Below are 57,671 nucleotides of genomic sequence, written 5' to 3'. Positions count from 1 at the left end.
AATTATCAACTATTGACTATTCACTATTCACTAATTGCCTTGTCTTAATTCCTAATTCCCAATTCCCAATTCTTCCCTAAAAGAGATTTAAGTCTGTCACCGCACCGAGACTACTAGAAGACACTAACTTAGCGTACTTACCTAATACTCCTCTCGTATAGTTAGGTTGACGAGGAGTCCAGTTTTGACGGCGTTTATTCAATTCTTCCTCAGAAATATTGATTTGCAACAGCTTATTATGAGCATCAATAGTAATGCTATCTCCTTCTTCCACTAGGGCAATGTTACCGCCCACTGCCGCTTCTGGGGCAACGTGTCCCACTACCATACCATAAGTCCCACCTGAAAAGCGTCCGTCTGTAATTAAACCGACTTTATCTCCCAATCCAGCTCCAATGATTGCCGAGGTTGGTGCTAACATTTCTCTCATACCAGGTCCGCCCACAGGCCCTTCATAGCGAACAATAACCACATCTCCTGCTTGAATTTTTCCTGCCAAAATTGCGTCTAAGCATTCTTCTTCAGATTCAAATACTCTTGCCGGTCCAGTGATAACAGGATTTTTAACACCACTAATTTTAGCGACTGCTCCTTCTGTGGCTAAGTTACCTTTTAAGATGGCTAAATGCCCTTCTTGATATAAAGGATTGCCCCATTGACGAATTACATCTTGATTTTCGGGGGGATTTTCGGGAATATCGGCTAATACTTCAGCGATGGTTTGTCCTGAAATAGTTAATGCGTCTCCGTGAATTAAGCCATTGACTAATAACATTTTCATCACTTGAGGAATACCACCGGCTTTGTGTAAGTCAACAGTAACATAACGTCCTGATGGTTTTAAGTCACAGATAACAGGTACTTTTTTACGGATAGCTTCAAAGTCATCTAAGGTTAAAGGCACACCAATAGTATTGGCAATAGCTAACAAGTGTAAAACTGAGTTGGTAGAGCCACCTACTGCCATGATAACTGCGATCGCATTTTCAAAGGCTTTACGGGTGAGAATATCACTGGGTAAAATTTGTTTGCGGATTGCCTCTACTAAAACTTCTGCGGATTTAGCCGTACTATCTGCTTTCTCTTGGTCTTCGGCGGCCATAGTAGAAGAATAGGGTAAACTAATACCCATGGCTTCAAAAGCAGAAGACATTGTATTTGCTGTAAACATTCCCCCACAAGAACCTGCTCCCGGACAAGCCTTTTTCTCAATGGCGAGTAATTCTTCTTCGTCAATTTTTCCTGCACTATATTCTCCAACGGCTTCAAAAGCACTTACTACCGTTAAATCTTTACCGTTATGATGCCCCGGTTTAATCGTACCACCGTAAACGAAAATAGCAGGAATATTCATCCGTGCGATCGCAATCATCGCTCCGGGCATATTTTTATCACAACCACCAATGGCAATCACCGCATCCATACTTTCACCAGTACAAGCGGTTTCAATAGAATCAGCAATAACATCCCTAGACACTAAAGAATATTTCATTCCCTCTGTTCCCATAGAGATACCATCACTAATGGTAATAGTACCGAACATTTGAGGCATTGCCCCTGCTTGACGTAAACTAAATTCTGCCTTCAATGCCAAGTCATTTAAACCCATATTACAGGGGGTGATGGTACTAAATCCATTGGCAATACCGACAATAGGCTTATTAAAATCATCATCTCCAAAACCCACCGCTCTTAACATGGCACGGTTAGGGGTTCTTTGTACTCCTTGAGTAATTGCTTTACTTTTTAAATTCTCGCTCATTTCGTTTTCAAATTGAATCATACTCTCTATTTTGTCATGAAAGTAGATCACAATGGTTGTTTGAATTTTTGAATTAAGGATAATCCTCATCTCCCATTCCTCCGAACCCCACCTAAATGAGAAATTAAGAATTAAGAGTTAAAACAGTTGGCAATACACGTAGATATTTTTACTTGTGCTTAAACTAAAAAAATCTGTATTTTTCCCAATTTCAATTACACATTTTATAGGATAAATTAGAGATATAAGAGAAGAAAACCTTGATTCTATAGAGAAAAAAGATACAAAAAGATACTTATTTGCAATATTTCTTAATAGAAAAAGGTTAAAAATACACGATAGGAGGCGGGACTTAAAAAATCCTGTGGGGGAAATGCTATGCTTATCTAAAATTGCAGGAAAATACTTTTTAATAGTAGCTACTTCCTTTTCCTTAATTTCAGGAACTCAGAATGTCTTAGCCGAATCTGTGAATATTAGATTCACTGGAACAGTAACTAAACAATGTTATATAACTGTTGATAGTAATGGCAGGTTGGGGGAAAATGATAGTCGCACAAAACTCGCTAGCGAATTACCCAATGGAGAAAGCATGAAAGCAACTTTAAGATGTAATGCCCCCACTCAAATAGAAATTTCCGAGCCCATACTATCTTCTGAACAAGATTTGAATAATCCTATTTCCATTTCTAACTTGGTCATTAATGGCTGTAGAACCCAGCAAGGGATGGGAAGCCCTGTTTTTGCTGGAAATTCAGCTTCAGGATACAAAAGTGTTGCTAATAGTGGTGATTTTGGTTGGACTCCAGAACAAGTGAGTAAATGTAGTAATTTGATCGTTAATATGTCTATTACTAACGGTGGCGGAGAAATGTTACCCATGGGAAATTATGCTTTTGATGTCAGAATTTCTACTGTTTCTCCTTGACTCAAGTGAGTAATGAATAATTAGTAGTTAATAATTAGTCGATTAATGAGTCTCAACTTCTTATTTTTCAATACTTTTTTCATTTAACTTAGGTGATGATGTTTCTAACCAATTTAATAGGAGAGGATTAACGATTTCTGGGGCTTCATCTTGGGGACAATGTCCTAAACCTTCTAATTCGATAAAATCTTCTACACAAGGATAATTTGCTAATTCTCTGCCTAATTCAATAGACTCCCAAGGGTCTTCCGCTCCCCAAAAAAAAGTGATAGGACATGGTAAGATAGGCAATAAATCTTCTGGAATTGGTCCTGATGAATAGCCTGTAAATGCAACAAATACATCCACTGCCCCTTTATCTTGAGAGGGTTTGTAGATGATTTCAATCAATTCATCGGTGATAGCTTCTTGTTTTTTATAGGCTTGGGTGAGAATTTTTCTGATTACTTGCGGTTTTGCTATTTGATTATAAAAGTAAGATGCGATCGCTCTATTGGTTAAAACTTTTTGCATTACCGTTGCCCCTAAATTACGATACCAAGGAAGAGTTAATCGTTTACGTTCATTTAACAATCGGAGAGAACAATTAAAAGCCGCTATTTTTGTCACTAAATCAGGATAATCAACCGCAGTTTGCATAGTGACAACACAACCAATGGAGTTACCCACTAATATAACAGGAGTTTTGACTACCTCCCGACAAAAATCCCCCACTTGTTTTGCCCACGTTTCAAAAGTATAAGATAAGGGTTGATTGGGTAAGGGTTTATCAGAAGCTCCAAAACCTAGCAAATCAATGGCATAACAACAATAATTTTCTCCTATAACTTTGAGATTATGGCGCCAATGACCACTATTTGCTCCAAAGCCATGAATAAAAACTACAGAAGCCCCTTTTTCTCCACACTGTTGATAAGCAATATTAAATCCCTGCCATTGCCATTGTTGATAGTTATTCATCGAAAGATAATTTATCCGAAATTTGACCAATATAATAATTTTGACATCCTCCCGTGCCTGAAGGCGACGGGATTCCTACTAGAATAGACTTAAGTGCTTAAATCTAATCTCTCGGTGGGTTGACGCTTCATCGCCTACTGCTAACTTTATGCTAGTCTTACGTCCTGCTCCACGTCCGTTTAAAGTCTCTGAATGCCCTCCAGCGACTAAGATATTTTTACTTGCATTAATATCACGATCATGCACTACACCGCAATTAATGCAAGTCCATTCTCTTATATTTAATTCTTTTTTACCGCCATTAAATCCACAATTAGAACATACTTGAGATGTTGGTATCCACCGATCAATCACAATAAACTCTCTACCATACATTACAGATTTTGCTTCTAGCAGAGTCCTAAATGTACCCCATCCCAGATCGCTAATTGCTTTACTTAATTTACGGTTTTTTACCATGGCACTAACGTTCAAATCTTCTAATACTATCGTTTGGTTTTCACGAATAATATCCGTTGACAATTTATGTAGAAAATCAGTGCGAGTGTCTTTTATTTTTCTGTGAACTTTAGCTACTCTTTTTCTTGCCTTTTCATCTCTTTTACTCCCTTTTTTCTTTCTACTTAAATTTCTCTGGCAACGTCTCAGTTTCCTTTGATATTTCTTTAATGGTTTAGAAGATTTTATCTTTTGCCCATTGCTTAGAGTTGCAAAAGTTTCAATTCCTAAATCAATCCCCACACTTTGACCATTGTCAGGCAATTTTTCAGGGATTGTCTCCACCACAAAAGAAATAAAATACCGACTGGCAGAATCTTTGATCACTGTTGCCGATGATGGTGGGTTAGGCAATTTTCTTGACCAGATAATTTTTACTTTACCTATTTTTGCCAACTTAATTTTATGTTGCCCAACTTTAAAACCACCACGAGTGAACCGTGCTGATTGATTTGATTTTCTCGACTTAAACTTAGGCGGTTTTACTTTTTTTCCCTTTCTTTTTCCCTGACAGGAATTAAAAAAGTTCTGATAGGCGATGTTAAAATCATTTAGTGATTGTTGCAAAGGGATTGCACTAACTTTTGACAACCATTCTCTTTTTTCAGTTTTCTTGGCTTGGGTGATTAACAGTTTTTGAAGTTCACTATTACTTGGTTTTTTACCTCCTTCTTTATAGATTTGCTGACACAACGCTACCCCATCATTATAAACCACACGACAACAACCAAACAGTTGAGCTAACAACTGTTCTTGCTGTGACGTAGGATAAATTCTATAGTTATATCGTTGTTTCATGTTAGACTAACACCGTATATATTGGTATGATAGCGAAAAAAAAGAGAAATGAACCCACAAAATAAAAAAGTTCATCTAACGATTTCGATAACAATAGAAGAAAAAAAAGCTCAAGTTATATTGTGAGCAAACAGGGAGGAATCAAACAGAGGTAGTGAGAGATTTTATCAGGAGGATAAGATTAAAGGAGTAGGCTCATCGCCTTTTATTGGTTAAAGTCGCCCTAAAAGGGCGAGGCTTTTGACCCATTATTTTGGTAAATATAACTAACTTGAATTCAGCTTCAGATTTAAGGATTAAGGGTTAGAGTGTTACGAGATTGGGGAGAAGGGGGGATGAGGGAAGAGGGCTAGAGAAGAAAATTTACTCTTAAATTACTAATTGCTTTTTGCCTACCCTCCCGAGTAAACTAAAATCCGGACTCACTTATAACTCTCAAGAAAAATAACCCCGTGAATATACCCAATACCATTACTGCCATACGTATTGTTTTGGTGCTTCCCCTCATTTATTTTTTATATCAACCATCTACAAGTTTTCAGTGGTTGGCTTTTTTTATTTTTCTCGTGGCGGCTTTAACGGATTGGTTAGATGGTTATTTAGCTCGAAAATTAAATCAAATTACTGCCTTGGGAAAATTTTTAGACCCTCTTACGGATAAAATTTTAATTATTGCTCCCTTATTGATTTTAATTGAGCGTCAGCAATTAAGGGCATGGGCTGTTTTTATTATTATCATTAGAGAAATTGTTATTGCAGGATGGAGAGTTAATCCTCAACTTAGTTCTGATAATGATATTTCAGGGGCAAATATTTGGGGTAAACTGAAAACTGTAACTCAAATAGGTGCGATCGCACTCTTAATTATTCCTGTTCCTCAATTAACCAATATAGGTTTAATCTTGTTTTGGATAGCCTTAGTTTTAACAGTTATTTCAGGTAGTATTTATTTGGGATTTCCTTCTTTTAGTTTGGGGAAAATCAAAGAGTAAACAAGAGTTTTGATGTTGTAATTTATCTTGTAAAGAAATTAATGGAAAGAGTTGCTGTTATAGGATTAGATATAGGCTTAAGAAGAGTGGGAGTGGCAGGTTGTGATGGTTTAGGATTAATAGCCACAGAATTAACTACTGTTAATCGTCGTAGTTTTAAAGAAGATGTAGAAGCGTTTCGGAGAATTATTGAAGAAAGAGAAGCCAATTTATTGGTAGCCGGTATTCCCTATACCATGAAAGGAGAAATTGGGTTTCAGGCAAAGCAAGTAATTAAATATGCTAAAAGATTGAGTAACGCCCTTGAGTTACCATTAGAATTTGTAGATGAAAGACTGACTTCCCTAGAAGCAGAGGAGCAACTAAAAAGTAGTAAAAAATATTCTTCTCGTCAAAAAGGTTTAATTGATAAGCGTGCGGCGGCGATTATTCTTCAACAATGGTTAGATATACGGAGATCTCAAAGTAATTAAATTGATTATGCTTAAACTTTACCGTATTTTTACTAAATTTTCTTAAAAATCCACAAAATTACAGAAAATAAATCGAAAAAAAATTGAACAAATGATTATTGATAAGTTAGAATCAAAACCAAAATATAACACTTTCGATCTTGAATACCAATTTAAAATATACTAATCAAACAACCAAAACATAAATGTAAGGCTTATCTAATTACTTACAGAATTAATGAAAGTAAGTTAGGTTTTAGCAAGTTAAGTGCCATCGACAGGAAATTTTATGTTATACCTCTTAGATGGATGTTTTATCTGTGGTGTTTTAACTAACTTTGCAGTCTTACCTTGTAAAACTCCTCGACTTGATACTCAGTAGATGAGTGAAATTAATTTTATGTTTAGGTTGTGAAAGGGAATGGGCAATAGGCAATGGGGAATGGAGAAAATTTTTATTAATTTTAAAATCAACAATCTTTTTTGCCTAATTACTTAATTTTTATCTTTAAATTTTAGATCATCTGACTCCAAATTGTTTTAGATAACAGTATTAACAAAAACATAGAAAAGAAGAGACACCCACGATATTTAAGTGGTTGTTAAAACTTTTTTAAGTAAATTTATATACTTAATTCTGAGCTAAAAAATGTCAGATCTCAAATAGTAAAAAACATATTTTTACAGAAAACTTTAGTTTTAAGGAGGACAAAGCCATAAATACTTCCATTTCTAGTTTAACCAATGAATCCCTCAAGACAACAGACCAAATAGCCTTAGAAATAACTGGCAGAAAATCTTTGCAAGGAGAAGTCAAAATTAGCGGTGCAAAAAATTCCGCCCTTGCCATTATGGCTGGAACATTACTTTGTGAGGATGAGTGTCGCTTAAACAATATGCCCTGTCTAGTAGATGTTAATACAATGGGTCAAGTATTGTCATCTTTAGGAGTCAAAATAGAAAAAAAAGGTACAACATGGGATTTCGACTGTCGTGATATAAAGGCGGTAAAAGCACCTTATGATTTAGTCTCCCAACTGAGGGCTAGTTTTTTCGTAATCGGACCTATTTTAACTCGCTTAGGGGTTGCTCAAGTACCCTTACCCGGTGGTTGTGCCATTGGTTCTCGTCCTGTAGATCTTCATGTGAGGGGTTTACAAGCTATGGGAGCTCATGTCACTATCGAACATGGAGTTGTTAATGCCTCTGTTAAAGGAGGACGCTTAAAAGGGACAAAGATTTTCCTCGACTATCCCAGCGTTGGAGCGACTGAAACCATCATTATGGCGGCAACCTTAGCCGAAGGTGAAACGATTATTGAAAATGCGGCGAAAGAACCAGAAATAGTTGATTTAGCTAATTTCTGTAATAGTATGGGGGCAAAAATTAGAGGAGCGGGGACAGATTCTATCGTCATTGAAGGGGTCGATCGCCTTCACACAACCGACTATCATATCATACCCGATCGCATCGAAGCAGGAACATTCTTGGTAGCAGGAGCAATCACCCATTCTGAAATCCTAGTAACTTCCGTTAATCCTGAACATTTGATCCCTGTCATTTCCAAATTAGAAGAAATTGGCTGTCAGATTAAACAAGAAAGTGCAACGGTTTTACGCACCATTCCCGGGGAGTTAAAAGCCAGTGATATTGAAACCTTACCTCATCCCGGATTCCCTACGGATATGCAGGCACAATTTATGGCATTACTCACCATTAGTGAAGGTAATAGTCTTGTAACAGAAACAGTTTTTGAAAATCGTCTTCGTCATGTTGCAGAATTACAGAGAATGGGGGCTAATATAAAAGTAAAAGGTAATTCGGCTCTAGTTAGTGGAGTGTCTCGTCTTTCAGGTGCGCCGGTAATGGCAACAGACCTCAGAGCGTCCGCCGCCCTTGTCTTAGCAGGTTTAGCCGCCGATGGTAAAACCATCGTCCAAGGCTTACAACACCTCGATCGAGGCTATGAGAATTTAGAGCAGAAATTCCAAAACTTGGGTGCTTCTATTCGCAGAATCTCCTATACCCGTTAATGATGATCAATTAAATCATCTGTTACCCAATCCCCTCCCCGAACTCTCTGAATAATAACTTTTATATTGTGTGAGGATAAAATATGGCAGTACAATTACAACAGGCGATCGCCGTCGGAACATATATACTGAGACAAAAACTACAGGGGAAAAAACGCTTTCCTCTTGTCTTAATGTTAGAACCCTTATTTAGGTGTAATTTAGCCTGTCCCGGTTGTGGAAAAATTCAACACCCCCTAGAAATATTAAAGCAATACTTAAACCCAGAAGATTGTTTTCGAGCAGTCGAAGAATGTGGCGCCCCCATTGTCTCCATTCCGGGAGGAGAACCTCTATTACATCCCCAAATAGCCGAAATTGTCCAAGGTTTAGTTGAACGTCGTAAGTTTGTTTATCTTTGTACTAATGGTATTTTACTAGAGGAAAAACTTTCTTTATTTGAACCCTCTCCCTACTTAACTTTTAGCGTCCATCTTGACGGCTTAAAAGAGACCCATGATAAATGTGTTAATAGAGAAGGAGTTTTTGACACCGCAGTCAAAGCCATTAAGACAGCCAAAGCTCAAGGTTTTAGAGTTTCAACTAATACAACCGTGTTTGAAGGTACTGATCCCCAACAAATGCAGGAGTTTTTCGATTTTCTCGAAAGTCTTAACACCGATGGCTTGATGATTTCTCCTGGTTACAGTTATGAATGGGCTCCAGATCAAGAACACTTTTTAAAAAGAGAACAAACTAAAGCTCTATTTAGACAAATTCTCAGTCCTTGGAAAAACGGGAAAAAACGTTGGAACTTCAACCATAACCCCCTCTTTCTCGATTTTCTAATGGGAGAAAAAGACTATGATTGTACTCCTTGGGGAAGTCCTAGTTATAGCGTGTTAGGTTGGCAAAAACCATGTTATTTAATGAATGAAGGCTACTATCAAACCTTCCAAGAATTATTAGATAACACTAACTGGGAAAATTACGGACATAAAAGTGGTAATCCTAAATGTGCTGATTGTATGGTACACTGCGGCTATGAACCTACCGCCGCTATGGATGCTCTCAATATGGAAAACACTGGTAGGGCAATTACCAGTCTATTTAGATAAATTAATTCTGAGGGATTAGGGGTTTAGGGGATTGGGAAGAAACAAGTAATTAATAAAAGTAAAAGAGGATGGGAGAAGTTAATTAAACACTTTCGCCCTCCCCCCTCAAGAGGGGGGATAAAGGGGAGTTTACCCCTTGCCCCTTGCCCCTTGCCCCTTGCCCCTTACCCCTTGCCCCTTGCCCCTTGCCCTTTGAACGAGTACCCTTTTACTAAATAGATTTTTTATTCTTATGAGTACAGTGTTACTTGTCGAAGATAGTATTCCGACAAGAAAAATGATTTCTGAACTATTAACCAAACAAGGTTTTAACGTAGAGGTAGCTACTGATGGAATTCAAGCCTTAGAAGTATTACCTAATCTTCGCCCTGATTTGGTTATATTGGATATTATCATGCCTAAAATGAATGGTTACGAAGTATGTCGTAAAATAAAATCTGATCCCCAAACCAAAGATTTACCTGTCATAATTTGTTCATCAAAAGGAGAAGACTTCGATCGCTATTGGGGTATCAAACAAGGGGCGGATGCCTACATAGCCAAACCTTTCAGAGAAAAAGAATTAATTGCTACTATTAAACAATTTTTAAAAAGATAAAGTTAGAATGGGGATTATAAGACGAGGTATAATCAATTGCTCTCTTTACTCACAAGCAAAATTACAGCCTAATTCAAAAAAAATTTAGCGTTGATATTTGCCCAAAAATAAGAATTAATAATTGTTTGTTTTTCTAAAAATTTTCTTAGTTTTAATAGTTATATAATGACTATCGTAAAACTAATGCTCATATTCTATTATTTGATGATAATGGGATTATTAAAAATCAAAAGTAGCATCAAAAAAAATGGCAGAGAATCAATACTATCCAGAAGTAGTGAATAACAATGTTCCTCTGGGGGCGGAACAAACAGTGGAACAGGTAGAAGCCCCAGAGGGTGAACTACATCTTCGCTTTGTACTGCCCTCTGGAGACGAATTTGCCCTTTCCGCCGTAGGAATTAGGGAAGTAATGCAACAAGAATCAGAACGTATCACCTCTGTGCCTAATGCTTCTCCTTTACTCCTAGGAACAATTAATCTTCGAGGTGAAATAATTTGGGTTGCAGATTTAGGTCAATTTTTGGGGTATCCTAATATCTTGAATACTGACAGAGCAGAAATTCCTGTAATTGCAGTAGAAGAACAAGAAACTATTTTGGGATTAGCTGTTGATAAATTGGGGGCAATGGAATGGATTGATGTAGATACGTTGCAACTACCACAAAATTTACCAGATCATATTGCTCCCTACATACAAGGGGAATGGATTGATGATAAGAATAAACGAATCAGGTTACTTGATCAAATTGCTATTTTACGTTCCGCCCGTTGGGTAGCATGAAAATGAATAATCGATTTAACATTTAACATCAAATCAAGGAAATAGCAGAAGAAAAAGAGGGCAAAATGGTATCAGAAACCGATTATCAAGAAAGATTTAAACAAGCTCGTACCGCTTATTTAGAAGGAGATTTAGCAGAAGCGTCCTTCATTACTGATGGTATTATGGATGACTATCCAGATGATCCTAGTGCATTCTTACTAAAAGGTCATATTCATCTACGACAACAAGAATATGATTTAGCTCAAGTTAATTATCAAAAAGTCTTGGATTTAACAGATCATCAAGATTTAGTGACATTGGCTAAACAAGGACTGGCAGAAATAGAAGAAGATAGCGAAGATCAATCTCTGTATCCTCCAGAGGTAGAAGAGCCAGATTTTGACGATGAAGTGGAAGAAATCGGTGACGATGATGATGATAATTGGACAAGCAGTATCCAATTTGACAGTATTGATTGGGATATAGATGATTTAGAAGAAGAAGAAATAGAAGATCCCACCCTACAGCAAAATTCTCCCTTTGATCAAAGTTTCTCTAAAAATTCCAATAATCCTCCCCCCACATTGAGTAAAAGTGAAAAACGCACAGAGCAAAAAAAATCAGGGGATGATGATGAACAGGATGAAGATGACACTGCCGCCAATTTTATTGACCCCTCTTTGGACGAAAACAATTTTGACGATGATATAAATTTAGATAGTGCATCTAATGATTTGTTGAGCTTTGATTTTGATAATGCTGATATAGATTATGAACAGTTTGAAAGTGATTCTAATGATGAAGATCTAAATCAAGATGAAATGCAAGATACAGGAGCTCCCACTTTTGTTGTGTCTAGTGAAGATGAACCTGAATTGAGCGATTTAGAACAAATGTTGACGGGGGAGACTGGTTTCCTTAATGATTTAGATGATGACTTGGGAGATTACAGTTCTCAGTTAGAACCTTTAACTGCTGGTAAAACTTCAACTAATACGGGATTAAATTTAGAGGATGATAATATGCCTCTCGTACCCGAAGGAGAAGAAGATTTATTTTTTGCCCCCGATGAGTTAGATGATATTCCCGACATTGATGCTGATGAGTTGCCAGTTTCGAGCATTTTTACAAAGGATAATAAACCAGAGCAGATATTTCCCAATGTTATAGAAACAGATGAGAATGTTTTTGATAGCGATTTTGATAATGAAATTACAGGTAGTTTTTCCTTTGATACAGACAAAATTAATTTAGATTTGGAAGAAGATATAAGTGTTTCTTCTTCTTTAGGAGATATTTCTGGCATATCCTCGTCTATTGCTATTAATCCAGAAGTAGAAGTTCCCCAAGGAAAACTTGCCAAATATTATAATTTTTCCCTATTCACTAAACAATTAGTACATGGTGGTGTTACAGGAGTTGTTACTTTTGTGATTGTGTTAATGGTAAGTTTGTTTCAAGGGGGAGTTAAGAATATAGAAAATACAAGTGTGACGACTACTGAATCTGGAGCAGAAACGACCGAACAAACTCAAGAAACAAGGGAAACTCAAGAAATACCATTGCCTTTTTCTCGGACATTGTTGTTAAGTTTAATCGCTGGTATTAGTGGTGGAGCTTCTACCATTGCAATGGGTTATTTGATGACTAATCACATTAAACGCTATACCAATGACTTGCAAAATCACTTTGAATCCATTTATCAGGGTGATTATGAGATAAAAGCAACGGTTTATTCTCAAGATGAATTTGGTACTTTAGCTGCTGGTTTTAATCAGATGACAAAAATGATTTATACCACTACCACAGAGGCGAGAAAGAGGGCTGAAGAGACGGAGAGAGCAAGGGAGGATTTACAAAGACAGGTTATTCGTCTTCTTGATGATGTGGAAGGAGCTTCTAGGGGTGATTTAACGGTACAAGCTGAGGTAACAGCAGACGTATTAGGGGCGGTAGCGGATGCTTTCAACGTGACTATTACTAACTTGCGGAAAATCGTTAAACAGGTACAACAGGCGGCGGTACAGGTTAACAAAGCAAGTACTGATAGTGAGGTGTTTGCTCGTAATCAATCGAGTGATGCGTTGCGGATGGCGGAAGAATTGGCCGTTACGTTAAATTCTGTTCAGATGATGACAGATTCAATTCAGAGGGTGGCAGAAAACGCCAGAGAAGCGGAAGAGGTGGCCCGTTCCTCTAGTGTTACGGCTTTAAAGGGTGGTGATGCGGTAGAAAGAACTGTTGCTGGTATTTTGCAGATTAGGGAAACAGTATCAGAAACAACCCGTAAGGTAAAAAGATTGGCAGAGGCATCCCAACAAATTTCAACGATTGTGGCTGTTATTTCTCAGATTTCTTCTCGTACCAACCTATTAGCTTTAAATGCTTCTATTCAGGCCGCAAGGGCAGGAGAGGCGGGGAGAGGATTTGCGATCGTTGCTGATGAGGTACGACAGTTAGCAGATAGATCAGCAAAATCCTTGCAGGAAATTGAACAAATTGTATTACAAATTCAAACAGAAACTGGTTCAGTTATGACGGCGATGGAAGAGGGTATTCAACAGGTAAGAGATGTAACCGAGAGGTCTGAACAGGCAAAACGGGCATTGGAAGATATTATTCAAGTGTCCAATCGTATTGATGCCTTGGTGCGATCGATTACAGCAGATACTGATGAGCAGAGAGAAAATTCCCGAGGAGTAGCAAAAGTAATGCAGGCGGTTGAATTGACAGCTCAGGCAACTTCTCAAGAATCTCAGAGAGTAGCTGGTTCTTTGCAAAATTTGGTGGGCATTGCCAAAGATTTAATTTCCTCTGTGGAACGTTTTAGGGTTGATGATTAGAGATGATCTGGAGGTAAAGGAAAAAGTGGGGTAAAGTTGAAAAAAATAATTATTTCAATGGTCAAGAGATTTCTGACTTCTTGTTTTATCATTAGTGTACTTTATATATGAATAAACTATTAGACCGTTTGTTATCGGGTTTATTTTTGATGGGGCAAATTATTGTCCATATTTTGCAGGGAAAAATTTACCGTAACAATACGATGGAACAAATGGCATTTGTAGGTCCTGCCTCTTTGAGTATTGCTTTAATTACGGCGGTCTTTGTGGGTATGGTTTTTACTATTCAAGTGGCAAGGGAGTTTATTTATTTTGGAGCAACTAGCGCCGTTGGGGGGGTTCTTGCGATCGCACTTACAAGAGAATTAGCCCCTGTTTTGACTGCCGTTGTTTTGGCGGGGAGAGTAGGAAGTGCTTTTGCCGCAGAAATTGGCACGATGAAAGTAACAGAACAAATAGACGCTCTGCAAATCCTTAAAACCGATCCTGTTGATTACTTGGTAACGCCAAGGGTAATGGCTTGTTGCTTAATGTTGCCGATTTTAACCATTGTCTCTCTATTTATGGGTATGATGGGGGGCTTAGTCATAGCTGATTCTCTTTATGATATTTCCAACACAGTTTTTTTGGACTCCATACGTAATTTTTTAAAACCCTGGGACTTAATCGCTTCCATGCTTAAATCCTTAGTTTTTGGCATTATTATTGCAGTTATCGGCTGTAATTGGGGATTGACTACCACTGGAGGGGCAAAAGGCGTTGGACAGTCAACTACTGCGGCGGTAGTAATTTCTTTAATCACGATTTTTATTACTAATTTTATTCTGTCATGGTTAATGTTTCAAGGAACTGGTAGTGCGGTTATTGATTAGACTTCTTGGAGAAGTCAGACAACAGGCAACTTTGCATCTGGCAACAGTAAAAAAATGGGAAAAAGAAAAAAATCTTTATCGGTGGTAAAAAAGAAGGGAAATAACTTTATTGAATTAGGAAAGGCTTGGTTTGATTGGGGAGATATTTATCATTTTTTATTAACTATCAGTTGGGCTAGTTTTTTTTCATTAATCATCTTTGCATATCTAATCTTAAATGGCATTTTTGCCATAGCCTACATGAGTGTTAGTGAGGGTATTAATAATGTTCGTCCTAATTCTTTTCTTGATGCTTTTTCTTTTAGTGTGCAAACTATGGCAACCATTGGCTATGGTGCGATGTATCCAGAGAGTTTACCTGCGCACACTCTAGTTGCGATCGAGGTTTTTATTGGTTTACTGGGATTAGCAATGATTACCAGTTTAATGTTTGTGCGTTTTTCTCGCCCTACCGCAAGAGTTTTATTCAGTAAAGTTGCGGTAATATGTCCTTACAATGGTGTTCCTACATTAATGTTTCGAGTAGCGAATTTAAGAAACAATTGGATTGTTGAAGCACAAGTGAGAGTAAGTTTATTAATGCCGGACACTACAACAACAGAAGGTTACACCATGCGACACTTAGTTGATTTATCTTTAGTGCGATCGCAAACTCCCTTTTTGGCATTGACGTGGATGATTATGCACCCAATCAATTCTAATAGTCCTCTTTTTTCTATTAATCAAGAGGAATTTTTGCGAGAGGATTATCAAATTTTTATTACTTTAATGGGATTTGATGGTACATTATCTCAAACAATTCATGGTCGTCATATTTATTTTAATCAAGATATTATTTGGGATCATCATTTTGTTGATGTTGTCAGAATTACTCCTGACGGAAACCGCTACATTGACGATGCAAAATTTCATGATATACTGCCTGTGTAATCTAAATTAACTTCAGTTCAGTTTAAGAATATCGGATAAGAGGTTGGGAGTTCGGAAAAAGGTCTCAGGTTGCAGGTTGCAGGTTACAGGTGACAAATTTAGGGGAGTAATGAGTAATTATCAACTATTCACTATTCACTATTCACTATTGCCTATTGCCTATTGCCTTGTCTTAGTTATCAACACACCTGCCCTAAAGTAGCGTCAATTAGTAACAATTATCCTGATAAAGATTAATATATTCCATAGTTTTAGATACAGCAGAAGGACGTAAATTTCTTGTTTCTGTGGGAAAAATTCTTAATACAGATTGGGGGGTAAGATAAATGGCACACCATGACACGTCAAAGTAAAGTTGTGCTTCTACTAAAGATTTAATGAAATGCACGGTAAAGTCTTCAGGCATAGCAAAAGCAGCTTGAGACAGTAAATCAAGGGGAGTTGCCGAAAAAAGATTATTGTTACTGTTGGTATCTAGGGGGGAAAGATTAAAATAGTCATCCATAGCTAATAAGTAGCCTAAAACGAATTTATCTTTCGGTGTTAAGTCAGTTAAAACGAGATTATTAACAGCTACTCCTTTCTTTTTGGCTAGGGCTTGAAGAAAAATATAACCATTATTTTGTCCGTCAATATTCCACCCTAGTTTATTGATAACGGCGGCTTTTTCATCTAAGGGGGCGTTGCTGAGTAGGAATCTGAGGGCTTCTCCTTGTAAGGGTTGTTTCTCTTGAATAGTGTCAATTACCATTAAATCTTGATAGGCACTGGCTAAATCCGTTGAGGTTAAAGGGCTATCTGCTTTTGCTATGGGAGTTTGTAAAAGAAATGAGGTGATCTGTAACACAGTAATTAGTGCATACTGCGTAGTAGTTCCCTTCGGGATCGCGCAGTGCCACTTCGTCAACATACCTAGGGCAAATTGTTTAAGTGATAATTGTTTTAAGATTGTTTTCATCATTGATTAATCATCCTGCACAGTATAGGAAAAAGGGAAAGAGCTTTGTAACTCAATTAATTCATCTCGGTGAGCCTGAATGGTGATGATTGTATCCTTGGAATTTTCTGGTTTGGCATCCAAACGAAAAGCTACTTCTTCTACTCGACTAGCACCACGCCAATAAAACCAACCGGCAAGGGGTGCAAAAATTACTAAACCGACGAAGTAGATGTATTCTGTCTTAAATAACATTGATAATACTAAGGCAAAACAGAATAAGCCACAACCAGCTAAAAAGCTAAGAAAACTAGCTAGAAAGATACTAGGAGAAACAAAACCTTCTAGGGTTACTTTATTTTTATCTGGATCAATGGCTTTTACCTGATAAGATCTTTGCAGAAAATAATTGCGTAAATAACTAAGAATATTATCCTCGTTGTCTTGACAAGCTAAGGTTACAATTTCTGTACGGTCTTTGATACTGCCTCTAATGAAAAAGAATAAACCTATCATCAACAGTATAGTTAAGAGTAGAGTAGAAGTCATTTTTGTCTCTTTATTTACTTAATTTTGTGTCGTTTAATCAGTATAATTAATTGTCTCACAGTTTTTTATCTTTGATTCGCTCACTGACCACAATTAAAAGATTTCCGATGTAAAGGAGTTAAACCATAAAGTGCGATCGCATCTAGATGTTTTTTTGTACCATAACCTTTATTATTTTTTAAGTCATAGTTGGTGTATCGTTGATCATATTCGAGCATCTTTTCATCTCGCCATACCTTCGCTAAAATACTAGCAGAAGCAATAAGAGGCGATCGCATATCTCCCTTAATCAAAGATATTTGAGGAAAAGATAAATTAGGTAAAGTAAACTTACCATCAACTAAACAAAGATAAGGAGAAATAGACAAATTAAGAATAGCTCTCGTCATAGCCAATAGAGAAGCCTGAAAAATGTTAATTTGATCAATAGTAATATTATCTACTTCCACAATAGAGTAACAGTCAACCACCGCCTTTATCGGATTTATCAAACTCTCTCTCTTTCTAGGTGTTAACTTTTTGCTATCATTTACCCCAATATCCCTCAATAAATGTATTTTCTTCAAAGGCATTGCCACCGCCGCCGCTACTACTCCCCCAAATAAACACCCCCTCCCCACTTCATCAACTCCCACAATTAAAGAATCAGAATCAGACTTTAACAAAGAATAATTTAAACTAGATTCTAAAAAATTGATCTTCTTTTGTTTCATTCTCTTTATGATAATTGAGTAATCCAAACTGTAAGTTAATCAAACCACAATGTAAGAAAAGAATATAACTTTTCTGGAGGAATTAGAGAAAAATAAGCAAAAAAAAATTAAAATGAGACACGAGTTGTAATTTAATATCACTTAAGTTGATCTCAAAAAAATATTATTAGTTGTTTTATTACTCACCGATTATGACAAATAAAAATGATTCCTCACCCACCCCTATATATTATGTTTCACCCACAGGAAAAGTTCACGCCCAAACCTGTCGCTATTGTCAACCAGATAAAGACGGATGGAAAACCATCGATTCTCTACAAACTGCATTAGAACAAGAATATCAACTTTGTCGTCTTTGTTGTCCCTCGGAAGAAGAAATCGTTAAACTTCAAGTAAAATCAGATTCTCAATATAAATCCACCGAAGAGAGGCTCACAACGAAAGTTTCCTCTGATAAAAATCAAGAAACATCAGAAACATTCTCCGAATCCTCTCAAGATAAAACAAAAGATAAGGCTAAAGATAAATTAACCAAAAATAAAGAGGAAAACCAACCAGTAAATAATAAAGAAAAACAAACTAAAGAAAAGAAAAATAAAACTAATTTCTCATCGGAAAAAAATCAAAAAGATAAGCCCCCAGTAGAAAAAAAACGTTATAAAATATTAGCGGGAAATGGTTGTCATCAGGCGATCTCAGAAGTTCGTGGTATGTTAATACCCCCTGGGGAAGGAGAAAAATCTTTCCACTTAATTCTTCCCGATGGAACACAATTAGAAGCTACATTTAAAAACAGTCGTATTCTTTGGTTAGCCCACAATAAACCAGAATTATTGGGAGATCACTGGTTTAGAGGTTATCCTAAAATGAAAGATAATAAATTAGTCAGCTTACAAATTATAGCTTGGGACGGTACAATGCCCACCAATCCTAAAGGCGAAGAATCTTGGGAGTTTACAGGGGTTTGGACACTACAGAAAAATATTACTGTCCAGCGCTCTATGATGTTAGAAGATGTGCGAAAAATCGCCAAAGAAACAGGATTTATCAAAAAGTTTAAATATACCTTTATTAATTCTTTTGATTGGGTAAAAAATAAAAAATTGTGGGCAGGATACGTTTATAAGGTTTTATGCAAAAGAAAAGGAGATGTGTTAGAAATAAAAAAAGTGATACCCTATGCTTGTCCAAGAATCAAACCCGTACCAAAAACCAACAATTTTAAAGGAAAAAAACCATTCAATAAAAATATTAAACCTTCGTTTCACAATAAGTAATTATTAGAACAGAGGTGTCAGGTTTCAGGTTGCAGGTGTCAGGGATGAGGGGATAAGGGGAGAGGGAGAAGGAGAAGTAGGGGCTTAGGGTGGTAGGGGTTGAATATATTCAACCCTTACGGGAAATTTCTTTTTTATTTTTGTTCCGAACTTCTGTACAGGCGAATGGCCGTTCGCCCCTAACGAACTCCTAACTCAAATGATTGCCCTTTTTGCCATCAACCATAAAAGAAAATTTATCCCGAACTCAGTTTATTTAAGTTAGTATAATATTTCTGTTTCTAAAGTGTTTAGAATATTTTACCAAGAGGAAAATTAAAATTAAAAAAAATAAATTATATGGCTTCATTTCGAGACTTAATTAAATATTATGAAGATTATAAAATAACGGTTATTTTTAGTATTGGAATTGCTGGTTTATTTGAAATAATTGATTTAACAGTACCTTATTTAATCGGACAAATCCTTGATATTATTTCTGACCAGAAAGTAGATAATTTTACTAATAATTTAATTGATAAAACAGGATTTTTATTTCCTTATTTGCAAGATTATACAACTTTATCTCTGACAATTTTGGTAATGTTCATTTTTATAATTACTGTTGTTAGAGCACCTATTCAACCTTGGATAGCTTCTTGGTTTCATTGGGAAGTTGCCTTAAAATCTCGTAAAGATTATTCAGAAAAAGTAATAGAGAAAATACTTTCCTTACCTTTAAGTTTTTATGATGAAAATAATCCGGGAAGAATAGCAGGAAGGGTTGCTAGAGGCATTGCAAACCATACATGGACTTATCCTGAAATTGCAGGTCAATTAATTCCTAAGTTGATCAGAGTTTTCGGAATTTTTCTTGTTATTCTTTTATTAGAAAAATGGATTGCTATTGGTTTTATTATCTCTTTCTTATTAATTTTAATTTTTACTTTAATTCATCTACAAAAATTAATTAGAGAGGAACAATTATTAGATAAACATCAAGAAAATACCGAAAGTCGTACATCAGAAATTATTACCAACATAAAAACAGTTAAGGCTTTTGCCACAGAATCACAGGAATTACATAGGCAAAAAAAACGTCTTAATCGTGAATATCAAGTAGTTATTAATCGTATTCATTTGGGCTATGTAAAATTAGCTACATGGTCGAGAGCCGTGGTTCAATTATCCTTATTTTTAGTATTTATTTCTATTCTTATTCCTACTGTTAAACAACAAATTTCTTTAGGACACTTCATCACAATTTATACCATTGCTAGTATGGCTTACAGTGAAATTGAACCCATTAGTAATTTAGCTGAAGTTTTTGCTCGTCGTTATGCTTCGATGATTCGTTTTCATGAATTTATGAATTTGCCCGTTGGGGAGGATGCTTCTAGCTTATCTCCTTCTTTTTCTGGTCAAAATTCTTATCAATTTACTGGAAAAATAGAATTAAAAAATATTGCTTTTGGTTATCATCAAAATCGGTTGGTTTTAGAAGATATTAACTTATTAATTAATCCGTATGAAACTGTGGCTTTAGTGGGTAAATCTGGTTCAGGAAAATCAACTTTAGTTAAGTTGTTATATCGTTATTTTGAACCCATAAAAGGACAAATTTTCATAGATGGAAAAAATATTTATGATCTTGATATTACAAACTATAGAAAGCGTTTAGCTATTGTTCATCAAGATGTGGATATGTTCAACGGTACAATTTTTGATAATCTAATTTATGGTAATCCTTATGTTAGCGTTGAGGAAGTAAAAAGAGCTTGTGCGATCGCACGTGTGGATGAGTTTATTAGAGAATTACCAGATGGATATTATACCGTAGTAGGAGAAAGGGGAGTCAGACTATCAGGAGGGCAAAAACAAAGACTCGGCATCGCAAGGGCATTAATTATGAATCCTGATGTTTTAATCTTCGATGAAGCAACATCTAGTCTTGATTATGAGTCAGAAAGGGAAATTCAACTAGCGATGCGATCAATTTTTGGTACTCGCACAACCATTATTATCGCCCATCGTCTCAGTACCGTTCGAGAGGCAGATAAAATAGTGGTCTTAGATCAAGGTAAAATAGCTGAATTGGGTAATCATGAACAATTATTAGCTCAACAGGGTATTTATCAAAGATTACATTCTTTACAAGAAAGCGGTGATTTATATTGAAGAAGACAAAAGTATGATTTAGAGGGGGTTTCCCTTTGCCTTTTTCGCCATCACTCATATCATCACTCATAAATAAAAATGGCTCTTCTACAGCAGGGTTTTTTCAAAGTCAGGGCAAAATTATCTTGCCCTCACCCCCAACCCCTTTTCCACAGTAGAGGGGAGCGTTTTTTCTTAATAATTGATTAATTAATACTTAAAAACTCCTGTATTTGTTCTGACGGGGAGACAATGAAACTGCAGTGAGGGTAGGTTTTAGGTTTCAGGTTTCAGGTTGCAGGTTTTAAATACATGAACAGTATTTTGTATTTACGAAATAAATAGCCAGACATATTATCTCAAAATGTTGATAATCCAATAGTTTTGCCTATTATTTGAACCATTGAGTAAATAGAGATAATGATAAATATTAGTGGAGACAAAACCTAACACCTAACACCTGCTACCTGCTACCTATAAGGTTTTTAGAGTTATTGTCCCCCCTTAAGGTATCTGTTACTATTTGTTAACCTGAGTTTTGGATAAGCTGAAAGCATCCCAACTCGCAGTCAGAAAACCTTATGGTTTCTTAGAAATAACGATAAAATTGCCTTAATCCGAACTGACTTAAACAAGGGGCTTAAGCCCCTTGCTAAAAACCCCTACCACCTGCAACCTGCAACCTGACACCTGACACCTAACCTTATCAGATATTCTTAAACCGAACTGAGGTTATTTGTTAGTTTCAAAAATTGACATTTTTGAGAATGAAAAAACCCTGCTTCTACAGTAGTTATGAAAAATTAATAATAAATCGTATTTTAAGGGGAGATACAGAGGGGTTTCTCTTTTCCCTTTGTCAACTAACAATTTATCACGACGAGAAGTAATAGAGCCATGAAAATTTATCTCAAACTCAGGTTAGTTTCACTCTAATTTTTAGTAAAAGAGGAAAGAAGAAAAGAAAACTAACTCTTAATTCTTGAGTGCTAAATCGAGTATCCTGTGGGCTAAAAGAAGTTTAGATGTGGAGGGTATAACCGTTTGTGTGCCATCTTTGCTGATGAAAATAGCTTCATTGGTATCACTTCCGAATCCTGCATTATCCTTATCAATAGGGTTAGTGACGATCGCATCTAACTTTTTACGTATCAATTTGGACATGGCAGGAGTTACAATATCCTTCGTTTGGGCGGCAAAACCAATCAGCTTTTGAGAAGGTTTTTTCTTTTCTCCCAACTGAGCAACAATATCAGTAACGTATTCTAACTCAATACTTTGAGGGAGCGATTTTTTCCCCAATTTATCAGGAAAATAATGTTTTGGTTTGACATCTGCCACTGCCGCCGCCATCAGAATAATATCCGCTTGGACAAAATTACTTAACATTGCTTTTTCCATTTGTTGTGCCGTAACCACAGAAATAATTTGAATAGGGGGAGTATATTGTAATAACTCATTACTAATATTTCCGGCAACCAAGGTTACATTCGCTCCACGATAATAACAGGCACAGGCTAAGGCAATGCCCATTTTTCCTGTGGCAGGATTACCAATAAAACGCACATAATCAAGATATTCCCTTGTATTTCCCGCACTAATTAGGACATTTTTCCCCACTAAATCCCTTTTACCATTGGTAATAATAACCGATTCAATAGCGGTTATTATTTCTGTTGCTTCAGCCATTCTACCTTGACCATAGCGATCGCACGCTAGTAAACCAGTATTAGTATGTAAAGAAAAATAACGTTTATCTTCTCCCAACTTTTGCCAGTTGTTTTGTACTGATTTTTGTAGCCACATTTCTGTATTCATGGCAGGGGCAACGATAATCGGACAGGTGGAGGCTAAAACCGTATTGGTAAGAAGATTATCTCCTAAGCCGTAAACTAATTTAGCTAGAGTATTAGCCGTCAGGGGGGCAATAATCATCAAATCAGCCCATTCTCCCAAGGCAATGTGTAGAGGGCGAGAATGAGTAGGTTGCCAGAAGTCTTCATCCGTATAGGCTTGATGACGGGATAAAGTGGAAACCGTAAGGGGAGTAATAAATTTTTGGGCAGATTCGGTCAAAATTACTTTAACTTTGGCTTCCTTTTTAAACAACTGGGAGATTAATTCACAAACTTTATAAGCCGCTATTCCTCCCCCAATTGCCACCAAAACATGAATTTTATGTAAACTAGATTTGCTACCATCACGATTCGTCATAAGCCTCAATATCCAATAGATAGAGATAGGGTTCAACCAAATCTTGACGATGAAATGCGATCGCTCTCAACAAATGCCAATCTTGTAACCCTTCAAAAGGAGTATTATACTCATCTTCTTCTAATCTTGCCGCAATTTCGGCAACTTGTTCTGGAGTTATCTGAGCAAAATCCTTTTCTTTCAAAGTTAAAGTAGTCATAGATTTTCACCTTCCCTTTTTCTGTCTATGATAATTTTAACCTTTAAATTACACTTCCATAATCAACCTTTATAAATTGTTAAAAATGTTTATTTGATTAAAACTAAGTTTTATATCGCAATTTTCGTTTTGGTGAAGTACAAAATTTATTAACCTGAGTTTTGGATAAGCTGAAAGCATCCCAACTCGTAGTCAGAAAACCTTATAGCTTCTTCTTAGAAATAACGATAAAATTGCCTTAACCCGAACTGACTTAAACAAGGGGCTTAAGCCCCTTGCTAAAAACCCCTACCACCCCAAAACCCTAAGCCCCTACTACTTCTCCCTCTCACCCTCTCCCCTCATCTCCTCATCACCCTAACACCTGCAACCTGCAACCTGACACCTAACCTTATCCAGATATTTTTAAACTAAACTGAGGTTTTTATTAGTATCAGGACATAGGGAATGCGCAACGGGCAATGGGTAATAAATAGGTAAGCGTTTGAGTTATTTTCAAGAACTGAGAAAATAGCATATTAAAAACGAGAAAATCAATTGATTAATTATTTTTATCAAAATTTATTAACTTTGTATATATGAATATTGAAACTTTAATCTTAGCTGGAGGTAAAAGCTCCAGAATGGGTCAAGATAAAGCTCTTTTAAAAATTAATAATAAACCCCTTTTATTGAATATTTATTCTATAGCAAAAGAAATCTCAAATCGAGTTTCTCTCATTACTTATAACGTAGAAAAATATAAAAAAATATTACCTTCTGATGTTGTTTTTATTTCTGATTCTCAACCTTTTCAAGGGGCTTTAATGGCTTTTGCTCAAGGGCTAAAATATGTTAATTCGGAATGGGTTTTTCTTCTTGCTTGTGATTTACCCTGCTTAACCTTAAAAGAAGTAAAATTATGGGTGAGTCAACTATCTCAAATTCCCTCAGAGGTTATGGCTTTTCTTCCTCAAAATGAAAAAGGATGGGATTGTCTATGTGGTTTTTATCGTAGTAGCTGTTATTCATCACTGAATAATTATTTACAGACAAATAATCGTTCTTTTCAAAGATGGTTAAATGAAGAAAAAGTTAGACCTATTCAAGTTGAAAATCAACAAGTTTTGTTCAATTGTAATACTGTTCAAGATTATCAATCAATAGGTTTCTCTGAGAAGTTAGGTGGGAATGAAGAAAATTAAGCTTCTTCAGAGTGTGGTTATTATAAATTAAGAGAAACAGGACTTCCATAACCTTTATTGAATAGTGTTTATAGTAAAATAAAAACTAAAAGTTTATAAATTATTATTTAATAATCCCCTATTGCCTATTGACTCTTGCCTCTTGCCTACCAAACACGAATAATTTACATACTCAAAGTGATAGAGCCAAAATTAATAGTAAATATATTCATCTTCTCCCGTAGAATAATTGTAACGCCATTCTCCATCAGACCCCATATTATTAATAATGCTCATATTGGTTTCGTGCATCATATTAGACATTCTTGACATCATTTCATACTCTGCCATCGTCATATCATTACCGTAATTTACTGAGTTTGCTGTGGCTTGGGCATTTTGATAACTAGCAAGAATATTATTGGTTTGTTGAGTTACTGCTTGTAATCCATTAGCAAGGGTAATAGTTTGATTAACAGCATTTTGCATTTGTGCGATCGCACTTTCCATTTGAGATACATTTTGAGTTTGTAAAGCCTGTTGCATGGGCATTAAAGTATCAATCCAACTAGCGAAGGTATTTGCCCCTTGTCCATTTAACAAAGTCCATTGTTGTACAATGGTTGCATAAGGAGAATTAGCAGGAATCATGGGGGTTAACTGTTGTCCAATTTGATAGGCTTGGTTAAAATTACCAGCAACATTAGTGGCAATAGGAATTAATTGTTGCAATAAAGTATATAGTTGTTGTTCATTTTGCATCGTCTGCATTTGTCCTAAACCATTAGCAAATACAGGGATACCCTGAAATGCCGCTCCCATATATTGATTCATTTGGTTATACAACATATCCGCCTGAGTTGCTTGGGCAATTTCCATCACAGAATTATCCTCTGAAACAGAGACATTTTGTGCCTCAACTTTCGGACTAAAAATTAAAGGTGTTGAGGAAAATATACTTAAACAAACAAAAGAAATTAAACGGTGGGGGTATAACATTTTATTTAGCTCCTACTTTTACCCGTAATCTGATTTTAACGGGGAAATATAAAACCAAGGTGATAAATTTTATTTCGCAATTAAGATAAGGCAAAGGGCAATTAGTGAATAGTGAATAGTTGATAATTACTCATTACTCCTGTACGGGCGAATGGACATTCGCCCCTTCTTCCCCCTCTCCCCTCATCACCTCATCCCCCTCTCCTCCGAACTCATTTCTCCTAATTATCCCAAAGTTTACGCCACCAAGGTAAAGAGGCATTTTCTGGTTTAATGAAGTCTATTTGTTGTTTGATTTTAGCTAAATTCCAACCTGTGAGATTAGCAAGAGTTTGGGCTTCTTTTTCCTGTCTTTCTCTGGTTTGTTTATGATATTCCTGCCCCGCGTCACAGGTGATTTTTTCTCGGTAGGGATGACGAATTACATAACGCCCTTGAAATAGTTGTTGATTAGATGTGTTTTGAAATTTTAAGTCTTCGGGAAAATGGGTGCGATCGTATCTTATATGTAGTCTAGTGATAAATAAATCATTAAACCCTCTCGGATTATACCAAAACACTCCTGCTTGTTTTAACTCTTCAGGGTTAAGGGGTTCAGCAGAACAAGGGTCACAATTACCCATATTCCAAGCATACTCTAAAAAAGCCACCTTTTTGCCTTCTTTTTCATAACTACGGGTAAACATAGACTTATAGAAATCGGCAAACTGTTTTTCTACAAATTCTGGTATATCGACATTAGAAGGTATTTTCACCGTGCGATAATTAGTTAACTCGGTTTGCCCTTCTCCTGAGAGTAAATAAACAATTAAATCCTGTGCCTGTTTGCTATTAACCATCCCCAAGCGAATGGGTAACATGAATTTAGGAGACTCATAAGCAATCATCAAAGGGCGTAAAGACTGATAATCAGACTTAGATAATTCCGTCAGGTTTACTTTTGCTACAAAAAATTTCATCTTTTGACGGATATAGGGTTGTAATAATTCCTTGGCACCTTTAGGAATGTTGTAACCGTTGCTAATTAACCATTTTTCTAGTCCGTCTGATTCTTTAGCACTTAAAATAACAATATCGTATTCTCCTACCGTAAATTTGCTTTCTACCGTCACTCCAAAAGTCTCGTTTTTCTGCATCTGGTTTCTTCCGCCTCTAGTAGTTTCGGCGGCACTGGGCATATTATCCATCAAATACACAGGCTGACAAGGATCATTATCAAAATATTCAACTAATCTGGGGGCGCTAAATGCGTCTAAACGCTCGATAATTTTGGGGTTGCCAACATTGACTTGATCTTCTTTAATGGGTACTGGCACTGGTACAACTAAGGCAAAATCCTTCACATTTCCTTGATAGTCATTCGCCATTGTTAAAACGGTGCGCTCACCGAAGGTGCCGCCTTGCGGATTGCCGTTTCGGGCTATAATAACTTGAGATGCTTGATTGTAAAGTTTACTGTCTGCTTTAGCCACATAAAAACCACAAAAAGCTAAAACTGAGGATGGAAAACAGAGGAATATAATTAACAATAAGCTAATTAAGGTTAGTATTTTTTTCATTTTTTTAAGACTAATTTTAATGAATATTTGTTTATTTCTATAAGTCCATTTTTTACCTTTTCCTTTACCTAATTTATCTCCCAAAAAGAGTTTTTGAGATTAAGAAAAAATTTGCTTAACCTTTTGTTTCCCCACTAACTGTTAATGGAATAACGCCAACGAAAACGATTACCTTTCCAGATTAAATCAAATAAAATTGTTAAGGGAGAAATGATAAATAATGACCAAAAAACACCATTATTAATGAAAAATAAATTACCTAAAATAAATCCTAAAAAAGCAATGACGATCGCCCATATTATTCTACCATTTTTGCCATCTGGAATAGAGCGAGGATCACTTAACATAAAAAAGGCAAAAACTAATAAACTTCCTGTCATTAATTGATGTAATAAAACCTCAAAATTCCAACCTAAATAGTAGTTATAAATAGCCTCTAAAATACCATAAGTAGATAGGAATACTGCTGTTGTTTCCCACCTTCCTACTTTCTTAAGTACCATTGCCCCAGTAGCCAAAAATAAACCTAAATAAAGCCAATCACTACCCCATTGCCCCGGAGAAATCCAGCCATCATTAGTTAAAAGTAATACCCCAATTATGCCAAAGTTAGCAGGATTAAAAAAATGCTTATTATGATATTTAAAAATGAATTTAGATGCGATCGCGATCGCACTAGCAATAACTAAAGTAGAAATATCATTTGCCCTTAAGAGTAAAGATAAACCCAAGCTAGTAATCAAAGCACTTTTCCATCCTTGAAAACTAATGCTTTCTAATATTTTCTCGTTATAATTTTTATTAATTAAAGTATTGATTTTTTGCTGATAATGTGTTAAAGATTCACACAAAAATTGCACTAACAAACAAGCAATAATAATCAGAACAACTCTGATAGGAGATAAAGTCCAATCCCGATTAACTACCCCCAAACTCAGAAAAAGAGAAAGGAATAAAATTTGATAATCTCGTGCATCTTGAAAAACTTTCATAGCAATACCGTAAAGAATTAATAATTAATAATTAAGAAAAATAAATCTTTCCCCCATCACCTCATCACCTTATTAATAGATCTTCAAGACGGAGACGGCATAAAAAAGAGATTCAACTGTAACAAATCTTTACGTTTATTAAGGTGAGATCCCGTTGTCGATTATGCTTATGTAAAGTAGAAAAGTTTATAACAAAAGAATCAAATACGGAGGTCAAACCTTGAATCTTCCTCTTCTAAAATATGCACCTAGTTCTCAAAATACCCGTGTAGCTGGTTATGAAGTAGGTGGCGATGAACAACCTAAAATTTACGATGCCGAAAATCTCTATAGTCCCTCTGATATGGACAATTTGATTGAGGCAGCCTATCGTCAAATTTTCTTCCATGCTTTTAAATCTGATCGTGAAACCATCTTAGAATCCCAATTACGCAACAGACAAATTACCGTGCGTGATTTTATTCGTGGTTTATTATTATCAGAAACCTTTAAAAATAGTTTTTACGAAAAAAATAGTAACTATCGTTTTGTAGAACATTGTGTTCAAAAAGTTTTAGGACGTGACGTTTACAGCGAAAAAGAAAAAATCGCTTGGTCTATCGTTGTAGCAACTAAAGGTTTAAGAGGATTTATTGATCAATTATTAGATTCTGATGAGTACCTCGAAAACTTCGGCTACGACATCGTACCTTATCAACGTCGTCGTTACTTACCTTCCCGTGAACAAGGAGAAATGCCCTTTAACATTAAATCTCCTCGTTACGATGCTTACTATCGTGGTATTCTTGGTTTCCCTCAAATTATTTGGCAAAATCAAGTACGTCGTTTCATTCCTCAAGAAAAACAAGCAAAAGCAGGAGACCCCTCTCTTTATCTCAATATGGCACGCAGTATTAATGCACAGGCTTCTCCCACTCCCCGTGTATCTGCGCAAAATATTAGTTTAGATAAAGTTCCTTATCGCAAATAAATTCTGAGAGCAGAATCGGTAATAAGTAATAAGTAGTAAGTAGCTGAGTTCGGTGTTCGGTGTTCGGTGTTCAGAGTTAAAAGTGATAGATGTTGCTTACTTCTTGGAGAAGTCTATTAAACATAGTCAAGCATTATTGCATCCCCTTTTCTTTGAGCTAAAGCAGTATATAAAGCATTCTCTCCCACATCTATCAACACACTAGCGGGTAAGGCTTGAGAAGGAATTGCCGTAGCGATGCCGAAACAGAAACTTAAATACTCGCTAATTTCTGAGTAATGATGAGGTATTTGTAATTCTGATAAATTTTGGTTAATTTTGATGGCTACTGTTTTCGCCCCTTCTTGATCAGTATTAGGCAATAGTATGGCGAATTTCCCTTCATTAAAATGACTCACCAAATCCCCCGGCCTTTTAACTGTAGCATTAAGAGTTTTACTTACTATATCAATGCAGTTTTTAACTAATTCCTGCTCATGATTTTTTTGATAGGCTTGAAAATCTGTAATTTCTGCAAGAACAAGAGAAATATTTGTTTCAGATACATCACCGAAGGAAGAACGTTGACGAGCGCCCCGTAACCATTCTTTTTCTAAAATTTGTAAGAAATAATCTCGATCTGGCAGAATACTTGATTCATTTTTATTACTAATATTTGCTAACTCAAGTTTAGCTTTTTCTAAGGCTAATTTTAATTTTTGATAGTGGGGAATTAATTTTTGTAATTGATTATTTTTTTCTTTAATTTCCTGTCTTAATGTTTGCAACTCAATTTGACTGGCAATTTTGGTTAAAATTTCAGCAGAACTAAAAGGATAGTTTATATAGTCAGCACCTCCCGCATTAAACATAGTTTCTGCATCAAAATACTTTTGATCCCTATTAATAAAAATAACCGGGATACTTTCACCTATTTCTAACAACTTAATTTTTTTACAAATTAAATAGACATCTTTATCTTTTAAACAAGCACTTAAGAGAACTAAATCTGGATATTTGCTATTAATTAAGTCTAGTAAATGACTTTCAGTTTCAGTAATAATTACCTTATAATTAGCATTATTTAATAATCTTAAAAATAGCTGATTTTGGTCTTCTAAATCATCTAAAATAACTATTCTTTTTTTCATAATTAATAAAAATTTTGAGTTTTTGATAATGATAGATTATTCTACTTTTTTAGGGCTTATATAATGGTTATAATAAATTAATAGAAAAGAGTTTCTGTAATAATTACTGGATATTATTAATAGCAAAATACAAGCTAAAAATTCATAAATTATTATTTAATAATTACTTATTGCCCGTTGCCCATTGCCTATTGCCTATTGCCTATTGCCTATCCTAACCAATAATTTACATACTCAAAGTAATAGAACCCTTTTTTATTTTAATTGAAACCTAAATTTTGAGATCAAAACTAAACTAATTTTTTAACAACATTCAAATATGACAATAGAGCTTAAATTTAAAACTTGATTCTGACATTTTTTAGCGTTGACTATATTTATCATAAAATCAAATTTTATAAATAAGCAATAATTGTAAATAAATAAATAAGGAATCTTTAAGTTAATTTATAATTCTATGTATTGCCTAAAAAGGGTAATTTCACAGATAATAAAGGAAAAGAGAGCGTGAAAATATATTAAAACTATATGAGTAAAGGAACATTATTCGATAAAGTATGGGATTTACACACTGTGGGAACTTTACCTTCAGGACAAACTCAACTTTTCATCGGTTTACATTTAATTCATGAAGTAACGAGTCCTCAAGCCTTTGCAATGTTAAGGGAACGGAAAATAAAAGTATTGTATCCTGAACGCACTGTTGCGACAGTAGATCATATTGTACCGACGGAAAATCAAGCTCGTCCTTTTGCTGATAGTTTAGCAGAAGAAATGATCCAAGCCTTGGAAAAAAATACAGAGGAAAATAACATCAGGTTTTTTAATACTCATTCAGGAAATCAAGGTATTGTTCATGTAATCGCTCCTGAACAGGGTTTGACTCAACCCGGTATGACTATTGCTTGCGGCGACTCTCACACTTCTACTCATGGTGCTTTTGGTGCGATCGCATTTGGTATTGGAACTTCTCAGGTAAGGGATGTATTAGCATCTCAAACTCTTTCTTTAACTAAATTAAAAGTGAGAAAAATAGAGGTAAATGGAGATTTAGCTCCCGGAGTTTACGCTAAAGACGTTATTCTTCACATTATCCGAAAACTAGGAGTTAAAGGTGGTGTGGGCTACGCTTATGAATATAGCGGTACTACCTTTGAAAAAATGAGTATGGAAGAAAGGATGACCGTATGCAATATGTCCATTGAGGGCGGGGCTCGTTGCGGTTATGTTAATCCTGATGATGTCACCTATAATTATTTGAAAGATAAAGACTTTGCCCCTAAAGGGGAAAAATGGGAAGAAGCGGTTAAATGGTGGAATAGTCTTCGCAGCGATGAAGACGCAGAATATGATGATGTGGTCACTTTTTCCGCTAGTGACATTGAACCTACGGTAACATGGGGAATTACTCCGGGACAAGGTATTGGTATTAGTGAATCTTTACCCATCTTAGATGAACTTTCAGAGAGCGATCGAGAAATTGCTTTACAAGCCTTTGAATATATGCAGTTACAACCGGGTGAATCATTAAAAGGCACTCCTATTGATGTTTGTTTTGTGGGTAGTTGCACCAACGGTAGGATTAGTGACTTAAGAGAAGCCGCAAAGTTTGCTAAAGGGCATAAAGTAGCCCAAAACGTTAAAGCCTTTATTGTACCGGGTTCAGAACGAGTAAAACAACAGGCAGAAGCAGAAGGGTTACACAACATTTTTATTAATGCCGGTTTTGAATGGCGTGAACCGGGTTGCTCCATGTGTTTGGCTATGAATCCAGATAAGCTACAAGGAAGTCAAATAAGTGCCTCGTCTTCTAATCGTAATTTTAAAGGTCGTCAGGGTTCTGCTCAAGGGCGTACACTCTTAATGAGTCCTGCGATGGTTGTTGCCGCCGCCATTAATGGTAAAGTTGCCGATGTGAGGGACTTAGAAGTTAATTAACATCAGTTCGGTTTAAGAATATCCGATAAGGTTAGGTGTCAGGTGTCGGGTGTCAGGTTGCAGGTAGTAGGGGTTTTTAGCAAGGGGCTTAAGCCCCTTGTTTAAGTCAGTTCGGGTTAAGGCAATTTTATCGTTATTTCTAAGAAGCTATAAGGTTTTCTGAGTACGAGTTGGGATGCTTTCAGCTTATTCAAAACTCAGGTTAATTAGAAATAAAGTAAAAAGGGCAAGGGGCAAACCCCCCTTTATTCCGCCTCAGGTGGGGGAGGGCAAAGGTGAATAGTGAATAGTTGATAATTAAAAACTCCTAACTCCTGTACGGGCGAATGGCCATTCGCCCCTAACCCGTTACATTTGAGATTGAAGATAATTTTGTAAGCCGATTTTATCAATCAGTCCTAATTGCTTTTCTAACCAGTAAGCATGATCTTCTTCTGTATCTCCTAGCATAACTCTCAAAAGTTCTCTAGTCTGGTAATCTTGTTCTTGTTCACAGATCGCGATCGCATCTTTGAGATCCCCAATAACTTTATACTCTAATTCGAGATCATTGCGTAACATTTCTGGGACATCTTTCCCTATTTTTAATCCCTCTTGTTCAGATAAATCAGGGGTAGTTTCTAAAAACAACATCCGCTTAATTAACATATCCGCATGATGAGTTTCATCTTGCATTTCATGGTCAATGCGTTCATATAACTTAGTTAGTCCCCAATCATCATACATTCGGGAATGAGTAAAATATTGATCTCTAGCCGCTAATTCGCTACGCAATAATTTTTGTAACTGTTTGATAACTTTCTTATTACCTTTCATAATATTCCTCTAAAAATACAACTATATCATTGACTGTAAATAATTTTCCAAGCCTGAGTTGGCTATCAACCACTGTTGGGATTCCAACCAATCAATTTCTTCCTCAGTTTCTTCTAACAACTCTGTCAGTAAATCTCTACTAACATAATCTTGTAAAGACTCACATAGATTAATAACACTACGAAGACAATCAGCTATTTCAGTAGCAATAGTTAGATCATTGGCTAAAATTTCAGGAACAGACTCTCCGATTAACAATTTGCCTAGATTTTGTAAATTTGGCAGTCCTTCCAAAAAGAAAACACGCTCGATAATTTTATCTGCCTGTTTCATTAATTTGATAGAGTATCGATACTCATATTCATTTAATTTATTTAAACCCCAACTTTTACACATTCTCGCATGAAGAAAAAACTGGTTAATAGCAGTTAACTTTAACTTGAGAACATTATTTAGTTGTTGTTTTACCTCTTGATTTCCTTGCATATTACAATTCGAGTATTTATTTCTATAATTATAGACCACGAATTATCTTCAAATCATAAAAATGTGAACATAAGTAAAGCTAATTGCCATTAATTGCGATAAAATTTCAGTAAATGCTTTAATTTAGGAAGAAATAATCTTTTTTCCAAGTTAAGAAAAATTTGACATCTTAATTTTGATTGTTTTTTAGCTCAATAATGCCCTTTAATTTAGCCTGTTCAGGTGCATCACTCCAAGTGCCTACAGGACGCTTAAAAGGGTTATTTAAGCCATTAATTACCCCAAAATGTTCTCCCCCTTGTTGAGGATTATTATTTGGTTCACCTTCTGCCCAATTGAGGTAGTTTGACATTTCCCCACTAATCCAGATAAATTCCCCTTCCACGGCTTGATCATTAATTCCAATCCACAAAAAATTAGTTTCAGAAGTGATAAAAGTTTCTATTAACCACTGATTTTCTTTTTCATCATTAACAGTAACTAAATTTCCTCCCATTTTTTCTGCTAAATTTTGACCATCTTGCCAAGACATTTCGGAAGTTAAAAAATATTTATTGCCGTTATTTGGATTAACAAATATTTCTTTTTCTTGGGCATTAAGAGAATAATTAACCATCAAAATATTAGTTAAAGTTAGTAAAAATAATTTTTGATAGTGATTCAGTTTTTGGTTAAAAATCATAAAGGTTAAAATTGTCAACTAGCGTTAAAAAAATTATAGAATTAATTGTTAATTTGAAAGTGTCAGGTTTAGCAGAGTAATGAATAACAGAGAAAGAGAGCGGGATAAATAGGGTTTTAAGGAGAAGTAAATAAAACTTTGTTGCCTGTTACCTATTTTTTGTTTCCTTTTCTTAATTGCTAATTGCCTCTACCTTTTTTCTCTATAGATTTTATTCCGAACTAAGGTTGCTATAGTTAAGATATTGTCAATTCATAAAAGGAGGTTCAATGTACATTCTCATTGGTGGAGTGGGAATGATGGGTTCTGATTTAGCAAGAACTTTGTTACAAATGGGGCATACTGTTGCAGTAGTTGATACTGATACTGCGGCTTGTCAATATGCTCGTGAAAAAATAGGGGTTATGGCTTTTGAAGGGAGCGCGGTAAATACCACAGTTTTGTTAGAAGCGGGTATTCGTAAAGCTGATGCTGTTATTGCGACTTTGGGAGAAGATGCTCTCAATTTGGCAATGGTTACTTTATCTAAGTATTATGGGGTTACGCAAATTGTAGTCAGAATGAGCGATCGCGATTTTACTCAACCCTATAAATTAGCAGGAGCAACCCACATTATCAGCACAACAGAATTGGCAATTAATCGTATAGTAAATGCGATCGAATATCCCCAAGTGGATGCAATGATGCACTTTGAACAAGGACAAATAGAAGTTTTAAAACTTTCTCTTCCTGAAAATTGTTCTGTAGTAGGACGCAAAGTTGCTGAAATAGCGCAAGATGAAAAATTTCCGATGGGGACTCTAATTATTGGTTATCAGGTTAATCATCATGAACCTTTAAGTATCCCTAATGGTAATACTATTTTAGAGGGCGGTTCAACTATTCTAGCCGTGACAAAGCCCGAATTTGTACGACAGTTAATTAATTTTATGGGTTTGCGTAATTAGGAGTTGATGAAAAAGTTGTGTTAAGAAGGTAAGCAACAAGAAATAAGTAACGAGCAACGATGCTTTTAATTGATATAAAATTAGTTGAAATTGACTTAGAATAAATTTTTCCTAAATTTAATGATTTTGGTTCTTCAGAGTGTGGTTATGATAAATTAATAAAAAATAACTTCCATAACCTTTATTGAATAGTGTTTATAGTAAAATAAAAATTAAAAGTTTATAAATTATTATTTAATAATCCCCTATTGCCTATTGCCTCTTGCCTACCAAACACTAATAATTTACACGACGAGAAGTGATAGAGCCATGATTTTTTTCGGGGACAATTTTGGAAACTAAGCTAGGACGCATTTAACCTGTATTTTCCCTTAGTTTTTGAAAATAACTCAAACCCTTATCTTTTCCGTTTTCCCCTCCCCCTCGAGAGGCGGGATAAAGGGGAGTTTCGCTCTTCCCTATCTTAACCAGACAACTTAAATGCAAACTAGCTTATGAGTATCAACTCCTGATTTTTCAGTGGTTTTTTAATTAAAAATCAGGTGTCATCGTTTACTGATAATAGTTTTTCATCTAGTCTTTGCAAATATGTAGATGCAACATCGTCAGGGAGTAATCCTTTAAAGATTGCGTCGTTAATTGCTCCTTTTTCTGCTAAAAATAGACGACGATAGAGATTGTCTAAATACGCTTTTTCCTTGATGCTACCCCCTTGATAACCAATTCTCTGATTATAAATTTCCCTTAATTCCTGTTCAGAGGTTGCGATTCTAGCTTGATAGGTGGCAAATAATTCTTCATAGAGAAACTTTGGTAAACTACCTGATTGAAGAAGATTTTTTAATTCTTCTTGGGCGGCTTTAGAGGCGATCAAATTTAGTTGTAATGATTCTATCTGCTTTAAAATGGGCGAAGGTTTAGATAGTTTCAATTGCTTCACTAACCATGATAAACTTAATCCTTGCCCAATGAGAGAGACAAACACCGTGCTAAAAACAAGGGTTACTACTTCATCATGTCTGGGTAAGGTAGATGGTAAACTTAAAGCTAGTGCCATTGATAATGACCCTTTAACGTTGCCAAAAATTAAAACGTGTTGCCATTGTAACGGTAGAGGGCGATCGAAAAATCGAAGTAAATATGAAAAAGGATAGATAGAGAAAACACGCCCGATTTGATAAATTATAACCACTAAAAGGGCGACAGGAATTGTCTTGACTAAAACACTTGGATTAACTTCTATTCCCACAAATAAAAAGATAAAGGTGTTTACCCCAAATCCTGCATATTCCCAAAAATTGAGAAGGGTTACTTTGATCGAAGCTGAAGTTTTTCGGAAACCTAAATTTCCAATGACTAAACCAGCCATAACAACAGCGATCGCACTTGAAACTCCTAGTAATTGACCAATTTGAAAAGTACCTAGCGAAATGGCGACGGTAAGTAGGTTGTTACTTAAAGCATCATCTAACTGTCGAAATAAACCTACACAAAGATACCCCAAACCTAAACCTAGAATACCTCCCCCCACAAAAGCAATTAAAAATTGCTCTATGCCGTCAGCCAGAGAAAAATTTCCCTGAAGATGAATTTGGGCAATTATATTTAATAATACAAGAGCGATCGCATCGTTGAATAAACTTTCCCCCTCAACAATTGTTGCAAGGCGACGAGGAACGGAAATACTACGAAAAGCCGCAATCACCGAAACAGTATCAGTAATAGTAAGAATAACAGCCACTGCCGAAGCAGTAATAAAAACTAAACCTAATGTCCATTTTAATAACATGGCAGTAATTATTGCTGATACCAATACCCCCGGTCCTGCTAGTAAGGAAATAGGCTTAATAGTACCTCTTAAACGACTAATATCGGTGTTAATTGCCGCCTGAAAAATAAGTATGGGTAAAAATAAATTTAGAATAACATCTGGATTTAAGCCGATGGATTGAGGGAGTATTTCTCGAGGAATGATTAAACCCCCTAAAACCAAACCTATCACATAAGGAATATGAAGCCACCGTGTAATTAAGGCAACTCCTGTTGCAACAAGTAATAAAAAAATTAAAACACTAACTAATCCTGTAAAGTTTTCTTGAGATAAATTGACGGAATTTTGTAGAGATGTATTAATAAACTTATATAAATATGAGACATTAATTGTCATTTGGATTTAGAAATTAAAACAATATGAAAGCCACTAAACACGACCACATTTTACCTTAGCTCAATTTGAAATTCTCCTGTCACCAAAACGATTTATTTTTGAGTTTATGGTGAGGGCTTTCTGCTAACATTAAGGTAAAATTTTCTGGGTTGCTTAATTGTGACACAAAATATGGTTGAATTACTTCAAATATCTAACACTACACTCCAAATATTATTGAACCTGAGTTCTGGATAAATTTTCATCAATTTTCATCTATGAGTGATGGCGAAAAGGGCAATTAGTGAATAGTGAATAGTTAATAGTTAATAGTGAATAGTTAATAGTGAATAGTTAATAGTTGATAATTAAAAATTAAGAATTAAGAATTAAGAATTAAGAATTAAGAATTAAAAACTCTGAACACTCATTACTTTCTTCTAAAACCTAAAACCTGAAACCTGAAACCTCTTTCATAACTCCGAACTCTTACCCGATATTCTTAAACCGAACTGAGGTTATTTATTATGAGTCAGTGTCAAAACCCTGTAAATAAGCATCAAAACTCGCATTAGTTAAAGCCTCCAAAGTGTTATAAGCATCTTGAACCCAATAAGCATCCCCTAAGCGTACGATAATTCTTTCCCTTGCCCCCTCTATCACCACAAAAGTGGGAATTACGGCTTGATTTTTGTCCCCTGATTGTTCCTGCAAAATGCCCTTAATTTTACCCTGAATAGAAGGATTGGAAGCATTTTCAGGAGAAAGACGAATAAAAACTAATTTTGTCTCCGCAATTTTACTCATATAATTAACAATAATTTGGGATTTTTCATTTTTGTTATCTGCCCTACCCCAAATAATTAAAGGGGTATCTTCTACTAAATTATCTTTTATTTGTTCATAACTACTAGCAAAAATTACCCCATCGGCTTGACCCGAAATATCTTCTAAGGTTAGAAAAGCCATATTATTTCCATTTTTATCAACATGGGATTTGATAGTATTTAACATTGCTAATGTACAAATTTTGTGTCTTGATTTTTGACTAGATAATTCACTTAAATTAATGGGAGATAATATACTAATTTTATTTTTTAACGGTTTTAAAGGATGTTCTGAGACATAAAATCCTAAATGTTCTTTTTCTGATTTTAATTTTTCTTGGGGGGAAAAATCTTCAACTCTGGGTAACCGTGGGGCGCTTTCATAACTAATTTCTGTGGTGGTTTCTGTAGCGGTATTGGTGCTATTACCCATCATTTGCTCAAAAATATTTAACTGCCCTGTTTCTTTTTCTTTTAGGCGTTTTTGAACCCAACTCACCATCAAATCTAAACCTTCTAGTAACTGCCGACGATTAGAGTGAATACAATCAAATGCACCAGCATAAATTAATGTTTCTAATGCTCTTTTGTTAACGGTTTTTAAATTTACTCTACTAATAAAATCAGCAAAGTTAGCAAATTTTCCTCCCGCTTCTTCTCTGACTTCTAAAATATTATCTATGGCAGATTCTCCCAAGTTTTTCACTGCGGAAAAACCAAATAAAATATTGTCTCCTTGGGGGGTAAATTCTTTCTGAGATAAATTAATATCAGGCGGTTTGACATCAATTCCCATCTTGAGGCAATTTTCTCGATATTTTTCAACCTTATCCTGATTATCGCTACTTGCGGTTAACAACGCAGACATATATTCAACAGGATAGTTTGCTTTTAAATAAGCAGTTTGATAAGTAACGTAAGCATAAGCAGTGGAGTGAGATTTATTGAAACAGTTAGAGGCAACTAAGCCGTTTGCCAATATAAAGTTATGGTCTTTTTCCACTCCTATATCGTACACTGGTTGAACACCGAGCGATCGCCTCTTAACTATTTTCACCATCTTTTCAACGCTACAACAACGATAAATATTTTTTCTTTATTTGTCACTCCCTATTATATTCATCATTGTCTAAAGTCTGCTCATGGAATATTTGTGAGTCAGGGGCAAAGGTAATTAATTAGTTTCTCCCCAATACCGTAAGGGTTAAATATATTCAACCCCCGCCACCTGCAACCAATAATCTTGTATTGAACCGAGATTAGTTAATAGTCATGGTTTTTAAAATCCAACCGATAATAATACCAATGCCACCAAATCTCACTATCTGCCAAAAAGGTTCGCTCAAACTACTCCATTTGAATAACTCACTTTCGAGACGCACTTCAATTTCGTTTAATTCTTCTTCGATATATTTTAATTCACTTTTCAGGGAGTCAGGAGGATTATTTTCAGCTTTTAGGGTTTTAAGTTGCTCTTTTCTGTTAATTAATTCTTCTTTTCGCTGTTTATCGTTAATTATCTGCTGATGTCGTTGTTTTACTTTTTCTAACTGTGCTTCCAATTGCAAAATTGCTTCTTCAATATTCAATTCAGTGGCGGATTCAGGGGTCTTTTCAGAGTCAGACATTCTACAATAAAAACAAAATACTAAAGGAAATTATAACTGATGAATTCGTCTCTAGAAATCAAATCAAACATTGAGGATATGAGTAATTTGGAAATTGCTCAAGTTTTAGCACAAAGAATGATGATAAGTTCCTATGATTGGCACAAATTAAAAAATAATCGCAAAGCACAAGCCGCCCAACAGTTAACAGCAAGTCTTGTCTATTTACTTAATGATGAAACAGAAGAAGCCTTAGCCAGAATCAATCAAGCCCAAGGATGGTTGAATCACACGGTAAATCCTTTACCTTGCCCCACTCATGGACATAAAAAAAACTCATAGAAACATGAGTAAAGAAACCTTAGAATATTGAGGGACTTGTTTAGAAAGGGTTACTTGAGTGCCTTGACTATCCCAGAGAACTTGATCAAAAATTTGATGTAAGATACATAAGCCTCTACCGTTTTCTGCCTCCTCTGGGGGCAAACTGTGTTCATCTAAAGGGCAACTGCATTCTTGAATAAAACCTTGTCCTTGATCACATACAACCCAAAAGTATTTCCCTCGACGACAACAAAATTTTACTACAACTCTTTTACTAGGATCGAGTTTATTTCCATGTTTAGCGGCATTTACAAGGGCTTCTTGTAGTCCTAACCGAATTTCGGGGTGAAGCCTTTTAGGCACTTTACATAACAGTAAATCAAGGATGGGAGAAAGGTATAATGTAGAGGCAAAACTGACTGTTTTCCAGTTACCAAATTTCACAGGTAGGGAAATCGAAATCACTTTATTAACTCCCGATGATAAATAGTTGAGGGTCAAATTAAGGTTTTTCGGTTTGTGAATTAAGCAAAACTCATCTTTAAACCTTGGAAAATAAGAACACCCTAATAATTATTATACCATAATCATTGAGAGTCTTAATAACCTGAGTTTTGGATTAAGAGGGATTGGGGATTAGGGAGTGAAATGTTAACTTACCTGTTATCACCTCATCCCCCATCCCCTACCACCTGCAACCTGCAACCTGACACCTAACCTTATCGGATATTCTTAAACCGAACTGAGATTAATTGAGATAGTGACCAAACTCCTCAACAAAGGAATCATTGATAATTGCTTGTCGAATTTTACGAGTAAAGTTAATTAACTCATAAATGTTATGTAAAGATAATAAAATATAACCCAGCATTTCTTTGGCTCTAATTAAATGATTGAGATAGGCACGGGTAAAGTTTTTGCAAGTATAGCAGTCACACTCAGGATCAAGAGGGGTAAAATCTTCTTTATATTGAGCATTTTTAAGATTTATCCTTTCTCCTTGAACTAAAGCCGCCCCATGTCTGCCTAAGCGCGTTGGTATCACACAATCAAACAAATCTATTCCAGATGCGATCGCAACTACCATTTCCTTGTAACTACCAACCCCCATTAAATAACGAGGTTTGTTACTAGGAAGTAAAGGAGTAGTCCACTGTACTATTTGATGGATTAATTCAGGCTTTTCCCCCACACTTACTCCTCCAATGGCATAACCGGGCAAATTAAACTCAATTAATTCTTTTGCCGATTGAGTGCGCAACTCAGGATAAATTCCTCCCTGCACAATCCCAAATAAAGCCTGTTGCTCTGGTTTTTTATGGGCTGAAATACATCTTTCTAACCATGCCGTTGTGCGTTTAACCGCTTTAACAACCTCCTCTTTTGTCGCTGTAGCGGGGGGGCATTCATCAAATGCCATAATTACATCTGCCCCTAAAGAATTTTGAATACGGATAGAATTTTCTGGAGTCATATTAATAATTCGACCATCTTTAGGAGAACGAAACTTAACTCCGTCATCTGTAATTTGTCGTAAATCGGCAAGGCTAAAAACTTGAAATCCACCAGAATCAGTCAAAATAGGTTGCTGCCATCCCATGAAGTTATGTAATCCCCCGGCTTTCTCGATGATTTCTTCTCCGGGTTGAATGTGTAGATGATAAGTATTACCCAAAATCATTTGGGCATGGGCAGACTGGAGTTGAGCTGGTGTAATACCTTTTACCGTACCAACAGTACCAACGGGCATAAATCTGGGGGTTTCAACTTCCCCATGAGGAGTAGAAAAAACCCCCGCCCTCGCTCTAGTTTTTGTGCAAGATGCGATTAATGAATATTGAAAAACCACTTAGTCAGTAATAAAAAATATAGTAAACTTAAAAACCCTTAATGATTCTTTGAATTTCCTCAGCTAGATCAAAATCCTTTTGAGTAATTCCCCCAGCATCATGAGTCGTTAAATGGATTGTTACCTTATTATAAGATATTTCGATGTCAGGATGATGTCCTGCTCTTTCTGCTGGTTCAACCAGACGATTGACAAATTCAACGGCTTGAATAAAGTCTTTAAACTTGTAGGTAGTATTAATAGACTGTCCGCTAGTAACCCAATTAGGATAATTTGCTAGTTTTTGTCTGACTTCTGTTTCGTTTAAAACCATGTTTTGCGTAATAATGAGTTTCGATTCTATAATAACGTTACTTTTCTCTAATGTTAAACAACTAGAATCGAGCAAAGAGAAATAAAGAATAGGTAGCATATGAGATAGGGGGTTAGGGTTTAAGGTTTGGAGTTTTTAATTCTTAATTATCAACTATTTACCTTTGCTTTCCCCCCTCAAGAGGGGAGATAAAGGAGGGTTTGCCCTTAGATTACTAATTACTAATATTTTCCAAAATCAGTGGTAAAATAAACCAGAACTTTTGGCTGATCAATAATTTGTAATTATGGAAACAAAAAAAGTTAACTGTCAAATAGAGTGCGTCAATGGGTGTATCTTAGGGGAAGAATGTCCCAATCAAACTTATGTTAAAGAAACAGCCAATTTTATCGAAAATACATCTTTAGATAAGATGCTAGAAATGGCGGAAATAGCTAGATTAAAAAAATTAACTGAACCACCTAAGTGGGTTATTCCAGATGAGTTGTAGAAACTTTGTAAGCGTAAGATTTTGAATTTCCAAGGGGTAAAAATATGGTCAATATTTCCCCTTTATTTGGTTTTTGTTTGATGGTAAATTTTCCTCCTAGGGCATGAAAAATATTTCTGGTTACGTCATTGCTAAGGGATAAGCTACCAGTTTCTGGTTGGAAAAGTAAGAGTTTGCCCAAACATTTACTATGGCTATAATTAAAGCTGGATTCAGATAAGAATTGTAGTTTCAACTGATTCCCTACAGGTAAAATAACTAATTGAAAGTGGCAACCACTAGGCAAACTGCGGGTAAATTTTTCCATTAATCCACTCAAAATTTGGCTTAAAATTGCTGGATCACTAATAATTTGAGGTAGTTTTTTTGGTATAATCACATCGAGAATTATATTTCTCCGTTGGGCTTGTTTCTGCCAAGTGGGAATGGTTTGATTTAAAATGTTTTCTAATGAGGTTGGCACTAGGTGAATGGAGTCATTAAGAGCAGAAGATTTTGATTCTAATTCTACCGCCTTAAAAATTAGCTCCATACGATTAATTTGCTCTGTGCATTCTTGTTCAATGGTTTCTAAATATTTACCTAAATCAGGATTTAATTTAGCTTTTTTTTGTAACAATTTTGTGATGGTTTTAATGGTGGTAAGAGGTGTTCTTATTTCATGAGTTAACGCTTGTAATAATTCTAATTCTGGGTAAGGAGGAATAGGAGTTTTCTTGAGAGAAATACTTTGTTTTCGTTGATGATTAGTTTCTCTTTCAGAAGATTTTATATCAGAAGTACCCTGTTTTTTGATATGTTTTAATAGGTTTTTATTAAAGATTTCAACAATTTTATAATTGGGTGATGTTCCTAATAGGTAATTTACTGATTCTTTTAGGTATTTAAAGCTATCATAACTGGATGATTTGGTCAATCTATTTAATAGAAGTAGCCATGCTTTTTCTGTAACTATTGGGTCAAAAGAAAAATGAAAACTGTCTTGTCTATCATAGTTAATTTCCTTAACCATTAACAGGGAAAATTGTTCAGTGAAAACAAGGCAAAATTGCTCTTGATTTAAAATATCATTATTGTCTAAATTAATATTAATTAAAGACAGTTGATTGTTGTCGAAAACTTGTTGATTATCACTGGGCATTAATGCGGTTTTTTGGTGAGGTGAAGGGGAAAAAACGACGGTTGTTAAATGAGAAATTATACTTAAGTTATTAATAACTGGTGTGGGGGATGAGATTACTATTCCCTGTTTTGAGGAAAAATGTTTATCTGTATTTACAGTTGTAGATAGGAGTTTTTCTAAGGATGCGATCGCACCTTCCCATTCATGATGTGCTTTAATGGTACTATGGGAGCAATCGTCAAAGTCAGAGTTCCATTCTGCTTCGAGGATTAAATCAACTAATTTGATAGACAGACATTCAGATATAATCATTCCTCTATTATGAAAAATTCCTTCTACAGCAATTTATGATAACTTTTTCATGAACGTAATTGAAGTGTTATAACCGAACCAATCTTATCCTAATTACCGTTATATTTGATTATTATATTTGACTATATTTGACAAAAAAAGGCTCTATTCATTTGAGTCTGTAAATTATTGGTGTTTAGTAAGCAAGAGGAAATTATTAAATAATAATTTATAAACTTTTAGTTTTTATTTTACTATAAACACTATTCCATAAAAGTTATAGAAGTCCTGTTTCTCTTAATTTATCATAAACACACTCTGAAGAGCCAAAAAAATGACAGGATTTATTTTACATTAATTGGTGATAACCACAGTAAAAAAATCATATCTTATTTATTATTTGATTTATCTAAAAACATCCATAATTCCATTCTCAATTATCTGCTAAAGCAATATATTTTGATTCTAGTAAATAAGCTCCTTGGGTGAAACGAATACTATAATAACCACCAAAATTTTGTTTTATGATAATCCCTTCTTCTCCAAGTGCGATCGCACTATTTGGACGTAACATGGGCATAGGATCAGCTGTTTTTAAGTAAGGAGGTAATGCGATAATTCTTACTCTATCACCTGTTTTAAATATTGGCAATTTTTTTTCCATAAATTATAATTTTCCTTAAAATTTTTAATTAATAAATGTATTAGTTTACTGGCTATTATTAAATTGATACTAAATAAAGACTAAATAAATTTTTCTGCCATTTCTTCAGCCACTTGATTAATTTCCTCCGCTAAGTAAAATAATTCTCTCCCTGTATGTAAATAAGATTCATCATAGGTTTGAGTAAATCTATTTAACTCTTCCAAACCGTCATTAAGATGATTTAAGCCATAATAAAGATTTGCCGCTATTCCTGCATATAAACTAGGATTTTTTTGAGAAGTCAATATATTTTGTGCTTGATTACAGGCTTGTTGACAATTTTCTAAATACTCCATAAAAAAAGACATTAACTCATCATCAAAAATATCTGCTGATAATTCTTCAATCTCCATTTCTAAGGGAGAAACAATCGAATTAATTAAGTTTTTTACAGGGAAATAAACCTCTTGTAACCACTGAAATTGAGAAAATTCTGTATCTTTTTGCTGTTGTCTATTATAGCGATAAAATTCACTAGCACTATTACTTTTACCATGACGATATTGAACAGAGTCAGCACGATTTTGTTTTAATGTTTGATCATAAATATGACGATTTTCAGGATCACTAAGTATTTCATAAGCGGCATTTAAAGAGACAATTTTTTCATGATCTGCATTATTATTTTGACTGTCAGGATGAAATTTTTTTGCTAAACGGCGATAGGCTTGTTTGATTTCCTGGGCAGAAGCATTATGTTTTATTTCTAAAATTTCGTAGTAATTCATAAACAAATTTGTCAAAAAACAATGAGTTGAAAAACCCGTCTTGGATAACGAGTAATTGTTGGTGTTGAAAAATCACCTTTGCCCAGTGCATCGTTTAACGAATACCCTTTTGACTTTCTATTAATTAATTAGGTAGGTTTTGGAATAATGGGGTGCTTAAATAACGCTCTCCAAAACTAGGTTGAATCATCACTATCAATTTACCCTCATTTTCTTTTCTTTGGGCTAATTTTATCGCCCCTGCTAACGCCGCCCCTGTAGAAATACCTGACAATATACCCTCTTCTTTAGCTAGTCTTTGCCCAAATGCGATCGCATCTTCGTCACTAACTGTAATTATTTCATCAATTAAATCAACTTTTAACACTTCAGGAATAAACCCCGCACCAATACCTTGTATCTTATGAGGTCCAGGTTTTCCACCCGATAATACAGGGCTATTTACAGGCTCAATGGCAATGGTTTTGAAATCGGGTTTTTTCTGTTTAATAACTTCACTAACCCCCGTAATTGTACCTCCTGTGCCTACTCCAGCCACAAGAAAATCAATTTTACCGTCTGTATCTTCCCAAATTTCTTCGGCGGTAGTTTGACGATGAATCGCTGGATTAGCAGGATTTTGAAATTGTTGCAACATATACGCATTAGGTAAAGTTTCCGCTATTTCTTGGGCTCTTTCAATACAACCTGCCATACCCTCCACACCGGGGGTTAACTCTAATTTTGCACCATAAGCTCTTAACATTGCCCGTCTTTCCTCACTCATGGTTTCAGGCATCGTTAAAATCAACTTATATCCTTTTGCCGCCGCCGCCATCGCTAAAGCTACACCCGTATTACCTGAGGTGGGTTCAACTAAAGTAGTTTTTCCAGGTTGAATTAATCCTTGTTTTTCGGCTTCATTAATCATATTTACCCCAATTCTGTCTTTAACAGAGGCGGAGGGATTCATTCCTTCTAATTTTATTAATATTTCTCCCACACAACCTTCTGTTTGAGGAATACGATTAAGCCTCACTAGGGGAGTGCGTCCAATCAATTCAGTAATATTATTTGCGACTTTCATGCTTTTATTTGTATGTCCAATACTAAAGTATTTTAACCTGAAGTTTTATTTAGAGTTTCAATCATTTGATAACTGATATATACTTGGTGAGGAAATATAAAAGAAAAGGGCAATTAAAAATTAGTAATTAGTAATTAATTAAAACCGTCAAACCTGACACCTGAAATCTTACACTCTAACACCCTAACTTCTGACTCCTAACTCGGTGACTTCTACTTATAGTTAGCTTATTAATATGAACTTTGGTCAATCTTTGGGATTTTTAGCTTTCCTTATTTCCCTATATATTCTTTGGCAAATTCGCCATTTACTTCTTCTCGTTTTCTCGGCAATAATTTTTGCCGTTGCTTTAAACCGCTTAGTAAAAAAGCTAGAAAATATCGGTTGGAATCGTTATCAATCTGTTTATTTAACTGTTTTAAGTCTTATTGCTATTATTTTTATTTTAGTATTACTAATTTTTCCTCCTTTTATTGATCAATTTCAGTTATTAATTAATGCCTTACCTAAAGTCCCAATTAAGATTAATGAATTAATAGAAAATATGGCGGGAGATAATTATCAAATTTTTGAAACTTTTTTAAATAATATTAATAAGATAATTAATGATAATAATTTATTACCAGCCCAAGTTATCAATAATTTTATTGCTTTATTTTCTAATTTTTTAAATGTTACTTTTCAGGTAATATTTGTTTTTGTTTTAACGGTTGTCTTTCTTCTTAATCCTCTTAAATATCGTCGTTATTTATTAAAAGTTTTTCCTGCTTTTTATCGTTATCGTATTGATGAAATTTTAAATAAAACAGAAATTGCGATCGTAAATTGGTTAGGGGGAATACTGATTAATTGTATCTTCATAGGGGTTTTAAGTGGGGTTGGTTTATTTTTTTTACAGGTAAAATTAGTTTTAGTTCATGCACTTTTAGCCGGTTTATTAAATTTTATCCCCAATATAGGACCTACTCTCAGTGTTGTTTTTCCCATCACCATTGCAGTGGTTGATTCTCCTTGGCAAATTATTCCAATTATTGTTTGGTATTTCATTATTCAAAATATTGAAAGTTATTGGTTAACTCCAAAAGTGATGGCGGATAAGGTTTCTTTGTTACCGGCGGTGACTCTTTTTGCTCAAATCTTCTTTGCTACGGTTTTTGGTTTATTAGGATTATTATTAGCTTTGCCTCTTACTGTGGTGGTAAAAACGTGGATGGAAGAAATTTTATTTAAAGATATTTTGGACAATTGGCAATTAGAAGAGGTTTAAGACTAGCATAAACTCAGAATAAAATCATTGCAATAATTATAATTATCATGACTCAAGTTTCTTTGCTCAAGGCTCAATCCTATGAATTACAAGAGTTACGTAACTCTTTAGCATCTTTATTGGCTCCTTTTGGTGGTATGTCAGCTTTCGTTAAAAAAGGCGATCGCGTCCTGCTTAAACCCAATTTATTAACTGCTTCTCGTCCAACTAAAGAATGTACTACAAGAAAAGAAATTGTTTACTGTGTTGCTCAAATGGTTATGGAGGCAGGAGGAAAACCATTTTTAGGGGATAGCCCCGCTTTTGGCAGTGCAGAAGGGGTAGCAAAAGCCAATGGTTACTTAGATTTGTGTCAAGAGTTAAATTTACCAATTATCGAATTCAATAGTCATAAATATCCTGTAGAAAATGAGAACTTTCATCATCTTCGCTTATCAAAAGAAGCAATGGAAGCCGATGTAGTTATCAACTTACCAAAAATTAAATCTCATATGCAGTTAACCATGACTATGGGGGTCAAAAATTTATTTGGTTGTGTACCGGGTAAAATGAAAGCATGGTGGCATATGGAAGCAGGAAAAGATGTCAACCGTTTTGGAGAGATGTTGGTAGAAACAGCCAAGGCAATTCAACCTAATTTGACGATTATTGATGGTATTAGCGCCCATGAAGGAAATGGTCCTAGTGCTGGTGAACCCAGAGAATTAGGCGTTTTAGGGGCTTCTGATGATGTTTTTGCCCTAGATGTTGCGATCGCATCTTTGCTCAATGTCGAGCCAGAGTTAGTACCAACCTTAAACGCACAAAAAAGACTAGGACTATGTAGTGAATTAGAAAACATTGAATTTCCCCTGCTCAAACCGCAAGAGTTGGCAATTAACGATTGGAAATTACCCTCCGCATTAATGCCTATTGATTTTGGTTTACCGAGGGTTTTAAGATCTACCTTTAAACATCTATATATTCGCTTTGTTAAAGAACCTCTATTGTAATAACCTCAGTTCGGTTTAAGAATATCAGATAAGGGTTCGGAGTTCAGAGTTTGGGGTATTGGGATATTTAGGGATAAGGTGATGAGAGGGAAGTAGGGGCGAATGGCCATTCGCCCATACAGGTGTAGGTGTTAGGGGTTTTTAATTCTTAATCCTTAAATTCTTAATTATCAACTATTCACCTTTGCCCTCCTCCTCTTGAGAGGGGATAAAGGGGGGTTTGCCTCTTGCTTTATCACATCAAGTATAAGTAATTGTCTTAATTATCGGAAAAGAGAGATTATTTTGTAGTTCTTGACTGAGCAATTTTTGACAAAAAATACTGACAGAATCGGGATCAATTTGCTGTAAAGCTAACAATAAATCATAACTTTCCTCTACCAATTTATCCACATTAATATCTAAATATTCAGGCTCATATTCCCTTAATTTACGGATACCTTCCCCCAACAAAATTACAGCCCCTTTCCAATTAATATTAGTTAAATGGTAGCAACCTACTGCCACTTGTAAAATACCTTGATAAAATGTTTTATCGGGTTCAACCGATTCCATCCAGATCGCTTCTAGGGTATCATGACAATCATAAAATTTTTGTTGATTAAACTCAGCGATCGCTTTTTGTAACTCAATATTGTCCATATATTTTAACTTTTGGGTTTTGGGCAACAATTCATCATTCACAATTCTCTAATACCCTAACATTACTAATAGCTAATTAATAAATCTCCGTCGTGGACAGCTTACCATTTCTGAAAACAGTAGTTCAAGGGCTAAACTGGTTCAAATCTCAACATTTTGCCCGAAACGCAATTTCCACTCGCTATGCCCTAGCGGAGGCTTGTTTAATCGGTATTTTTTCTGCGTTAGCCGCTTTGCTGTTAAAAGAAGGCATTAATTTTTTAGGCTCTTATCGCTTACATCTAGTTAACCAATGGGGAGCAATTTATGTATTACCTCTGTTTGGTTTAATTTTAGGTGGGATGGCAGGTTTTTTTGTGGAATCGATTTCTCCCAGTGCCGCAGGAGGAGGAATACCACAAATTAAAGCCGCTTTAGCTAGAGCGAAAGTACCATTGTCTTTTCGAGTAGCATTTGCCAAGATTGTTGGTACAATTCTAGTATTAGGAGCAGGATTAACCCTCGGAAGACGAGCCCCAACAGTGCATATTGGTGCGGCATTAGCAGGGGAATTAACTCGTTATGTGCCTACTTCTCCTGAGCATCGCCGTCAGATGATAGCGGCAGGGGCGGCGGCAGGTTTAGCGGCAGGTTTTAATACTCCTATTGCTGGTGTCATGTTTGTAGTAGAGGAGTTAATGAGAGATATATCTAATTTAACCCTTGAAACGGCCATTGTTGCTTCTTTTACTGGGGCTGTAGTTTCTCTGATTTTACAGTCATCTAATTTACAGTTACCAAACCGTATTATTGATATTGATAATTTGGTTTTTTTACCGATGGATATTCCTTTTTATCTATTACTAGGTATTGTTGCAGGAATATTGGGGGCATTATTTAATCGCAGTGTCTTATTAAGTTTACGCTGGAATGAAACATTAAAAATACCCTTAGCTTTAAGAATCGGTTTAGCAGGATTAATTTCAGGGGTAATAATTGCACTATTACCCTCTTTTTTTCAGAATAATGCTGGAATTAGAGAGTTTTTGATTCGAGGAGAATTGACAACGGCACAGATTGCCTTAGTTTTTGTCTCCCATTATATTCTTACCATTATCGCCGCAGGTAGTGGGGCACCGGGGGGATTATTTGCCCCTGCGTTAATCATGGGTTCGGCTTTGGGCTATTTAATTGGTGATTTTGAGGGTTATATTTCAGGCACGGTGGCAACTCCTACTTTTTCTTTGGTGGGAATGGGGGCATTATTTACAGGGGTTGTAAGAGTTCCAGTAACGGCGATTATTATTGTGTTTGAATTGAATGCTAATTTTAATTTAGTATTGCCTTTAATGATTAGTTGTGCTGTTGCTTATATTAGTGCCGAAACCCTTGAAAGTGGTTCTATTTATCGCTATTTACTCCGCAATATGGGCATGGAATTGGAAGAAACAGAAGATGATTATTCTTCAGAAAATAATTTTCTAGCTCATTTAACTGCTGAGGATGTGATGCAATCTCAGGTGGAAACGGTTGCTCCTGATTTGACGGTAGCGCAACTATTAGAGTTAATGAGTGTTTCCCATCATCGTGGTTTTCCTGTGGTCCAAGATGGTAAGTTAGTGGGTATTGTCACTCAATCTGATTTGGTGAAAATTAGTGCAGGAAAAAATCAAATTTCCATCGGTGAAATTATGACTAAAAATCCTGTGGTAATTAATGCAGATGCGAGTTTAACGGATGTTTTATATTTACTCAATCGCTATCAATTATCTCGTTTACCTGTTTTAGAAAATACTCGTTTGGTGGGAATTATTACTCGCACGGATATTATTCGGGCGGAGGTTAATGAGTTAAAACCTGAAGTAACGGGAAAACAAAATAAATTTTATACTATCTATCAAACTTCTTCTCCTGCAGTGGGTAAGGGTTGTATTTTAGTACCTATCGCCCCCGATGATGATTTTCGGGCTTTATTTAAAATTGCTAGTGCGATCGCATCTCAACGTCATTATGAGTTAGAATTTGTACAGGTGATCAAAGTACCAAAATATCAAGATCCTAGTACGATTAAAGTGGATGCTAGAAGCTCTCGTCATTTAATGCACACCCTCGAAAGAATGGGGCGAAAAAAGAAAATTCCTATCCATACTCGTATTGTTGTGGCTCATTATCGCAGTGGAGTAGTATTAGACATTATTAAACATAAACATATCAATATTTTGCTAATGGGATGGAAGCAAAATCATCATGGGCAGGAGTTTATTTTCTCTCGTATGATTGATAGCCTGATTAATAAAGCTGAATGTGAGTTAATTCTGGTTAAATTGGGCAAAAAACAACAGTATTATCCCTATGCTTCTCCTGATTCGGGGGGGTTTGTCTTACCTATGGGGGGAGGTCCTAATGTGCAAGAGGGGTTAAAATTAGTCCCTGCATTAATGAATATTTATGACAGAAAAACTTTACCTACTGTCTGGTTAACAAAAGTTCACTCTCCCGAAAAAACTAATATCAATTTACGTTACCTACAAAGTGCGGCTAGACAGTTACAAAAATCTATTGATACAGAAATTCATGTTTTACCCCTTGCTTCTACATCGATTGTTTCGGCTATCATTCAGGTAGCAGAAGTACATAATTCTCAACTGGTAATTCTAGGTGCTTCCCGAGATAGTCTTTTAAAACAAGCATATAAAGGTAATATACCAGAAGCGATCGCGAATAGATTGGATACAACGGTAATTATTGTTAGACTACCATAGGAGTTGAGAATTAGTAAATAAGTTAATTATGTATTTTGTTTTAATATCTAATTTGGATACTCGTTATAAAAAGAAATCCATCTTTTACAATAACAATGGGTTTATTCGTAATGTGACCACATTCTTAGAATTTCAACTGTTTTTGTTTCTCTAATAACACGATAAACTAATCTATGTTTAAGATTAATTCTGCGAGAATAACAACCTTTCAAATTACCTACTAATTTTTCATAAGAAGGGGGATTAAGAAAAGGATTTTCTCTTAAAATAGCAATTAGTTGTTTAATTTTTTCAAAAAGACCAATATTTTTTAGTTTTTCTAAGTCTTCTTGTGCTTTTTTACTTAATATTACTTCCCACACTCTTATAAACCTAAATCTTTAGCATTAACCCATTCTTCTCTAGGACTTTCTATTGCTTCTTTTATGGAATCTACATAACCTGAAATAGAATTCAGATAGATTGTTTCTTCGATCGCAGACCAATCTTCACTAGAAATCATAATAACTTCATTTTTCGTTCCCTTGATAATTACAGGTTGATGAGTTTCTGTAATTTGATCAATTAATTGGTCAAGATTTTCAGTTACTTCTGGTAGAGATAAATTATTCATCGGCTAATTATAAAATTATTTTTTATCTTATTTATTATAAATAAAAAAATATAATCAGATTTCATAAATTCTATTTTTTATTTAAGCAGGAACTTTCATAATATTAGAAGGTAATTGATTCAAAATTAATTCATTCAATTGAACTTTTTTACTAGCATTATCAATGTCAATACCTACTAAGTTACCCTTCTCATCATAGTCAAGTACAACTCCTTCCGAAATTTCCTGACTGTCAATACTAGGTTGATCTGATAAATGAATATATAAAGAATCGGTATCAGAATAATAGTTAATTTTCATAGTTTAAATCTCCTATCGGGGAAAGCATTATGGATAGTTGTTTTATTTTCTAAAGTTATTACTCGTAAAATTTTATTATCAAATTCTGGAATTATCCCCCAAAAACGAAATCGATTATTCTCTTGGGGTTCACATTTTAACGGATTTTGGATAACACGAATACACCATTCTTTTTTGAGATAAGGACGTTTTAATAAAACATCATTTTCAAAGTATTGTGTAAATTTATATTCTGACATTTACTTATTTTTGTCATGATAAATGGAGAAATATTAAGTTAGTTTATTTCTCCATGTTAACTAATAAATTAGAAATTACCCGTTAAGGCTTCTTTACATCGATCGCAGATCAAAGGTTCATCGCTAAAAGTACCCACTGTAGTAGAATAGTTCCAGCATCGATCGCACTTATGACCATCAGCATTAACAACGGCAACCTTTAAAGTAGTCTCCTCAAGCTGAATATCACCAAGATATTGACTGACACTTAAAGCGGATTCATCGGTTACTAATTCTACCTGTGAAACAAGGAGAAGATAACGCAACTCATCAACTCTGTTACCATCATTCACACCCTCACTAGGATTGAGACTTGTTAAAGTTTCCATTAACTTACCCGTAGTGTCATACATTAACACTTTAGCTTCTAAGGATGATCCGATCGCCTTTTGATTACGAGCAGTATCTAAAACCTTGTTTACCCCCGTGCGAATCTTGCGTAATTCTGCCCATTTTTGAGCAAATTCGGGGCTTTGTACCCACTTAGACTCTAGTTTGACCCAACCGCCTTCAAATACTGAATTAAAGGGCTTCTCGTAGGGGAGATTTTGCCAAATATCCTCTGCCATGTGACATAAAACAGGTGCGATCGCCCTTGCTAGATTTTCGAGAATGATTGCCATGACAGTTTGACAACTGCGACGACGGGGAGAATTTGGATCAGAAATATATAGTCTATCCTTAGCAATATCAAGGTAAAAATTAGAGAGATCAACTACACAGAAATTTTGTACTTTCTGGAAGAATTTAAAAAATTGATAACTCTCGAAGGCTTCCGTAATTTCGCTAAAAACTAAATAGGTTTCATGGAGAATATACTTATCTAATTCTGGTAAATCTTCATAACTAACTGCATCTTTTTGTGGGTCAAAATCATGTAAATTACCAATTAAAAAACGAGCAGTATTACGAATTTTACGATAAACATCTGCAAGTTGTTTGATGATATTATCACCGATGCGCACATCCCCAGAGTAATCCGTAGAAGACACCCATAAACGCAGTACATCAGCACCGTAGGGCGGTTGTTGTTTCTGATTTTTACCACCATTGATGATAAGATTGGGATCGACAACGTTACCCAATGATTTACTCATCTTCATGCCCTTTTCATCTAAGACGAAACCATGAGTTAAGACGGTTTTATAGGGGGCGATACCGTTAACTGCTACACTGGTTAATAAGCTCGACTGAAACCATCCCCGATGTTGATCAGAACCTTCTAAATACAAATCCACGGGGTATTTTAACTCCTCTCGTTGATTGGCAACCGCCGCCCAAGATGAACCAGAATCGAACCATACATCCATAGTATCCATACCTTTACGGTAGGTTTTGCCATTGTTACGATAACTTTCAGGTAATAATTCATCCACAGATAACTCCCACCAAGCATCTGAGCCTTTTTCTCTGATAATATCTCTAACGTGGTTAATCGTCTCCTCATTCAATAAGGGTTCATTTGTCTCCTCATCGTAAAACACAGGAATAGGTAAGCCCCAACTGCGTTGACGAGAGATACACCAGTCGCTTCTATCTGCAACCATCGGAGTAATACGGTTTTCTCCTTGAGAGGGAATCCATTTAACCTCTTTAATTGCCTTCAATGCCAAGTCACGGAAACCATCAACGGAGGCGAACCACTGTTCTGTAGCACGGAAAATTGTTGGTTTTTTAGTGCGCCAATCGTAGGGATATTTATGGGCGTAGGCTTCTTCTTTTAATAAGCTACCTTTTGCGGTTAAAGCGTCAATAATTGCCTGATTTGCGTCTTTTAAGACATTTAACCCTTGAAATTCTCCTGCTTCTTCCGTAAAATTCCCCTTATCATCCACTGGTGAGAGAATAGGTAAGTGATATTTTTGTCCTGTCATATAGTCTTCTAAACCATGACCGGGGGCAGTATGTACTAAACCTGTACCAGATTCTGTGGTAATATAATCACCGCCGATAACCACTGGACTTTCTCTGTCAAAGAGGGGATGCTTATAGGTGGATAATTCTAACTCTTCCCCTTTGATAACGGTTTTGATGGTTAGTTCACAATCAAGGGTATTGCTTAAACTTTCTACTAAATCTTTGGCAACGATGAGATACCTCACCCCTAACCCCTCTCCTACAAGGCGAGGAGAAATTTCTACAACTGCATAATCTAAATGTCCATTGACAGCAACAGCGAGATTACCGGGGATTGTCCAAGGAGTTGTCGTCCAGATAGCTACAGCAAGATTAGGCATAAATTCTGCTAAAGATTGAGCCTTTTCCCCTAATTTAGTTAAGGTAAAACTAGCGTAGATACTGCGAGAGGTATGCCCTTCAGGATATTCTAACTCCGCTTCTGCTAAGGCGGTTTGTGAACTTGGACTCCAATGAACTGGTTTTAAGCCTCTATAAATATAGCCATTTAATGCCATTTTGCCAAATACTTCGATTTGGGCGGCTTCGTATTCAGGTAATAAGGTTAAATAGGGGTTTTCCCAATCACCCCAAACGCCATAGCGTTTAAAACCTTCCGCTTGTTCTTGTTGGGCTTTAAGGGCGAAATCACGGGCTTTATGACGGAGAGTAATGGGGGTTAAGGCTTCTCTTTCTTTCTGCTTTAAACTTTGTAATACCTTAAGTTCGATCGGCAAACCATGACAGTCCCAACCGGGTACATAGCGAACTTTATGACCTTGTAATAATTTATATTTATTAATAATATCTTTGAGAACTTTGTTTAAGGCATGACCCATGTGTAAGCTACCATTAGCGTAAGGAGGTCCATCGTGAAGGATAAAAAGGTCTTTAGGGTTATTTTGAGCTAATTTCTCATAAACTTGCTCTTTTGCCCAAAATTCTTGTAATTCTGGCTCTTTTTTAACGGCATTGGCTCTCATGTCAAAGCCTGTTTTTGGTAAATTTACTGTATCTTTATAGCTTTTCTGTTCAGTCACGATCGCATCCTTGAGTTAATATAATATTTTCACATTCTGCTATTGTATTGCGAACTAGGCTCATCTCTCAATCACAACATCGTAATACTAATTGTGAAACAGGCATCCTGTCTGTTGTAAAAACCAAATCAATAGTAGTAGCAACCGTGAAACAGATATCCTGCCTGTGTTGGTTATAACCTAAAAAGCTATTCCACAAATTGTCTCTTAAATTATTATTGGTTACAGCCTAGAAGGCTGTTCCACAAATTGGATTATATATTATAAAATTGGGAAATTAATGTTTGTGATAATCTATGGATTTGAGTGATTCTTCTCTGAAAATTAAAAGAAGATTTTTGCCTCATTGGGAGTTAGATGGTTCAATTTATTTTATTACTTTTAATACTTATCAGCATTTAGAATTAAATCCTTCTGCTAGAGAAATTGTTTTAAATTGTTGTTTATTTTTCGATGAAAGTCGCCATCAAAATGATAAAAGATACCATACTTTTACTATAGTAATTATGCCAGATCATGTTCACTGGTTAATGCAACCTTTACCTAAGTCTAATGGCGAATATTGGTCTCTTAGTAGTATTCTTCATAGCGTTAAGAGTTATAGTTCCAAACAAATTCCGAAAGTGATGAATCATCAGGGTATAGTATGGCAAGATGAAAGGTTCGATCGCATCATGAGAAATGAAAAGGAATTTTTGAATACTTGGCAATATATTCAACTAAATCCTGTTAAAGCAAATTTGGCAAAGACTCCAGAAGAATATCCTTTTTTTTGGCAGGAAACTCACACAGGCTAGAAGCCCGTTTCACGATAAATTTAGTTAGTTGATAATTTAATTTTTATTTTGTTATTGTTTCTATGGTATTTGGGAGTTTCTGGGAAGTAATGCCCCATTTATCTTTACTGCTTTTGGCGGTTTCTTTGTCTAATTCTTCCAATAAAATGGCTAATTCTACTTGTTTTTCCAATAAATCTGTATAAGAAACCAAATTACTTAAACCATCTACTAAATTCTTTAAATTGCGTCTAAATTGGGGATCTCCTGTAAATTGATCTATATCTGATGTAATTTTAGCGGTATTGGCAAAGGTAACTCTAGCAGAGTCAAGGGTTTGTTGTAGGGTAGCGAGGTTTGTTGGGTTATTTAATTCATCGGCAATGGTTTTTAAATCACTACTAATTTGAGCAAGGTTTT

54 protein-coding genes (1 of these 54 running past the window's edge) are annotated in these 57,671 nt (G+C 35.5%); 22 read left to right on the top strand and 32 right to left on the bottom strand.

What is annotated here, in order from left to right; all coding sequences use genetic code 11:
• Window positions 1-76 precede the first annotated feature (76 nt).
• Window positions 77-1,762 (bottom strand): dihydroxy-acid dehydratase, encoded by a 1,686-nt coding sequence (ilvD, locus tag CYAN10605_RS14735; protein WP_041922932.1) that lies wholly within the window; start codon window positions 1,760-1,762, stop codon window positions 77-79.
• A 373-nt stretch (window positions 1,763-2,135) separates the two neighbouring features.
• Here ilvD and CYAN10605_RS14730 point away from each other — a divergent pair, with 373 nt between their 5' ends.
• Window positions 2,136-2,690 carry a hypothetical protein gene (locus tag CYAN10605_RS14730; protein ID WP_015220741.1) on the top strand — a complete coding sequence of 185 codons (555 nt, stop codon included), beginning with the start codon at window positions 2,136-2,138 and terminating at the stop codon, window positions 2,688-2,690.
• A 60-nt stretch (window positions 2,691-2,750) separates the two neighbouring features.
• Here the strand turns inward: CYAN10605_RS14730 and CYAN10605_RS14725 are convergent, their stop codons facing one another.
• Window positions 2,751-3,650, bottom strand: a complete 900-nt coding sequence (locus CYAN10605_RS14725) for an alpha/beta fold hydrolase (protein ID WP_015220740.1) — start codon at window positions 3,648-3,650, stop codon at window positions 2,751-2,753.
• 78 nt (window positions 3,651-3,728) lie between these two features.
• The gene (locus CYAN10605_RS14720) at window positions 3,729-4,946 is read right to left on the bottom strand and encodes an RNA-guided endonuclease InsQ/TnpB family protein (RefSeq protein ID WP_015220739.1); all 1,218 of its coding nucleotides are present in this window, start codon (window positions 4,944-4,946) and stop codon (window positions 3,729-3,731) included.
• Window positions 4,947-5,398: 452 nt separating this feature from the next.
• Between CYAN10605_RS14720 and pgsA the strand changes: the two genes are divergently transcribed.
• The 9 genes from pgsA to CYAN10605_RS14675 all read left to right on the top strand — a co-directional run bounded on the left by pgsA (window position 5,399) and on the right by CYAN10605_RS14675 (window position 15,529).
• Window positions 5,399-5,938: a CDP-diacylglycerol--glycerol-3-phosphate 3-phosphatidyltransferase gene (pgsA, locus tag CYAN10605_RS14715; RefSeq protein ID WP_015220738.1), complete on the top strand. Its 540-nt coding sequence runs from the start codon at window positions 5,399-5,401 to the stop codon at window positions 5,936-5,938.
• A 41-nt stretch (window positions 5,939-5,979) separates the two neighbouring features.
• Complete coding sequence (gene ruvX, locus CYAN10605_RS14710; protein ID WP_015220737.1) at window positions 5,980-6,411, top strand: Holliday junction resolvase RuvX; 432 nt, start codon at window positions 5,980-5,982, stop codon at window positions 6,409-6,411.
• A gap of 707 nt (window positions 6,412-7,118) precedes the next feature.
• On the top strand, window positions 7,119-8,423 hold the full coding sequence (murA, locus tag CYAN10605_RS14705) for a UDP-N-acetylglucosamine 1-carboxyvinyltransferase (RefSeq protein ID WP_083887266.1): 1,305 nt from the start codon (window positions 7,119-7,121) through the stop codon (window positions 8,421-8,423).
• An 83-nt stretch (window positions 8,424-8,506) separates the two neighbouring features.
• Window positions 8,507-9,520 carry an adenosyl-hopene transferase HpnH gene (hpnH, locus tag CYAN10605_RS14700; protein ID WP_015220735.1) on the top strand — a complete coding sequence of 338 codons (1,014 nt, stop codon included), beginning with the start codon at window positions 8,507-8,509 and terminating at the stop codon, window positions 9,518-9,520.
• A 232-nt stretch (window positions 9,521-9,752) separates the two neighbouring features.
• On the top strand, window positions 9,753-10,118 hold the full coding sequence (locus tag CYAN10605_RS14695; RefSeq protein WP_015220734.1) for a response regulator transcription factor: 366 nt from the start codon (window positions 9,753-9,755) through the stop codon (window positions 10,116-10,118).
• 247 nt (window positions 10,119-10,365) lie between these two features.
• A complete protein-coding gene (locus CYAN10605_RS14690) occupies window positions 10,366-10,902 on the top strand; it encodes a chemotaxis protein CheW (RefSeq protein WP_015220733.1) in 537 nt (178 codons plus the stop codon).
• A gap of 65 nt (window positions 10,903-10,967) precedes the next feature.
• Window positions 10,968-13,727 carry a methyl-accepting chemotaxis protein gene (locus CYAN10605_RS14685; protein WP_015220732.1) on the top strand — a complete coding sequence of 920 codons (2,760 nt, stop codon included), beginning with the start codon at window positions 10,968-10,970 and terminating at the stop codon, window positions 13,725-13,727.
• A gap of 107 nt (window positions 13,728-13,834) precedes the next feature.
• Window positions 13,835-14,599 (top strand): MlaE family lipid ABC transporter permease subunit, encoded by a 765-nt coding sequence (locus tag CYAN10605_RS14680; RefSeq protein WP_015220731.1) that lies wholly within the window; start codon window positions 13,835-13,837, stop codon window positions 14,597-14,599.
• Window positions 14,600-14,653: 54 nt separating this feature from the next.
• On the top strand, window positions 14,654-15,529 hold the full coding sequence (locus CYAN10605_RS14675) for an ion channel (RefSeq protein ID WP_015220730.1): 876 nt from the start codon (window positions 14,654-14,656) through the stop codon (window positions 15,527-15,529).
• Window positions 15,530-15,737: 208 nt separating this feature from the next.
• Here the strand turns inward: CYAN10605_RS14675 and CYAN10605_RS14670 are convergent, their stop codons facing one another.
• The 3 genes from CYAN10605_RS14670 to rnhB form a co-directional block, all read right to left on the bottom strand.
• Window positions 15,738-16,490, bottom strand: coding sequence for a hypothetical protein (locus CYAN10605_RS14670; protein ID WP_015220729.1), 753 nt, complete (start codon window positions 16,488-16,490; stop codon window positions 15,738-15,740).
• A 3-nt stretch (window positions 16,491-16,493) separates the two neighbouring features.
• Window positions 16,494-17,015 carry a cofactor assembly of complex C subunit B gene (locus CYAN10605_RS14665; protein ID WP_015220728.1) on the bottom strand — a complete coding sequence of 174 codons (522 nt, stop codon included), beginning with the start codon at window positions 17,013-17,015 and terminating at the stop codon, window positions 16,494-16,496.
• Between the two features lie 80 nt (window positions 17,016-17,095).
• A complete protein-coding gene (gene rnhB, locus CYAN10605_RS14660) occupies window positions 17,096-17,728 on the bottom strand; it encodes a ribonuclease HII (RefSeq protein WP_015220727.1) in 633 nt (210 codons plus the stop codon).
• Window positions 17,729-17,919: 191 nt separating this feature from the next.
• Between rnhB and CYAN10605_RS18920 the strand changes: the two genes are divergently transcribed.
• Window positions 17,920-19,005 (top strand): hypothetical protein, encoded by a 1,086-nt coding sequence (locus CYAN10605_RS18920; protein ID WP_015220726.1) that lies wholly within the window; start codon window positions 17,920-17,922, stop codon window positions 19,003-19,005.
• Window positions 19,006-19,344: 339 nt separating this feature from the next.
• Window positions 19,345-21,162, top strand: a complete 1,818-nt coding sequence (locus CYAN10605_RS14650) for an ABC transporter ATP-binding protein (protein WP_015220725.1) — start codon at window positions 19,345-19,347, stop codon at window positions 21,160-21,162.
• A 954-nt stretch (window positions 21,163-22,116) separates the two neighbouring features.
• Here the strand turns inward: CYAN10605_RS14650 and coaBC are convergent.
• Window positions 22,117-23,355, bottom strand: a complete 1,239-nt coding sequence (coaBC, locus tag CYAN10605_RS14645; protein ID WP_015220724.1) for a bifunctional phosphopantothenoylcysteine decarboxylase/phosphopantothenate--cysteine ligase CoaBC — start codon at window positions 23,353-23,355, stop codon at window positions 22,117-22,119.
• Window positions 23,342-23,554 carry a protein IsiD gene (gene isiD, locus CYAN10605_RS14640; protein WP_015220723.1) on the bottom strand — a complete coding sequence of 71 codons (213 nt, stop codon included), beginning with the start codon at window positions 23,552-23,554 and terminating at the stop codon, window positions 23,342-23,344. Before isiD ends, coaBC begins: the two co-directional genes overlap by 14 nt.
• Before the next feature lie 578 nt (window positions 23,555-24,132).
• Between isiD and CYAN10605_RS14635 the strand changes: the two genes are divergently transcribed.
• Window positions 24,133-24,738 (top strand): molybdenum cofactor guanylyltransferase, encoded by a 606-nt coding sequence (locus CYAN10605_RS14635; protein ID WP_015220722.1) that lies wholly within the window; start codon window positions 24,133-24,135, stop codon window positions 24,736-24,738.
• A 192-nt stretch (window positions 24,739-24,930) separates the two neighbouring features.
• On the opposite strand, the gene CYAN10605_RS14630 is transcribed toward CYAN10605_RS14635, so the two are convergent.
• The 3 genes from CYAN10605_RS14630 to CYAN10605_RS14620 all read right to left on the bottom strand — a co-directional run bounded on the left by CYAN10605_RS14630 (window position 24,931) and on the right by CYAN10605_RS14620 (window position 28,267).
• Window positions 24,931-25,716, bottom strand: a complete 786-nt coding sequence (locus tag CYAN10605_RS14630; protein ID WP_015220721.1) for a collagen-like triple helix repeat-containing protein — start codon at window positions 25,714-25,716, stop codon at window positions 24,931-24,933.
• Between the two features lie 221 nt (window positions 25,717-25,937).
• Window positions 25,938-27,275 carry a DUF2330 domain-containing protein gene (locus CYAN10605_RS14625; RefSeq protein ID WP_041922928.1) on the bottom strand — a complete coding sequence of 446 codons (1,338 nt, stop codon included), beginning with the start codon at window positions 27,273-27,275 and terminating at the stop codon, window positions 25,938-25,940.
• A gap of 134 nt (window positions 27,276-27,409) precedes the next feature.
• Complete coding sequence (locus CYAN10605_RS14620; RefSeq protein WP_015220719.1) at window positions 27,410-28,267, bottom strand: RnfABCDGE type electron transport complex subunit D; 858 nt, start codon at window positions 28,265-28,267, stop codon at window positions 27,410-27,412.
• Window positions 28,268-28,487: 220 nt separating this feature from the next.
• On the opposite strand from CYAN10605_RS14620, the gene CYAN10605_RS14615 reads away from it, so the two are divergent.
• A complete protein-coding gene (locus CYAN10605_RS14615; protein WP_015220718.1) occupies window positions 28,488-29,237 on the top strand; it encodes a phycobilisome rod-core linker polypeptide in 750 nt (249 codons plus the stop codon).
• 116 nt (window positions 29,238-29,353) lie between these two features.
• Here CYAN10605_RS14615 and CYAN10605_RS14610 read toward each other — a convergent pair whose 3' ends face one another.
• Window positions 29,354-30,367 carry a diguanylate cyclase domain-containing protein gene (locus CYAN10605_RS14610; RefSeq protein WP_015220717.1) on the bottom strand — a complete coding sequence of 338 codons (1,014 nt, stop codon included), beginning with the start codon at window positions 30,365-30,367 and terminating at the stop codon, window positions 29,354-29,356.
• Window positions 30,368-30,895: 528 nt separating this feature from the next.
• On the opposite strand from CYAN10605_RS14610, the gene leuC reads away from it, so the two are divergent.
• Window positions 30,896-32,305 carry a 3-isopropylmalate dehydratase large subunit gene (leuC, locus tag CYAN10605_RS14605; RefSeq protein WP_015220716.1) on the top strand — a complete coding sequence of 470 codons (1,410 nt, stop codon included), beginning with the start codon at window positions 30,896-30,898 and terminating at the stop codon, window positions 32,303-32,305.
• A 348-nt stretch (window positions 32,306-32,653) separates the two neighbouring features.
• Here the strand turns inward: leuC and bfr (CYAN10605_RS14600) are convergent, their stop codons facing one another.
• The 3 genes from bfr (CYAN10605_RS14600) to CYAN10605_RS14590 form a co-directional block, all read right to left on the bottom strand.
• Window positions 32,654-33,121 (bottom strand): bacterioferritin, encoded by a 468-nt coding sequence (gene bfr / locus CYAN10605_RS14600; RefSeq protein ID WP_015220715.1) that lies wholly within the window; start codon window positions 33,119-33,121, stop codon window positions 32,654-32,656.
• 21 nt (window positions 33,122-33,142) lie between these two features.
• Complete coding sequence (bfr, locus tag CYAN10605_RS14595; RefSeq protein WP_015220714.1) at window positions 33,143-33,607, bottom strand: bacterioferritin; 465 nt, start codon at window positions 33,605-33,607, stop codon at window positions 33,143-33,145.
• Between the two features lie 169 nt (window positions 33,608-33,776).
• Window positions 33,777-34,289: a C-type lectin domain-containing protein gene (locus CYAN10605_RS14590; protein WP_015220713.1), complete on the bottom strand. Its 513-nt coding sequence runs from the start codon at window positions 34,287-34,289 to the stop codon at window positions 33,777-33,779.
• A 269-nt stretch (window positions 34,290-34,558) separates the two neighbouring features.
• Between CYAN10605_RS14590 and CYAN10605_RS14585 the strand changes: the two genes are divergently transcribed.
• Window positions 34,559-35,236, top strand: a complete 678-nt coding sequence (locus CYAN10605_RS14585) for a potassium channel family protein (RefSeq protein ID WP_015220712.1) — start codon at window positions 34,559-34,561, stop codon at window positions 35,234-35,236.
• A 538-nt stretch (window positions 35,237-35,774) separates the two neighbouring features.
• Here CYAN10605_RS14585 and CYAN10605_RS14580 read toward each other — a convergent pair.
• The 3 genes from CYAN10605_RS14580 to CYAN10605_RS14570 all read right to left on the bottom strand — a co-directional run bounded on the left by CYAN10605_RS14580 (window position 35,775) and on the right by CYAN10605_RS14570 (window position 39,837).
• The gene (locus CYAN10605_RS14580; protein WP_015220711.1) at window positions 35,775-37,403 is read right to left on the bottom strand and encodes a cation:proton antiporter; all 1,629 of its coding nucleotides are present in this window, start codon (window positions 37,401-37,403) and stop codon (window positions 35,775-35,777) included.
• Window positions 37,404-37,907: 504 nt separating this feature from the next.
• On the bottom strand, window positions 37,908-39,269 hold the full coding sequence (locus tag CYAN10605_RS14575; protein WP_015220710.1) for a helix-hairpin-helix domain-containing protein: 1,362 nt from the start codon (window positions 39,267-39,269) through the stop codon (window positions 37,908-37,910).
• Window positions 39,270-39,468: 199 nt separating this feature from the next.
• A complete protein-coding gene (locus CYAN10605_RS14570) occupies window positions 39,469-39,837 on the bottom strand; it encodes a sll0565 family protein (RefSeq protein ID WP_015220709.1) in 369 nt (122 codons plus the stop codon).
• A 39-nt stretch (window positions 39,838-39,876) separates the two neighbouring features.
• Here CYAN10605_RS14570 and CYAN10605_RS14565 point away from each other — a divergent pair, with 39 nt between their 5' ends.
• Window positions 39,877-40,158 carry a DUF6439 family protein gene (locus CYAN10605_RS14565; RefSeq protein WP_015220708.1) on the top strand — a complete coding sequence of 94 codons (282 nt, stop codon included), beginning with the start codon at window positions 39,877-39,879 and terminating at the stop codon, window positions 40,156-40,158.
• Here the strand turns inward: CYAN10605_RS14565 and CYAN10605_RS14560 are convergent.
• From CYAN10605_RS14560 to CYAN10605_RS14550, 3 genes are all read right to left on the bottom strand, one after another.
• Window positions 40,153-40,605 (bottom strand): ATP-binding protein, encoded by a 453-nt coding sequence (locus CYAN10605_RS14560; protein ID WP_015220707.1) that lies wholly within the window; start codon window positions 40,603-40,605, stop codon window positions 40,153-40,155. The two genes, CYAN10605_RS14565 and CYAN10605_RS14560, sit on opposite strands and share 6 nt — an antisense overlap.
• Before the next feature lie 283 nt (window positions 40,606-40,888).
• Complete coding sequence (tgt, locus tag CYAN10605_RS14555) at window positions 40,889-41,989, bottom strand: tRNA guanosine(34) transglycosylase Tgt (RefSeq protein WP_015220706.1); 1,101 nt, start codon at window positions 41,987-41,989, stop codon at window positions 40,889-40,891.
• A gap of 28 nt (window positions 41,990-42,017) precedes the next feature.
• The gene (locus tag CYAN10605_RS14550) at window positions 42,018-42,302 is read right to left on the bottom strand and encodes a 4a-hydroxytetrahydrobiopterin dehydratase (RefSeq protein ID WP_041922542.1); all 285 of its coding nucleotides are present in this window, start codon (window positions 42,300-42,302) and stop codon (window positions 42,018-42,020) included.
• Between the two features lie 286 nt (window positions 42,303-42,588).
• Here CYAN10605_RS14550 and CYAN10605_RS14545 point away from each other — a divergent pair, with 286 nt between their 5' ends.
• The gene (locus CYAN10605_RS14545; RefSeq protein ID WP_015220704.1) at window positions 42,589-42,792 is read left to right on the top strand and encodes a hypothetical protein; all 204 of its coding nucleotides are present in this window, start codon (window positions 42,589-42,591) and stop codon (window positions 42,790-42,792) included.
• Here the strand turns inward: CYAN10605_RS14545 and CYAN10605_RS14540 are convergent.
• The 4 genes from CYAN10605_RS14540 to cysK all read right to left on the bottom strand — a co-directional run bounded on the left by CYAN10605_RS14540 (window position 42,773) and on the right by cysK (window position 46,706).
• Window positions 42,773-44,227 (bottom strand): sensor histidine kinase, encoded by a 1,455-nt coding sequence (locus CYAN10605_RS14540; RefSeq protein WP_015220703.1) that lies wholly within the window; start codon window positions 44,225-44,227, stop codon window positions 42,773-42,775. The two genes, CYAN10605_RS14545 and CYAN10605_RS14540, sit on opposite strands and share 20 nt — an antisense overlap.
• 412 nt (window positions 44,228-44,639) lie before the next feature.
• Entirely contained in the window at window positions 44,640-44,870 is a 231-nt protein-coding gene (gene sipA, locus CYAN10605_RS14535) for a regulatory protein SipA (protein ID WP_015220702.1), read from the bottom strand.
• Window positions 44,871-44,950: 80 nt separating this feature from the next.
• Window positions 44,951-45,640, bottom strand: coding sequence for a J domain-containing protein (locus CYAN10605_RS14530; protein WP_015220701.1), 690 nt, complete (start codon window positions 45,638-45,640; stop codon window positions 44,951-44,953).
• A gap of 124 nt (window positions 45,641-45,764) precedes the next feature.
• Window positions 45,765-46,706 carry a cysteine synthase A gene (gene cysK / locus CYAN10605_RS14525; RefSeq protein ID WP_015220700.1) on the bottom strand — a complete coding sequence of 314 codons (942 nt, stop codon included), beginning with the start codon at window positions 46,704-46,706 and terminating at the stop codon, window positions 45,765-45,767.
• A gap of 235 nt (window positions 46,707-46,941) precedes the next feature.
• Between cysK and CYAN10605_RS14520 the strand changes: the two genes are divergently transcribed.
• Together CYAN10605_RS14520 and CYAN10605_RS14515 are read left to right on the top strand one after the other, a co-directional pair.
• Window positions 46,942-47,973 (top strand): AI-2E family transporter, encoded by a 1,032-nt coding sequence (locus tag CYAN10605_RS14520; RefSeq protein ID WP_015220699.1) that lies wholly within the window; start codon window positions 46,942-46,944, stop codon window positions 47,971-47,973.
• Window positions 47,974-48,020: 47 nt separating this feature from the next.
• Window positions 48,021-48,965 (top strand): Npun_F2552 family protein, encoded by a 945-nt coding sequence (locus CYAN10605_RS14515; RefSeq protein WP_015220698.1) that lies wholly within the window; start codon window positions 48,021-48,023, stop codon window positions 48,963-48,965.
• Between the two features lie 240 nt (window positions 48,966-49,205).
• Here CYAN10605_RS14515 and CYAN10605_RS14510 read toward each other — a convergent pair whose 3' ends face one another.
• Entirely contained in the window at window positions 49,206-49,607 is a 402-nt protein-coding gene (locus tag CYAN10605_RS14510) for a DUF309 domain-containing protein (protein WP_015220697.1), read from the bottom strand.
• 92 nt (window positions 49,608-49,699) lie between these two features.
• Here CYAN10605_RS14510 and CYAN10605_RS14505 point away from each other — a divergent pair, with 92 nt between their 5' ends.
• A complete protein-coding gene (locus CYAN10605_RS14505) occupies window positions 49,700-52,348 on the top strand; it encodes a chloride channel protein (RefSeq protein WP_015220696.1) in 2,649 nt (882 codons plus the stop codon).
• Window positions 52,349-52,449: 101 nt separating this feature from the next.
• Here CYAN10605_RS14505 and CYAN10605_RS14500 read toward each other — a convergent pair whose 3' ends face one another.
• The 5 genes from CYAN10605_RS14500 to ileS form a co-directional block, all read right to left on the bottom strand.
• Window positions 52,450-52,710 (bottom strand): Txe/YoeB family addiction module toxin, encoded by a 261-nt coding sequence (locus CYAN10605_RS14500; protein ID WP_015220695.1) that lies wholly within the window; start codon window positions 52,708-52,710, stop codon window positions 52,450-52,452.
• A gap of 2 nt (window positions 52,711-52,712) precedes the next feature.
• Window positions 52,713-52,961 (bottom strand): type II toxin-antitoxin system Phd/YefM family antitoxin, encoded by a 249-nt coding sequence (locus CYAN10605_RS14495; RefSeq protein WP_015220694.1) that lies wholly within the window; start codon window positions 52,959-52,961, stop codon window positions 52,713-52,715.
• Window positions 52,962-53,042: 81 nt separating this feature from the next.
• Entirely contained in the window at window positions 53,043-53,261 is a 219-nt protein-coding gene (locus tag CYAN10605_RS14490; protein ID WP_015220693.1) for a DUF2283 domain-containing protein, read from the bottom strand.
• Window positions 53,258-53,500 (bottom strand): hypothetical protein, encoded by a 243-nt coding sequence (locus CYAN10605_RS14485; RefSeq protein ID WP_015220692.1) that lies wholly within the window; start codon window positions 53,498-53,500, stop codon window positions 53,258-53,260. Before CYAN10605_RS14485 ends, CYAN10605_RS14490 begins: the two co-directional genes overlap by 4 nt.
• Window positions 53,501-53,568: 68 nt before the next feature.
• Complete coding sequence (ileS, locus tag CYAN10605_RS14480) at window positions 53,569-56,475, bottom strand: isoleucine--tRNA ligase (protein ID WP_015220691.1); 2,907 nt, start codon at window positions 56,473-56,475, stop codon at window positions 53,569-53,571.
• Window positions 56,476-56,771: 296 nt separating this feature from the next.
• On the opposite strand from ileS, the gene CYAN10605_RS14475 reads away from it, so the two are divergent.
• On the top strand, window positions 56,772-57,272 hold the full coding sequence (locus CYAN10605_RS14475; RefSeq protein WP_015220690.1) for an REP-associated tyrosine transposase: 501 nt from the start codon (window positions 56,772-56,774) through the stop codon (window positions 57,270-57,272).
• A gap of 43 nt (window positions 57,273-57,315) precedes the next feature.
• Here the strand turns inward: CYAN10605_RS14475 and CYAN10605_RS14470 are convergent, their stop codons facing one another.
• A protein-coding gene (locus CYAN10605_RS14470; protein ID WP_015220689.1) for an MlaD family protein crosses the window boundary here: on the bottom strand, window positions 57,316-57,671 show its 3' end. It continues 946 nt past the right edge of the window; only the last 356 of its 1,302 coding nucleotides appear in the window; the start codon falls outside the window, past its right edge; it ends in the stop codon at window positions 57,316-57,318.

The sequence above is a fragment of the Cyanobacterium aponinum PCC 10605 genome (assembly GCF_000317675.1).
Lineage (GTDB): Bacteria > Cyanobacteriota > Cyanobacteriia > Cyanobacteriales > Cyanobacteriaceae > PCC-10605.
Note: the sequence above shows the minus strand (reverse complement) of the source record. Positions and strands in the feature narration are given on the sequence as shown.

Excerpts from the sequence above, each read along its gene's own strand:
- ilvD (WP_041922932.1), bottom strand. The coding sequence starts at position 1,762 with ATGAGCGAGAATTTAAAAAGTAAAGCAATTACTCAAGGAGTACAAAGA.
- CYAN10605_RS14730 (WP_015220741.1), top strand. The coding sequence starts at position 2,136 with ATGCTATGCTTATCTAAAATTGCAGGAAAATACTTTTTAATAGTAGCT.
- CYAN10605_RS14725 (WP_015220740.1), bottom strand. The coding sequence starts at position 3,650 with ATGAATAACTATCAACAATGGCAATGGCAGGGATTTAATATTGCTTAT.
- CYAN10605_RS14720 (WP_015220739.1), bottom strand. The coding sequence starts at position 4,946 with ATGAAACAACGATATAACTATAGAATTTATCCTACGTCACAGCAAGAA.
- ruvX (WP_015220737.1), top strand. The coding sequence starts at position 5,980 with ATGGAAAGAGTTGCTGTTATAGGATTAGATATAGGCTTAAGAAGAGTG.
- hpnH (WP_015220735.1), top strand. The coding sequence starts at position 8,507 with ATGGCAGTACAATTACAACAGGCGATCGCCGTCGGAACATATATACTG.
- CYAN10605_RS14695 (WP_015220734.1), top strand. The coding sequence starts at position 9,753 with ATGAGTACAGTGTTACTTGTCGAAGATAGTATTCCGACAAGAAAAATG.
- CYAN10605_RS14690 (WP_015220733.1), top strand. The coding sequence starts at position 10,366 with ATGGCAGAGAATCAATACTATCCAGAAGTAGTGAATAACAATGTTCCT.
- CYAN10605_RS14685 (WP_015220732.1), top strand. The coding sequence starts at position 10,968 with ATGGTATCAGAAACCGATTATCAAGAAAGATTTAAACAAGCTCGTACC.
- CYAN10605_RS14680 (WP_015220731.1), top strand. The coding sequence starts at position 13,835 with ATGAATAAACTATTAGACCGTTTGTTATCGGGTTTATTTTTGATGGGG.
- CYAN10605_RS14675 (WP_015220730.1), top strand. The coding sequence starts at position 14,654 with ATGGGAAAAAGAAAAAAATCTTTATCGGTGGTAAAAAAGAAGGGAAAT.
- CYAN10605_RS14670 (WP_015220729.1), bottom strand. The coding sequence starts at position 16,490 with ATGATGAAAACAATCTTAAAACAATTATCACTTAAACAATTTGCCCTA.
- CYAN10605_RS14665 (WP_015220728.1), bottom strand. The coding sequence starts at position 17,015 with ATGACTTCTACTCTACTCTTAACTATACTGTTGATGATAGGTTTATTC.
- rnhB (WP_015220727.1), bottom strand. The coding sequence starts at position 17,728 with ATGAAACAAAAGAAGATCAATTTTTTAGAATCTAGTTTAAATTATTCT.
- CYAN10605_RS18920 (WP_015220726.1), top strand. The coding sequence starts at position 17,920 with ATGACAAATAAAAATGATTCCTCACCCACCCCTATATATTATGTTTCA.
- CYAN10605_RS14650 (WP_015220725.1), top strand. The coding sequence starts at position 19,345 with ATGGCTTCATTTCGAGACTTAATTAAATATTATGAAGATTATAAAATA.
- coaBC (WP_015220724.1), bottom strand. The coding sequence starts at position 23,355 with ATGACGAATCGTGATGGTAGCAAATCTAGTTTACATAAAATTCATGTT.
- isiD (WP_015220723.1), bottom strand. The coding sequence starts at position 23,554 with ATGACTACTTTAACTTTGAAAGAAAAGGATTTTGCTCAGATAACTCCA.
- CYAN10605_RS14635 (WP_015220722.1), top strand. The coding sequence starts at position 24,133 with ATGAATATTGAAACTTTAATCTTAGCTGGAGGTAAAAGCTCCAGAATG.
- CYAN10605_RS14630 (WP_015220721.1), bottom strand. The coding sequence starts at position 25,716 with ATGTTATACCCCCACCGTTTAATTTCTTTTGTTTGTTTAAGTATATTT.
- CYAN10605_RS14625 (WP_041922928.1), bottom strand. The coding sequence starts at position 27,275 with ATGAAAAAAATACTAACCTTAATTAGCTTATTGTTAATTATATTCCTC.
- CYAN10605_RS14620 (WP_015220719.1), bottom strand. The coding sequence starts at position 28,267 with ATGAAAGTTTTTCAAGATGCACGAGATTATCAAATTTTATTCCTTTCT.
- CYAN10605_RS14610 (WP_015220717.1), bottom strand. The coding sequence starts at position 30,367 with ATGAAAAAAAGAATAGTTATTTTAGATGATTTAGAAGACCAAAATCAG.
- leuC (WP_015220716.1), top strand. The coding sequence starts at position 30,896 with ATGAGTAAAGGAACATTATTCGATAAAGTATGGGATTTACACACTGTG.
- bfr (WP_015220715.1), bottom strand. The coding sequence starts at position 33,121 with ATGAAAGGTAATAAGAAAGTTATCAAACAGTTACAAAAATTATTGCGT.
- bfr (WP_015220714.1), bottom strand. The coding sequence starts at position 33,607 with ATGCAAGGAAATCAAGAGGTAAAACAACAACTAAATAATGTTCTCAAG.
- CYAN10605_RS14590 (WP_015220713.1), bottom strand. The coding sequence starts at position 34,289 with ATGATTTTTAACCAAAAACTGAATCACTATCAAAAATTATTTTTACTA.
- CYAN10605_RS14585 (WP_015220712.1), top strand. The coding sequence starts at position 34,559 with ATGTACATTCTCATTGGTGGAGTGGGAATGATGGGTTCTGATTTAGCA.
- CYAN10605_RS14580 (WP_015220711.1), bottom strand. The coding sequence starts at position 37,403 with ATGACAATTAATGTCTCATATTTATATAAGTTTATTAATACATCTCTA.
- CYAN10605_RS14575 (WP_015220710.1), bottom strand. The coding sequence starts at position 39,269 with ATGGTGAAAATAGTTAAGAGGCGATCGCTCGGTGTTCAACCAGTGTAC.
- CYAN10605_RS14570 (WP_015220709.1), bottom strand. The coding sequence starts at position 39,837 with ATGTCTGACTCTGAAAAGACCCCTGAATCCGCCACTGAATTGAATATT.
- CYAN10605_RS14565 (WP_015220708.1), top strand. The coding sequence starts at position 39,877 with ATGAATTCGTCTCTAGAAATCAAATCAAACATTGAGGATATGAGTAAT.
- CYAN10605_RS14550 (WP_041922542.1), bottom strand. The coding sequence starts at position 42,302 with ATGGTTTTAAACGAAACAGAAGTCAGACAAAAACTAGCAAATTATCCT.
- CYAN10605_RS14545 (WP_015220704.1), top strand. The coding sequence starts at position 42,589 with ATGGAAACAAAAAAAGTTAACTGTCAAATAGAGTGCGTCAATGGGTGT.
- CYAN10605_RS14540 (WP_015220703.1), bottom strand. The coding sequence starts at position 44,227 with ATGATTATATCTGAATGTCTGTCTATCAAATTAGTTGATTTAATCCTC.
- sipA (WP_015220702.1), bottom strand. The coding sequence starts at position 44,870 with ATGGAAAAAAAATTGCCAATATTTAAAACAGGTGATAGAGTAAGAATT.
- CYAN10605_RS14530 (WP_015220701.1), bottom strand. The coding sequence starts at position 45,640 with ATGAATTACTACGAAATTTTAGAAATAAAACATAATGCTTCTGCCCAG.
- cysK (WP_015220700.1), bottom strand. The coding sequence starts at position 46,706 with ATGAAAGTCGCAAATAATATTACTGAATTGATTGGACGCACTCCCCTA.
- CYAN10605_RS14520 (WP_015220699.1), top strand. The coding sequence starts at position 46,942 with ATGAACTTTGGTCAATCTTTGGGATTTTTAGCTTTCCTTATTTCCCTA.
- CYAN10605_RS14515 (WP_015220698.1), top strand. The coding sequence starts at position 48,021 with ATGACTCAAGTTTCTTTGCTCAAGGCTCAATCCTATGAATTACAAGAG.
- CYAN10605_RS14510 (WP_015220697.1), bottom strand. The coding sequence starts at position 49,607 with ATGGACAATATTGAGTTACAAAAAGCGATCGCTGAGTTTAATCAACAA.
- CYAN10605_RS14495 (WP_015220694.1), bottom strand. The coding sequence starts at position 52,961 with ATGAATAATTTATCTCTACCAGAAGTAACTGAAAATCTTGACCAATTA.
- CYAN10605_RS14490 (WP_015220693.1), bottom strand. The coding sequence starts at position 53,261 with ATGAAAATTAACTATTATTCTGATACCGATTCTTTATATATTCATTTA.
- CYAN10605_RS14485 (WP_015220692.1), bottom strand. The coding sequence starts at position 53,500 with ATGTCAGAATATAAATTTACACAATACTTTGAAAATGATGTTTTATTA.
- CYAN10605_RS14475 (WP_015220690.1), top strand. The coding sequence starts at position 56,772 with ATGGATTTGAGTGATTCTTCTCTGAAAATTAAAAGAAGATTTTTGCCT.